Source organism: Amycolatopsis sp. WAC 01376 (genome assembly GCF_003947415.1).
In the GTDB taxonomy this organism is placed as follows: domain Bacteria; phylum Actinomycetota; class Actinomycetes; order Mycobacteriales; family Pseudonocardiaceae; genus Amycolatopsis.
The window spans coordinates 1587110-1644389 of sequence record NZ_QHKL01000001.1; the positions used below are offsets into that span (position 1 = coordinate 1587110).

52 protein-coding genes (2 of these 52 cut by a window edge) are annotated in these 57280 nt (G+C 68.4%); 22 read left to right on the top strand and 30 right to left on the bottom strand.

Annotation, left to right across the window (positions count from 1 at the left end; all coding sequences use genetic code 11):
• On the bottom strand, positions 1-722 hold the 5' portion of the coding sequence (locus tag DMH03_RS07645) for a helix-turn-helix domain-containing protein (protein WP_125791211.1). Its footprint begins 118 nt before the window's first position; 722 of the gene's 840 nt are visible here — the first part of the coding sequence; it begins with the start codon at positions 720-722; its stop codon lies off the left edge, out of view.
• A 66-nt stretch (positions 723-788) separates the two neighbouring features.
• Between DMH03_RS07645 and DMH03_RS07650 the strand changes: the two genes are divergently transcribed.
• Entirely contained in the window at positions 789-1370 is a 582-nt protein-coding gene (locus tag DMH03_RS07650; RefSeq protein WP_125791212.1) for a TIGR03086 family metal-binding protein, read from the top strand.
• Here the strand turns inward: DMH03_RS07650 and DMH03_RS07655 are convergent.
• The gene (locus tag DMH03_RS07655) at positions 1367-2125 is read right to left on the bottom strand and encodes a (2Fe-2S)-binding protein (protein ID WP_125791595.1); all 759 of its coding nucleotides are present in this window, start codon (positions 2123-2125) and stop codon (positions 1367-1369) included. The genes DMH03_RS07650 and DMH03_RS07655 overlap by 4 nt on opposite strands.
• Positions 2126-2530: 405 nt before the next feature.
• Between DMH03_RS07655 and DMH03_RS07660 the strand changes: the two genes are divergently transcribed.
• Positions 2531-5089: an ATP-dependent Clp protease ATP-binding subunit gene (locus DMH03_RS07660; RefSeq protein WP_125791213.1), complete on the top strand. Its 2559-nt coding sequence runs from the start codon at positions 2531-2533 to the stop codon at positions 5087-5089.
• A gap of 344 nt (positions 5090-5433) precedes the next feature.
• On the top strand, positions 5434-7206 hold the full coding sequence (locus tag DMH03_RS07665; RefSeq protein WP_125791214.1) for an Hsp70 family protein: 1773 nt from the start codon (positions 5434-5436) through the stop codon (positions 7204-7206).
• On the opposite strand, the gene pcp is transcribed toward DMH03_RS07665, so the two are convergent.
• Together pcp and DMH03_RS07675 are read right to left on the bottom strand one after the other, a co-directional pair.
• Positions 7207-7842: a pyroglutamyl-peptidase I gene (pcp, locus tag DMH03_RS07670; protein ID WP_125791215.1), complete on the bottom strand. Its 636-nt coding sequence runs from the start codon at positions 7840-7842 to the stop codon at positions 7207-7209.
• Between the two features lie 26 nt (positions 7843-7868).
• Positions 7869-9284, bottom strand: coding sequence for a M1 family metallopeptidase (locus tag DMH03_RS07675; RefSeq protein WP_125791216.1), 1416 nt, complete (start codon positions 9282-9284; stop codon positions 7869-7871).
• A gap of 137 nt (positions 9285-9421) precedes the next feature.
• Here DMH03_RS07675 and DMH03_RS07680 point away from each other — a divergent pair, with 137 nt between their 5' ends.
• On the top strand, positions 9422-12607 hold the full coding sequence (locus DMH03_RS07680) for a BTAD domain-containing putative transcriptional regulator (RefSeq protein WP_125791217.1): 3186 nt from the start codon (positions 9422-9424) through the stop codon (positions 12605-12607).
• 284 nt (positions 12608-12891) lie between these two features.
• Here DMH03_RS07680 and DMH03_RS07685 read toward each other — a convergent pair whose 3' ends face one another.
• Both DMH03_RS07685 and DMH03_RS07690 read right to left on the bottom strand, forming a co-directional pair.
• Positions 12892-13692 carry an ABC transporter permease gene (locus tag DMH03_RS07685; RefSeq protein ID WP_125791218.1) on the bottom strand — a complete coding sequence of 267 codons (801 nt, stop codon included), beginning with the start codon at positions 13690-13692 and terminating at the stop codon, positions 12892-12894.
• Complete coding sequence (locus DMH03_RS07690; protein ID WP_125791219.1) at positions 13689-14666, bottom strand: ATP-binding cassette domain-containing protein; 978 nt, start codon at positions 14664-14666, stop codon at positions 13689-13691. Before DMH03_RS07690 ends, DMH03_RS07685 begins: the two co-directional genes overlap by 4 nt.
• Before the next feature lie 136 nt (positions 14667-14802).
• Here DMH03_RS07690 and DMH03_RS07695 point away from each other — a divergent pair, with 136 nt between their 5' ends.
• Positions 14803-15822: an endonuclease/exonuclease/phosphatase family protein gene (locus tag DMH03_RS07695; RefSeq protein ID WP_125791220.1), complete on the top strand. Its 1020-nt coding sequence runs from the start codon at positions 14803-14805 to the stop codon at positions 15820-15822.
• A gap of 163 nt (positions 15823-15985) precedes the next feature.
• On the opposite strand, the gene DMH03_RS07700 is transcribed toward DMH03_RS07695, so the two are convergent.
• Both DMH03_RS07700 and DMH03_RS07705 read right to left on the bottom strand, forming a co-directional pair.
• Positions 15986-16801 (bottom strand): Sir2 family NAD-dependent protein deacetylase, encoded by an 816-nt coding sequence (locus tag DMH03_RS07700; RefSeq protein ID WP_125791221.1) that lies wholly within the window; start codon positions 16799-16801, stop codon positions 15986-15988.
• Positions 16794-17102 (bottom strand): antibiotic biosynthesis monooxygenase, encoded by a 309-nt coding sequence (locus DMH03_RS07705; RefSeq protein WP_005165349.1) that lies wholly within the window; start codon positions 17100-17102, stop codon positions 16794-16796. Before DMH03_RS07705 ends, DMH03_RS07700 begins: the two co-directional genes overlap by 8 nt.
• A 61-nt stretch (positions 17103-17163) precedes the next feature.
• Here DMH03_RS07705 and DMH03_RS07710 point away from each other — a divergent pair, with 61 nt between their 5' ends.
• The gene (locus DMH03_RS07710; RefSeq protein WP_233611314.1) at positions 17164-18354 is read left to right on the top strand and encodes an FAD-dependent monooxygenase; all 1191 of its coding nucleotides are present in this window, start codon (positions 17164-17166) and stop codon (positions 18352-18354) included.
• A gap of 27 nt (positions 18355-18381) precedes the next feature.
• Here the strand turns inward: DMH03_RS07710 and DMH03_RS07715 are convergent, their stop codons facing one another.
• Entirely contained in the window at positions 18382-19824 is a 1443-nt protein-coding gene (locus tag DMH03_RS07715) for a M1 family metallopeptidase (protein ID WP_233598931.1), read from the bottom strand.
• Between DMH03_RS07715 and DMH03_RS07720 the strand changes: the two genes are divergently transcribed.
• Complete coding sequence (locus tag DMH03_RS07720; RefSeq protein WP_125791223.1) at positions 19823-20620, top strand: alpha/beta fold hydrolase; 798 nt, start codon at positions 19823-19825, stop codon at positions 20618-20620. The genes DMH03_RS07715 and DMH03_RS07720 overlap by 2 nt on opposite strands.
• Here DMH03_RS07720 and DMH03_RS07725 read toward each other — a convergent pair.
• The 3 genes from DMH03_RS07725 to DMH03_RS07735 all read right to left on the bottom strand — a co-directional run bounded on the left by DMH03_RS07725 (position 20602) and on the right by DMH03_RS07735 (position 22461).
• A complete protein-coding gene (locus DMH03_RS07725) occupies positions 20602-21036 on the bottom strand; it encodes a co-chaperone YbbN (RefSeq protein WP_125791224.1) in 435 nt (144 codons plus the stop codon). The genes DMH03_RS07720 and DMH03_RS07725 overlap by 19 nt on opposite strands.
• A gap of 29 nt (positions 21037-21065) precedes the next feature.
• Positions 21066-21416, bottom strand: coding sequence for a rhodanese-like domain-containing protein (locus tag DMH03_RS07730; RefSeq protein ID WP_125791596.1), 351 nt, complete (start codon positions 21414-21416; stop codon positions 21066-21068).
• Between the two features lie 91 nt (positions 21417-21507).
• On the bottom strand, positions 21508-22461 hold the full coding sequence (locus DMH03_RS07735; RefSeq protein WP_125791225.1) for a LysR family transcriptional regulator: 954 nt from the start codon (positions 22459-22461) through the stop codon (positions 21508-21510).
• Positions 22462-22627: 166 nt separating this feature from the next.
• Here DMH03_RS07735 and DMH03_RS07740 point away from each other — a divergent pair, with 166 nt between their 5' ends.
• Genes DMH03_RS07740 through DMH03_RS07750 form a run of 3 tightly spaced genes read left to right on the top strand, consistent with a single transcriptional unit; the run spans position 22628 to position 25607 of the window.
• The gene (locus DMH03_RS07740) at positions 22628-23314 is read left to right on the top strand and encodes a tRNA-dependent cyclodipeptide synthase (RefSeq protein WP_125791226.1); all 687 of its coding nucleotides are present in this window, start codon (positions 22628-22630) and stop codon (positions 23312-23314) included.
• 2 nt (positions 23315-23316) lie between these two features.
• Positions 23317-24630 carry a cytosine permease gene (locus DMH03_RS07745; protein WP_125791227.1) on the top strand — a complete coding sequence of 438 codons (1314 nt, stop codon included), beginning with the start codon at positions 23317-23319 and terminating at the stop codon, positions 24628-24630.
• Positions 24627-25607 (top strand): LysR family transcriptional regulator, encoded by a 981-nt coding sequence (locus DMH03_RS07750; protein ID WP_125791228.1) that lies wholly within the window; start codon positions 24627-24629, stop codon positions 25605-25607. Before DMH03_RS07745 ends, DMH03_RS07750 begins: the two co-directional genes overlap by 4 nt.
• Before the next feature lie 334 nt (positions 25608-25941).
• Here the strand turns inward: DMH03_RS07750 and DMH03_RS07755 are convergent, their stop codons facing one another.
• Positions 25942-27384, bottom strand: coding sequence for a M1 family metallopeptidase (locus DMH03_RS07755; protein WP_125791229.1), 1443 nt, complete (start codon positions 27382-27384; stop codon positions 25942-25944).
• Positions 27385-27551: 167 nt separating this feature from the next.
• Between DMH03_RS07755 and DMH03_RS07760 the strand changes: the two genes are divergently transcribed.
• On the top strand, positions 27552-28706 hold the full coding sequence (locus DMH03_RS07760) for an MFS transporter (protein WP_125791230.1): 1155 nt from the start codon (positions 27552-27554) through the stop codon (positions 28704-28706).
• Here the strand turns inward: DMH03_RS07760 and DMH03_RS07765 are convergent.
• The 4 genes from DMH03_RS07765 to DMH03_RS07780 all read right to left on the bottom strand — a co-directional run bounded on the left by DMH03_RS07765 (position 28651) and on the right by DMH03_RS07780 (position 32323).
• Positions 28651-29613 carry an N-acetylmuramoyl-L-alanine amidase gene (locus DMH03_RS07765; RefSeq protein WP_125791231.1) on the bottom strand — a complete coding sequence of 321 codons (963 nt, stop codon included), beginning with the start codon at positions 29611-29613 and terminating at the stop codon, positions 28651-28653. The two genes, DMH03_RS07760 and DMH03_RS07765, sit on opposite strands and share 56 nt — an antisense overlap.
• Before the next feature lie 88 nt (positions 29614-29701).
• Entirely contained in the window at positions 29702-30577 is an 876-nt protein-coding gene (locus DMH03_RS07770; RefSeq protein WP_125791232.1) for an A/G-specific adenine glycosylase, read from the bottom strand.
• Between the two features lie 101 nt (positions 30578-30678).
• Positions 30679-31170 (bottom strand): carbonic anhydrase, encoded by a 492-nt coding sequence (locus DMH03_RS07775; protein WP_125791233.1) that lies wholly within the window; start codon positions 31168-31170, stop codon positions 30679-30681.
• 52 nt (positions 31171-31222) lie between these two features.
• Positions 31223-32323 (bottom strand): LacI family DNA-binding transcriptional regulator, encoded by a 1101-nt coding sequence (locus tag DMH03_RS07780; protein ID WP_125786137.1) that lies wholly within the window; start codon positions 32321-32323, stop codon positions 31223-31225.
• Between the two features lie 200 nt (positions 32324-32523).
• On the opposite strand from DMH03_RS07780, the gene DMH03_RS07785 reads away from it, so the two are divergent.
• The 3 genes from DMH03_RS07785 to DMH03_RS07795 are packed head-to-tail and all read left to right on the top strand — an operon-like array spanning position 32524 to position 35200.
• Positions 32524-33456 (top strand): metal ABC transporter solute-binding protein, Zn/Mn family, encoded by a 933-nt coding sequence (locus DMH03_RS07785; protein WP_125791234.1) that lies wholly within the window; start codon positions 32524-32526, stop codon positions 33454-33456.
• Positions 33456-34289, top strand: coding sequence for a metal ABC transporter ATP-binding protein (locus DMH03_RS07790; protein WP_125791235.1), 834 nt, complete (start codon positions 33456-33458; stop codon positions 34287-34289). Before DMH03_RS07785 ends, DMH03_RS07790 begins: the two co-directional genes overlap by 1 nt.
• Positions 34290-34294: 5 nt before the next feature.
• Complete coding sequence (locus DMH03_RS07795; RefSeq protein WP_125786134.1) at positions 34295-35200, top strand: metal ABC transporter permease; 906 nt, start codon at positions 34295-34297, stop codon at positions 35198-35200.
• Here the strand turns inward: DMH03_RS07795 and DMH03_RS07800 are convergent.
• From DMH03_RS07800 to DMH03_RS07815, 4 genes are all read right to left on the bottom strand, one after another.
• A complete protein-coding gene (locus DMH03_RS07800; RefSeq protein WP_125791236.1) occupies positions 35166-36479 on the bottom strand; it encodes a hypothetical protein in 1314 nt (437 codons plus the stop codon). The genes DMH03_RS07795 and DMH03_RS07800 overlap by 35 nt on opposite strands.
• A gap of 364 nt (positions 36480-36843) precedes the next feature.
• Positions 36844-38067, bottom strand: a complete 1224-nt coding sequence (locus DMH03_RS07805; RefSeq protein WP_125791237.1) for a DUF445 domain-containing protein — start codon at positions 38065-38067, stop codon at positions 36844-36846.
• A 50-nt stretch (positions 38068-38117) separates the two neighbouring features.
• Positions 38118-39344, bottom strand: coding sequence for a DUF445 domain-containing protein (locus tag DMH03_RS07810; RefSeq protein ID WP_125786131.1), 1227 nt, complete (start codon positions 39342-39344; stop codon positions 38118-38120).
• 48 nt (positions 39345-39392) lie between these two features.
• The gene (locus DMH03_RS07815) at positions 39393-40622 is read right to left on the bottom strand and encodes a DUF445 family protein (RefSeq protein WP_125791238.1); all 1230 of its coding nucleotides are present in this window, start codon (positions 40620-40622) and stop codon (positions 39393-39395) included.
• Between the two features lie 123 nt (positions 40623-40745).
• On the opposite strand from DMH03_RS07815, the gene DMH03_RS07820 reads away from it, so the two are divergent.
• Complete coding sequence (locus DMH03_RS07820) at positions 40746-41732, top strand: hypothetical protein (RefSeq protein WP_125791239.1); 987 nt, start codon at positions 40746-40748, stop codon at positions 41730-41732.
• Between the two features lie 4 nt (positions 41733-41736).
• Here the strand turns inward: DMH03_RS07820 and DMH03_RS07825 are convergent, their stop codons facing one another.
• The 4 genes from DMH03_RS07825 to DMH03_RS07840 all read right to left on the bottom strand — a co-directional run bounded on the left by DMH03_RS07825 (position 41737) and on the right by DMH03_RS07840 (position 46639).
• Complete coding sequence (locus DMH03_RS07825; protein WP_125791240.1) at positions 41737-43176, bottom strand: FGGY-family carbohydrate kinase; 1440 nt, start codon at positions 43174-43176, stop codon at positions 41737-41739.
• The gene (locus DMH03_RS07830) at positions 43173-44507 is read right to left on the bottom strand and encodes an MFS transporter (protein ID WP_125791241.1); all 1335 of its coding nucleotides are present in this window, start codon (positions 44505-44507) and stop codon (positions 43173-43175) included. The genes DMH03_RS07825 and DMH03_RS07830 overlap by 4 nt, the downstream gene beginning before the upstream one ends.
• 714 nt (positions 44508-45221) lie before the next feature.
• A complete protein-coding gene (locus DMH03_RS07835; protein WP_125791242.1) occupies positions 45222-46016 on the bottom strand; it encodes a DeoR/GlpR family DNA-binding transcription regulator in 795 nt (264 codons plus the stop codon).
• Complete coding sequence (locus tag DMH03_RS07840; RefSeq protein WP_125791243.1) at positions 46013-46639, bottom strand: histidine phosphatase family protein; 627 nt, start codon at positions 46637-46639, stop codon at positions 46013-46015. The genes DMH03_RS07835 and DMH03_RS07840 overlap by 4 nt, the downstream gene beginning before the upstream one ends.
• Before the next feature lie 77 nt (positions 46640-46716).
• On the opposite strand from DMH03_RS07840, the gene DMH03_RS07845 reads away from it, so the two are divergent.
• From DMH03_RS07845 to DMH03_RS07870, 6 genes are all read left to right on the top strand, one after another.
• Positions 46717-47403: an HAD family phosphatase gene (locus DMH03_RS07845; RefSeq protein ID WP_125791244.1), complete on the top strand. Its 687-nt coding sequence runs from the start codon at positions 46717-46719 to the stop codon at positions 47401-47403.
• On the top strand, positions 47400-49085 hold the full coding sequence (locus DMH03_RS07850) for a dihydroxyacetone kinase family protein (RefSeq protein WP_125791245.1): 1686 nt from the start codon (positions 47400-47402) through the stop codon (positions 49083-49085). The genes DMH03_RS07845 and DMH03_RS07850 overlap by 4 nt, the downstream gene beginning before the upstream one ends.
• Positions 49086-49541 carry a ribose-5-phosphate isomerase gene (locus DMH03_RS07855; RefSeq protein WP_125791246.1) on the top strand — a complete coding sequence of 152 codons (456 nt, stop codon included), beginning with the start codon at positions 49086-49088 and terminating at the stop codon, positions 49539-49541. It begins immediately after the preceding gene.
• Positions 49542-49620: 79 nt separating this feature from the next.
• Entirely contained in the window at positions 49621-50655 is a 1035-nt protein-coding gene (locus tag DMH03_RS07860; RefSeq protein WP_125791597.1) for a 2-hydroxyacid dehydrogenase, read from the top strand.
• Positions 50652-52100 (top strand): FGGY-family carbohydrate kinase, encoded by a 1449-nt coding sequence (locus DMH03_RS07865; RefSeq protein ID WP_125791247.1) that lies wholly within the window; start codon positions 50652-50654, stop codon positions 52098-52100. The genes DMH03_RS07860 and DMH03_RS07865 overlap by 4 nt, the downstream gene beginning before the upstream one ends.
• 2 nt (positions 52101-52102) lie before the next feature.
• Positions 52103-52753 (top strand): class II aldolase/adducin family protein, encoded by a 651-nt coding sequence (locus DMH03_RS07870; protein ID WP_125791598.1) that lies wholly within the window; start codon positions 52103-52105, stop codon positions 52751-52753.
• Positions 52754-52978: 225 nt separating this feature from the next.
• Here the strand turns inward: DMH03_RS07870 and DMH03_RS07875 are convergent, their stop codons facing one another.
• The 5 genes from DMH03_RS07875 to DMH03_RS07895 all read right to left on the bottom strand — a co-directional run bounded on the left by DMH03_RS07875 (position 52979) and on the right by DMH03_RS07895 (position 56775).
• A complete protein-coding gene (locus DMH03_RS07875) occupies positions 52979-53671 on the bottom strand; it encodes an HD family phosphohydrolase (protein ID WP_125791248.1) in 693 nt (230 codons plus the stop codon).
• 66 nt (positions 53672-53737) lie between these two features.
• Positions 53738-54376 carry a hypothetical protein gene (locus DMH03_RS07880; protein ID WP_125791249.1) on the bottom strand — a complete coding sequence of 213 codons (639 nt, stop codon included), beginning with the start codon at positions 54374-54376 and terminating at the stop codon, positions 53738-53740.
• 40 nt (positions 54377-54416) lie between these two features.
• The gene (locus DMH03_RS07885) at positions 54417-55463 is read right to left on the bottom strand and encodes a hypothetical protein (RefSeq protein WP_199748706.1); all 1047 of its coding nucleotides are present in this window, start codon (positions 55461-55463) and stop codon (positions 54417-54419) included.
• 149 nt (positions 55464-55612) lie between these two features.
• Positions 55613-56218, bottom strand: a complete 606-nt coding sequence (locus tag DMH03_RS07890) for a transglutaminase family protein (protein ID WP_125791250.1) — start codon at positions 56216-56218, stop codon at positions 55613-55615.
• Positions 56215-56775 (bottom strand): TetR/AcrR family transcriptional regulator, encoded by a 561-nt coding sequence (locus DMH03_RS07895; RefSeq protein WP_125791251.1) that lies wholly within the window; start codon positions 56773-56775, stop codon positions 56215-56217. The genes DMH03_RS07890 and DMH03_RS07895 overlap by 4 nt, the downstream gene beginning before the upstream one ends.
• Before the next feature lie 87 nt (positions 56776-56862).
• Here DMH03_RS07895 and DMH03_RS07900 point away from each other — a divergent pair, with 87 nt between their 5' ends.
• A protein-coding gene (locus tag DMH03_RS07900) for an alpha/beta fold hydrolase (RefSeq protein WP_125791252.1) crosses the window boundary here: on the top strand, positions 56863-57280 show its 5' portion. The gene runs 281 nt beyond the window's last position; the window shows 418 of its 699 coding nt (coding positions 1-418); its start codon is at positions 56863-56865; the stop codon falls past the right edge of the window.

Sequence of the window (57280 nt, forward strand, 5' to 3'; positions counted from 1 at the left end):
TGGGCTTGGTCGCTATAGCCCAGCGTGAACGCCAGTTCCGCGTAGTCCGGCCGATCCTCGGCGGCGATCCGTGCCGCCGCCTCGTTCAATCGGTACACCTGAATCGCCCATTTGGGGGCGGCGCCGACATGTTCGGCGAACAGGCGTTGCAGGCTTCGCTGAGACAGGCCCGTTCGGCTTGACAGCTCGCCGACTCTGGTAATGGCCGGATCGGCCGCGATTGTTTCGACCGCTTCGATGGCCGACCTGGCCGCGGCGGTGAGCACGGGATCTCCTCCGAGGAGCAGTTCCTCGCACCGGCGGACCATTTCGAAGTCGTTCGTCGCATTCCGTACCGATTCCGTCACCGATCCGGCGCCGGGGAAGAGATCGGTGAGCGGAACGGAACCGCCGGAGATCATCGTGACCGGGGCGGTGAGGAATGCCCGGAAAGCCCCCGGCCGGAATCGCACGCCGATACCGTGGTCGATGCCCGCGATGGTGCGGCGGAAAGGTCGTTTCCCGGGACCGAACGCACCTTCCGCGTGGCGGAAGAACGTGACGTTCACCGCGAGATTGGGCAGTACCACCTGTTCGTGGGGCGGACGGCCGCTCAGATCCCAGCGCAGCACCCAGTGGTGGTCGACGAACGGGCGCAGCCCCGGCGCGGGCGGATACCGCACAAGGCTGAACTTCGCCTGCCGCGCGTTGACGATCCCCGCCGGGATCCGGTGCCCGTTCACCCCCTCAACCTAACCCTGTCGCGTTTCTTCAAGACGGTGCGCGGGTTCCTGTGAACTCATACCCCCATGTCCGAACACGCTGCCCTGATCGCCCCCGCCGCCGCGGAATTCGCCGGAATCCTGCGCGGGATCGGCGAGACCGACCTCGCCGCCCGCACGCCGTGCGCCGAATACGACGTCCGCGCCCTGCTGAACCACCTTCTCTACTGGGGCCCCTGGCTCGAAGCCGCCGGGCGCAAGGCGCCGTCGCCCGAGGTCTCCTCCGGCGAGGCGGACGCGGGGCTCGTCGGCGACGGATGGCTCGGTGACATCGAGAAGCAGACCGCGCGGCTCGTGGACGTCTTCGGGACGCCCGAGGCGTGGCAGGGGCAGACCACCTTCGGCGGCAACCCGATGCCCGCGTCGATGGCCGGCTACATGGTGCTGGACGAGTTCGTCTTCCACGCCTGGGACCTCGCCAAGGCGACCGGCGCGGAGCTCACCGTTCTCCCCGAAGTCGCCGACGCCGTGTACGCCATCGCGCTGGAGATCGGCGACCAGGCGCGGGCGATGAAGGTGTACGGCGACGAAGTGACCGTCGCGGAAGGCGCGACGACGTTCGAACGCGCCTTGGGCGCGACGGGCCGGAATCCCGCCTGGACCCCTTAACGGATTCGCGGACAGCCGCCGCATTCCGATTCCGCGGGCAGCAGATAGGAGAAACAGCAGCTTTCGCGGTTTCTCGTCCACTCGCGGCGGCCGTCGGCTCCCGGAGCCGACGTCAGCTTCGACGCCGACGTCAGCGGCGGGAACCGCGATTCGAGGACCAGCGCGGCGTCCGCGATCCCGGCGCCCTCGGCCTCCGGGGTCCCGCCCAGCCGTCCCGCCGACCACAGCGCGTTGTCGAGCGCGTCCGTGGCGGCCGCCCACAGCTGCCGCCGCCCGAGCCTCGTCATCGGCCCGTAGACGTCGATGAACAGGCTCGCGTGGGCGACGAACCTGCCCCGCAGCACGGTGCCCAGTGTCCGTTCGTCCGGGGCGACGACGGCCCTGGGATGTGCCGATCCCGGGTCCGTCGGCAGGCAGTGGAAGCCGCCGCCGAGGACGGCGACCGAGTCCGGATGCGGCCGGTCGCCGCCGATTCGGAACGCCAGCGCGGACGGCGCCAGCGAGGGGACGCGGCGTTCGTGGTGCAGCAGCATCGCGCCGGCGAAGGCCGGGACGTGCAGATACCAGGACAGGATCCAGCTCGCCGGGGTCCGCTCGGGGATTCCGGTCGCCTCCGGATACGTCTCGGTCAGCCAGCCGGTGAGCCGCTCCCGCCAGCGCACGAGCCGGGCTGGTTCGTCGAGTAGATCGTCGCAGCGGACCCAGTCCGGCTCCCCGTCCGGCACGTCTCCGCGGAGCCGGGCGTCCTCGGGCATCCTGGAGAGGGAGGCCCTGAGCCCGTCCGCCGGGAACGCGAGCGCGTAGCGTTGGGACACACCGGCCCTCCCGTCATTAGGTTCGCCTTACCTTACATGTGCTCCGTGTACTCCGGACGGGTGTCCATTCACACGGCGGACCCGTGTTCGCGCTCAGCGGACAACGCCCTTCCGGCGGAATCCGGACGCTTGTCCGCACGTTGTGCTTGACGTAAAGGTGCAGGGCAACCGGAAGATGAAAGAGCGCACGGCCCGAGAACGGGCCGGGCGCGAACGGGCCGCAATCAGCCGTAGTGGTACGCCAGCGCGACCGCGTGGCTACTAGAGTGGTCTCACGGTGCTGAATCCATCGCGGTGAAAGCACGATGGAAACGGGCCGCCGTCGCAGCAGTCGAGGGAGTGCACATGTTTGAGAGGTTCACCGACCGCGCGAGGCGGGTGGTCGTCCTGGCCCAAGAAGAAGCCAGGATGCTCAACCACAACTACATCGGCACCGAGCACATCCTCCTGGGTCTGATCCACGAGGGTGAAGGTGTCGCCGCCAAGGCGCTGGAATCGCTGGGCATCGCGCTGGAGGGCGTCCGCCAACAGGTCGAGGAGATCATCGGCCAGGGGCAGCAGGCCCCGAGCGGGCACATCCCCTTCACTCCGCGGGCCAAGAAGGTGCTTGAGCTGTCGCTGCGCGAAGCGCTGCAGCTCGGCCACAACTACATCGGCACCGAGCACATCCTGCTCGGGCTCATCCGCGAGGGCGAAGGCGTCGCCGCACAGGTGCTCGTCAAGCTCGGCGCGGACCTCAACCGGGTGCGTCAGCAGGTCCTGCAGCTGCTGTCGGGCTACCAGGGTGGCAAGGAGTCGACCGAGACCGGCTCCGGACGCGGTGAAGGCACCCCGTCGTCGTCGCTGGTGCTCGACCAGTTCGGCCGCAACCTGACCGTGCAGGCCCGCGAAGGCAAGCTCGACCCGGTCATCGGCCGCGGTAAAGAGATCGAGCGGGTCATGCAGGTGCTGTCGCGGCGCACCAAGAACAACCCGGTCCTGATCGGTGAGCCCGGCGTCGGCAAGACCGCCGTCGTCGAGGGGCTCGCGCAGAACATCGTCAAGGGCGAGGTGCCCGAGACGCTGAAGGACAAGCAGCTCTACACCCTCGACCTCGGCTCCCTGGTCGCCGGTTCCCGGTACCGCGGTGACTTCGAAGAGCGCCTCAAGAAGGTGCTCAAGGAGATCAAGACCCGCGGCGACATCATCCTGTTCATCGACGAGCTGCACACGCTCGTCGGCGCGGGTGCCGCCGAGGGCGCGATCGACGCCGCGTCGATCCTGAAGCCGATGCTGGCCCGTGGTGAGCTGCAGACGATCGGCGCGACCACCCTCGAGGAGTACCGCAAGTACATCGAGAAGGACGCCGCGCTGGAGCGCCGCTTCCAGCCGATCCAGGTCGGCGAGCCGTCGCTCGAGCACACGATCGAGATCCTGAAGGGTCTCCGCGACCGGTACGAGGCGCACCACCGCGTCTCGATCACCGACGGCGCGCTGGTGCAGGCGGCCACCCTCGCGGACCGCTACATCAACGACCGCTTCCTCCCGGACAAGGCGATCGACCTGATCGACGAGGCCGGTGCCCGGATGCGCATCCGCCGCATGACCGCGCCGCCGGACCTGCGCGAGTTCGACGAGAAGATCGCCGACGTGCGCAGGGACAAGGAGTCCGCGATAGACGCGCAGGACTTCGAGCGCGCCGCCCGCCTCCGTGACGAGGAGAAGACCCTCCTCGGCCAGAAGGGTGAGCGGGAGAAGCAGTGGAAGGACGGCGACCTCGACGTCGTCGCCGAGGTCGACGAGGAGCAGATCGCCGAGGTCCTCGCCAACTGGACCGGCATCCCGGTGTTCAAGCTCACCGAGGAGGAGACCACGCGTCTGCTCCGCATGGAGGACGAGCTGCACAAGCGGATCATCGGCCAGGAGGACGCCGTCAAGGCCGTCTCCCAGGCGATCCGCCGCACCCGTGCCGGCCTGAAGGACCCGAAGCGCCCCTCCGGCTCGTTCATCTTCGCCGGTCCGTCCGGTGTCGGTAAGACCGAGCTGTCCAAGGCGCTCGCGGCGTTCCTGTTCGGCGAGGACGACGCGCTCATCCAGATCGACATGGGCGAGTTCCACGACCGCTACACCGCTTCGCGGCTCTTCGGTGCCCCTCCGGGCTACGTCGGCTACGAAGAGGGCGGCCAGCTGACCGAGAAGGTGCGGCGCAAGCCGTTCTCGGTGGTGCTGTTCGACGAGATCGAGAAGGCCCACCAGGAGATCTACAACACGCTCCTGCAGGTCCTCGAAGACGGCCGTCTCACCGACGGCCAGGGTCGTACGGTCGACTTCAAGAACACCGTGCTCATCTTCACCTCGAACCTGGGTACCTCGGACATCTCCAAGTCCGTCTCGCTCGGGTTCTCGCAGGGAGGCGACACCGCCAACCGGTACGAGAAGATGAAGCAAAAGGTCAACGAGGAAATGAAGAAGCATTTCCGGCCTGAGTTCCTGAACCGGATCGACGACATCATCGTCTTCCACCAGCTGACCAAGGACCAGATCATCCAGATGGTCGATCTGATGGCCGCCCGGGTCGAGAAGCAGCTCAAGGCCAAGGACATGGAGCTCGAGCTCACGCCCAAGGCCAAGGCGCTGCTCGCCAAGCGCGGCTTCGACCCGGTGCTGGGCGCGCGGCCGCTGCGCCGCACGATCCAGCGCGAGATCGAGGACCAGCTGTCGGAGAAGATCCTGTTCGGCGAGATCCAGGCCGGCCAGATCATCCTGGTCGACGTCGAAGGCTGGAACGACGAAGAGGGCGAGAAGGACGACAAGGCGCACTTCGTCTTCCGTGGCGAAGCCCGGCCCTCGTCGGTCCCGGACGCCCCGCCGGTGAGCATCGGTGCCGGCTCGACCGAAGAGAACGGTGAAGCCGAGGGCGAGTAAAGCCCAGTCGGTTCCGGAAGTGCCCGTCGCGGGTTTGCCGCGGCGGGCACTTCCGCGTTCGCGCCTCCCGATCACGCGAGTTACGTGCCCAATCACGTGAGTTACGCGCTCAATCACGTGAGTTACGCGCCTAATCACGCGAGTTCGGCGTCTAGTCACGCGAGTTCGCCTTTTCCTCACAGAGGGCCGGCGCGCGTGGATGGCGAACTCGCGTGATCAGGGACGTAACTCGCGTGATCAGGGACGTAACTCGCGTGATTGGACGCGGAACTCGCGTGATCAGAGGCGGAACTCGCGTGATCGGGGGGCGTGAGACGATGCCTTCGGGTCCGGGAGGGGGTCAGGTGGACGTTCTGGCGATCGATTTCGGTACCTCCAGCACGGTGGGGGTGCTTTCGATCCACGGCAGGGGGACGCAGGTCGTCGAGATCGACGGGTCGGTGACGATGTCGTCCGCGATCTACGTCGACAAGGACGGCACCGTCTTCGTCGGCCGCGACGCCGAACGCCGGGCGCGGCTGGATCCGAGCCGGTTCGAGGCGAATCCGAAGCGGCGCATCGACGAGGGCGCTCTCCAGCTCGGTGAGGTCACGCTGCCCATCGCCGACGCCTTCGCGGCGGTCCTGCGCCGGGTTGGCGAAGAGGCCGAGCTGCTCCTTCAGCGCCTGCCCGCGCAGGTGCGGATCTCCCATCCCGCGGGCTGGGGCCCGGATCGCAAGCAGATCCTCCGCGACGCCGCGCTCAAGGCCGGTTTTCCCACGACGGTGCTCATTCCCGAGCCGGTCGCCGCGGCCGCGCATTACGCCTCCCTCAACCACGGTCAGCGGCCGCCCGGTCCGATCGCGGTGTACGACCTCGGGGCGGGCACCTTCGACTGCGCGGTCGTCGGTGTCAGCGCACAGGGGTTCGCCGTGCTCGCCGAGGACGGCCTGCCCGATCTCGGCAGTCTGGACATCGACCAGGCGCTGCTGGTGCACATCGGCCGTGAGGTGTCGCATTCCGAACCCGCGCGGTGGCAACGGATCCTGCGTCCGCAGTCGGTCAGCGACCGCCGGACGCGCCGGTCGTTGCTGCAGGATGTCCGCGACGCCAAGGAAAGCCTGTCCCGGCACCAGCAGACCGAGATCCCGATGCCGGAGCCGTTCGGCGACGTGCGGGTGACGCGGACGGAGCTCGAAGCGCTCGTCCGGCCGAGTTTCCTGCGCAGCGCCGAGCTGCTGGCCACCACGATTCGCCGCGCCGGGCTGTCGCCGGACCGGCTCGGCGGCGTCTACCTCGTCGGCGGGCCGAGCCGGATGCCGTTGCTGGCGAGCCTGCTGGCGAATCAGCTCAGGATCGCGCCGACCACGCAGGATCAGCCGGAGACGGCGGTCGCGTTCGGGCTGCACCACGTGCCCGCGGGCGGCGAGGATTCCCAGCTGACCGTGCCCGCCTTCGCGCCGGTCGCGCCGCCGGTGCGGCAACAGCCCGTGCAGCCACAACCCATGCAACAACAGCCGCGCCGCCCGCAGCCGCCGCGCTGGACGCCGCCTCCACCCCCGCCGGGCCGGAGCTGGCAGAAGCCCACGACGTACGGCGTCATCGTGCTCGCCCTCGCGGCGATAGTGACGACGATCGTCCTGCTCACCGGCGACGAGGAAGCGCCGGTCGCCGGACCGGCCCCGGCGAAACCGGTGAGCTGCGATCAGCCGGGGACGAAGGACGCGCAGGGCTTCACGGACTGCCTCCGCCGGATCGCCGCGGTCGTCCCGAAGGGGGACGACTGCCGGGAGGCGCCGGACGCGGCCGCCACGGTGGGGGCGTCGTCGGCGGTCACCTGTGTGTTCTCCGGCGACAAGGCGTCGAACGCGATCAACTACTACCAGGGCGTCGCGATGACCGGTCTGGAGGACGGCGTCCGGCAGCGGATGACCAAGGGCAAGCCCGTGGAGGGCACTTGGGCGGCCGACGGGCTCCATGGGCGCTACTTGGCGGGCGCGGGCAAGCGAAGCGGCATCGTGCTCTTCGGGACCGAAGACGCGCCGTTGAGCGCGATGCTCGTATCGACGCGCAGCGACGGCACCTCGCGCACGACCGCGGAGATGGTCGAGTTCTTCACCGCACAGCTCAAGCCCTGATCAGTGCAGGGTGCCCGCCGGGGTCGCGAGATCCTCGGTCACCGAAAGCGCGGTGTCCACGATGATCTCCAGTGCCTCCGCCGCACGGTGCACGGCCAGGCTCGGCGCGGTCGTCCGCGCGGCCTGTTCCGGCGTGTACGGCACGTGCACGAAACCGCCGCGTACACCGGGAAAGTCGTTGTCCAGCAAGTGCATCAGCCCGTAGAAGACCTGGTTGCACACGTATGTCCCGGCGGTGTGCGAGACCGACGCGGGAAGTCCGGCGTGCTCGATCCCCGCGACACACGCTTTCACCGGCAGAGTGGTGAAGTACGCGTTGGGCCCGCCGGGGATCACCGGGACGTCGACGGGTTGTGAGCCCGCGTTGTCCGGGATGCGGGCGTCGATCAGGTTGATCGCGACGCGTTCCGGGGTGACGCCGGCGCGGCCGCCCGCCTGTCCGACGCAGATCACCAGTTCCGGCCGGTACTCGTCGATCGCGTCGCGCAAGGTGACCAGCGAACGCGAGAACACGCACGGCAGTTCGACGGCCACGGCGTCGTGCCGACGGCCGGTGAGCAGGGAAACCGCCTGCAACGACGGGTTCACCCGCTCACCGCCGAACGGTTCGAAACCGGTGAGGAGCACTGACGTCATGCCCTCACCCTAACGTGTGACGACGGTCAGGCAGCGGGCTTGAGGTCCCCGGGGTAGAGGAACTCGGGCGCCGGTTTGGTGCTGCCGTAGAACCACGCGTCGAAGAAGCCCTGGAGGTCCTTGTGCGCGACGCGTTCGGCGAACTTCTGGAACTCCGGCAGGCTCGCGTTGCCGTCGCGGTGGATGGCGGGCCACGTCTTCAGGATGCGGTCGAACGGCGCCGCGCCGATGTAGTTCTTCAGCGCGTGCAGCGCCACCGGGCCCTTCGAGTAGACGTATGTGAACTCGTTGCCGGGCCCCATGTCGTACAGTTTCCCGGCCCAGAACCGGTCCGTCGCCTTCCGCACGGCGGTCAGGTAGCGCGCCTTGAGGTCCTGCCCCGACTTCGCCTCGGACCAAAGCCATTCCGCGTACGAGGCGAAGCATTCGTTGAGGCAGACGTCCTTCCACTTGTCGACGGCGACCGAGTCGCCCCACCACTGGTGGGCGTTCTCGTGCACGATCGTCGGGACGTTGCCCGCCGCGCCCGAGTAGATCGGCCTGCTCAGCGTCTCCAGGGAGAAGCCGATCGGTTCGGCGAGGAAGATGCCGCCCGCCGCGTCCACCGGGTAGCGCCCGAACTTCGACGCCAGGAAGTCGATGATCTCCGGCAGCCGCGCCTCGGCCTGCTTCGTCGCCGCGGGGGTGCCGGGGGCGTAGGCGTTGACGACCGGGGTGCCGTCGGACAGCTTCGTCCGCTCGAACTCCCATTTGTCGATCGCGACCGTCGTCATGTACGGCACGGCCGGGGTCTCTTCGGCCCAGGCGTACGTGGTGTTCTTCCCCGAAGCGAACCGCCCGCGCTCGCGGCCGTTCGAGATGACGCCCCATTCCGAGGGAACGGTGACCGCGAGGTGGAAGGTCGCCTTGTCCCGCGGGGTGTCGTTGACCGGGTACCAGGTGGTCGCGGACTTCGGCTCGCCCGCGACGAACGCGCCGCCGGATTTCGCGTACTGCCAGCCGTTCTCGCCCAGCGACGGATCCTCGATCGGCTGCGGGACGCCGTGGTAGGCGATCTCGGCGGTGAACCGCTCGTGGTTCCGCAGCGACCGCGCCGGGGTGATCACGAGTTCGTGGTCACCGGTGCGGGTGAAGGTCGCCTTTCGCCCGTTGACCTTGACCGAGTCGACGGTGAGCCCGCGCAGGTCGAGGTTGAACGAACTCAGCGCCTGGGTGGTCCGGCCGGTGATCGTCTGGAAGCCGGTGAGCTGCTTGGTGGCGGGCTCGTAGCCGATTTTCAGGTTGTAGTCGCCGACGTCGTAGCCGCCGTTGCCGTCCTGCGGGTAGTAGCCGTCGCCCGCGCCGTCGGCGCCGGGTTTCCCGGTGTCGGCGACGGCGGTCCCGCCGCCGAGGACACTCGCGGCCAGAACGGCGGCGATGACGGCCGCACTCCGGTACCTCATTCGCGCTCCCAGTCGATCGGCTGTGACTCGATCACGAACGTAGCGCCGTGACCTCGGCCGTCCGCCCGGAAAGATCCTTCGTGCCCGGATAATCCCCACTTCCGTCGCCTGGTTGCGGCTTCTGGAAAGCTGGGGTCGTGCGTGTGACGCTGCTGGGCCCGGTCGGAGCGGAGGCCGGTGACGGCACCCCGGTCGACATCGGCGGTGCCCGCCTCCGCATGCTCCTGGCCAGGCTCGCGCTGGACGCCGGTCGCGCGGTCCCGGCGACCGCCCTCATCGACGGTCTCTGGGGCGCGGAACCGCCGGCCGACGCGGCGAACGCGTTGCAGTCGCTGGTTTCGCGGTTGCGCAAGGTCCTGCGTGCCGATGGTGTCGCTCTCGACTCCGGCCCTGGCGGCTACCGGCTGGACGTCGCCCGCGAGGACGTCGACGTGTTCCGCTTCGAACGGCTGGCGGCGGAGGGCCGCGCGGAGCTGGCGGCGGGCCGGGACGCGGGTGCGGCCGCGGTCCTCGCCGAAGCGCTCGGCTTCTGGCGTGGTCAAGCGCTGTCCGACGTGCTCGAAGCCCCTTTCGCCCAGGCACCGGCGACCCGGCTGGAGGATCTGCGGCTCGAAGCCGCCGAAGATCGCTTCGAAGCGGAGATCCGGCTCGGTGGGCACGGCCGGGTGCTGGCGGATCTGAAGGAGGCGGCCGCGCGGAATCCGCTGCGTGAGCGGCTCGCCGGGCTGTGGATCCGGGCGTTGTGCGCGGCGGACCGGCAGTCCGACGCCCTCGCCGTCTACGAGGAGGTCCGCGCGGCGCTGGCCGATCAGCTCGGTGTCGACCCGTCGGCCGAACTCCAGGAGATCCATCTCGCCGCGTTGCGCGGTGAGCTCGGCCCGCCGCCCGCGGCCGCCGACCACCTTCCGGTCCGGCTGACCAGTTTCGTCGGCCGTGACGACGAGTTGAAGCTGGTCGCGGAGCTCCTCGCGGGTGCGCGGCTGGTGACGCTCGTCGGGTCCGGCGGCGCCGGGAAGACGCGGCTGGCCACCGAGGTCGCGACGCGGCATCCGGCGCACGCGCGCGGACGCGTCTGGTTCGTGCCGCTCGCCGTCGACCGCGACCCCGGCGACCTGCCCGGCGCGGTCTTCGCCGCGCTGGAGCTGTGGGATCTCGGCCTTTCGCACGGCGGCGATCCGATGCGGCGCCCGGTGGACGCGCTGGCCAGGGTCGTGGAGACACTCGGCGCCGGCGAGTCGGTGCTGGTGCTGGACAACTGCGAGCATCTGGTCGACGCGGCCGCGGAGCTGGCGAACACCCTGCTGCGGCGCGTGCCGACGCTGCGTATCCTCGCGACGAGCCGCGAGGCGCTGGCCATCGACGGCGAGACGCTGTGCCCGCTCGGCCCGCTGTCCGTTCCGGAGGGGACGCCGACCGTCCCGAAGGCGGCCGAGGCGGGCGCGATCCGGCTGTTCGTCGACAGGGCGGTGGCCGTGCGCCCGGACTTCCTCCTCGACGAGTCCACTGTGGACGCCGTCGCGCAGATCTGCCGTCGGCTCGACGGCATGCCGCTGGCACTGGAACTGGCCGCCGCGCGGCTGCGGTCGATGACCGTCGCGCAGATTTCGCAGCGTCTCGACGACCGGTTCCGCCTGTTGACCTCGGGCAGCCGGACGGCGTTGCCGAGGCAGCGCACGCTGCGTGCCGTCGTCGAGTGGAGCTGGGATCTGCTCGACGACGCCGAGCGCGTGCTCGCCAGGCGGCTTTCGGTCTTCGGGGCGGGTGCCGAGGTCGAAGCCGTCGAAGGGGTCTGCGCCGGAGACGGCCTGGCCGCCGAAGACGTCCTGTACGTCCTCGGTTCGCTCGTCGAGAAGTCCATTGTGGACGCGATGACCGGCGATCACGGCGAGCCGCGGTACCGCATGCTGGAGACCATCCGGGCGTACGCGGCGGAACGGCTCGACGAGGCCGAAGAGCGAGCACAGCTCACGAAGGCTTATCACCGTTACTACGCCCAGCTCGCCGAGCGGCTGGAGCCGATGCTGCGGACCGCGGATCAGCTCGTCGCCATCTCCCGCTACGACGCGGAACACGGCAACATCGTGACAGCGCTTCGCCAGGCCATCGACGCGGGCGACGCGGAAATGGCGACGCGCCTGTTCGGCAACACCTTCTGGTACTGGCTGGTCAAGGGCGACAGCGACCGGGTCGAGTCCTTCGTCGCCGAAGTGCTCGGTTTCGGCGACCGGCTGGAGGAGGACTTCGCCGCCGCGTTCCGGGCGATGGGTGAGATCACCTCGATGGTGCCGGGAGCCGGCGACCGCGAAGCCGTGCGGGAACTCATCGAAGACTGCGTGCGGACGAACGCGTACACCCGGTTCGCCGGGCTGGCCATCGGCCTGCCGATGCTGGCCTTCTTCAGCCAGAACAAGGAACTCGCGCATCGCGAGGTCGAGAGGGCGCTGGCGAGCCCGGACCCGTGGGCCAGGTCGGCGGGGTCGTGGGCGTACAGCTTCATCCTCGCCGACGACGGCGACCCCGAGGGCGCGGACAGGGCAAGGGACAGGGCCTACGAAGGGTTCACGGCCGTGGGCGACCGCTGGGGCACCGCGATGGCCGTTGGCATGAAGGCGAGCGACATCTCGATGTCGGGCGATCACGACGCCGCGCTCGCGCTGTACCGGCGGGGCCTCGACCTCGCACTCGAACTGGGGTCCCAGGACGACGTGATCCAGCAGCGCTGGCGGCTCGCGACGGAGTACGCGCGGGCCGGTGACCTCGACACGGCGATGCGCGAGATGCGCGACGCGGAGCGCTACGCGATCGACACGGGCAACGACCAGCTCGCGGTGATGGTGCTGGTGGGGAAGGCCGATCTGCTCTGCCGCGCCGGACGCGTCGACGAGGCACGCGCGGTCGGCGTCCGGTTCCGGGAACTGATGGCGACGGTGCCGATGCCGGGCATGTTCGGTGATGAGTACGGCGGATACATCGACACGGAGATCGCGCTGGCCGCCGGAGATCTGGACGGCGCCGGACGCGGTGCCGCGATCGTCGTGAAGTCCACCGCGGAACGCGGCGACATGCCCGACCTCGCGCGGATCGTCGAGGTCTGCGGGCTGATCCGGTTCCGGCAGGGGCGGCCTGAGGCGGCTGTCCGGCTGCTCGGCGCGGCGAAACTGCTGCGCGGCAGGCAGGACCTCGGGGAACCCGGGATCCGGCAGCTCATCGACGACCTTCGCGAGCATTTCGGCGAGGAGCGCTACGAAGAGCTGCTCGTGCAGGACGCCGGCCTGTCGCGTCCGGACCTGGTCTCCTGGATCACCGCCGAAGTGGGGTCGTGAGTGGCGTTTCGGGTTCTAGCAGTCCTCACCACTCACGAGACGCGAGGATGAGTGGGCGGCTCGTTCAGTGCTTCCGGCGGTCCGGCGTCGAGCTCTTATGTCGTGAAGGGCCCCTTTGAGACCTTCAACGTCTCAAAGGGGCCCTTCACGACATCCCCACGGACCGTGACCACTCACGCAAGCGTCTGACTGGAAGTCCTTCACGGACTCGAGCCTGAGAGCAACCGCAGCCGGAGCCCACATAGGTACCTAAGACACCCTTGGCCCTAACCCCCTGACCCCCGTCAGACGCGCTTCCGGTAAGCCCACGTGGCGAGCGGGAAGAAGACCGCGATCGCGGCCGCCATCCAGATCAGCGCCCCGGTCAGCGGACCGGCGATCGGACCGCCGTTCATCAGCCCGCGCAGCACGTCGGACATCTGCGTCACCGGACTGATGTCGGCCCACGCCTTCAGCCAGCCGGGCATGGTGCTCGTCCCCACGAACACGTTGCTGCCGAAGGTCAGCGGCATCAGCACCACGAACATCAGGCCCTGCACCGCGCCGGGGCTCTTCACCAGCATCCCGACGAACACCGAAGCCCAGCAGAACGCCAGCGCGAACGCGATGACGAGCACGATCGCCAGCGCGAACTCGGCCGGTCCGGTCTGGATCCGGTAACCCATGATCGTCGCGACGACCATCAGCACGACCAGGCACACCAGGTACCGCACGATGTCGGCCAGTACGGCGCCGATCAGCGGCGCGGACCGGGCGATCGGCATGGCCCGGAACCGGTCGAACACGCCCTTGGTGACGTCGGTGTTCAGCTGGACGCCGACGGTCATGCTGGCCTGCAGGATGTTGAACACCATGATGCCGGGCACGACGTTCTGGAGGTAGCTCTCCGTACTGCCCATGATCGCGCCACCGAACAGGTAGACGAACATGACCAGGAAGATGATCGGCGCGATGGTGACGTCGGCCAGCTGTTCCGGGTTCTTACGGATCTTCAGGACCCCGCGCCAGGCAAGGGAAAGCCCGTGCCGCACGCTGCTCGACGGTGAAACATGCCGTGGTGGTGCGGGCATCGCGATGGTCGTCATACCAGGCTCCCTTCCGGAGTCGTGTCCTTTGTGGACTCGTCGGTCTTCTTGCCGGTCAGCGCGAGGAACACCTCGTCGAGGCTGGGCAGCCGCAGCGCCAGCTCGTCCGCGGTGATCCCGGCTTCGTCCAGCTTGCGGACCAAGGTGGACAGCAGGACGGGGTCGGCGACGGGCGCGGTGAGCAGCCCGGTGTCGTCGTCCCGGTTCGGCCGGGTCCCGGTGAGCCCGGCCAGGATGCGCTCGACGGCGTCGAGGTCGGCGAGCGCGCTCGGCCGGACCTGCAGCGTCTGGCCGCCGGTCCGCCGCTTGAGGTCGTCGGCCCGCCCGTTCGCCACGACCTTCCCGTGGTCGAACACGGTGATCGTGTCGGCCAGCTGATCGGCCTCCTCCAGGTACTGCGTGGTGAGCAGCACCGTCGTGCCGTCCGCGACCAGCGTCCGGACCACCGCCCAGACCTCGTTGCGGGCGTGCGGGTCGAGCCCGGTGGTCGGCTCGTCCAGGTACAGCACCTTGGGACGGCCGACCAGGCTCGCGGCGAGGTCGAGCCGCCGCCGCATCCCGCCCGAGTAGGTCTTGATCGCACGCCCGGCGGCGCCGGTCAGCTCGAACCGCTCCAGCAGCTCGGCCGCGCGCTTCTTCGCGTCCGCCCTCGAGAACTCCAGCAGCCTGCCGATCAGCACGAGGTTCTCCGTACCGGAAAGGTCCTCGTCGACCGACGCGTACTGCCCGGTCAGCCCGATCATGCTCCGGACCGCCATCGGGTTCTTGACGACGTCGTAGCCGAAGACGCTCGCGTGGCCGCGGTCCGGCCGGATCAAGGTGGCCAGGATCCGGACGGCGGTCGTCTTCCCCGCGCCGTTCGGCCCCAGCACCCCGACCACCTTGCCGGCCGGGACCTCCAGATCGACCCCGTCGAGCGCCTTCGTCTCCCCATAGTGTTTGACCAGGCCCTCGGCCCTGATCGCGTGAGTCATCGTTTCCTCCTGTGGATCTCGCCCCGTGGACAAAGGTGCACGCCTGGCCTGGCAGAGCGCGCACAAAGCGCTGGCAGGACCTGACAGGAGCTGATACGCGCTGGTAGACGCGGCGTGAGGAGGTTGTGGAGGTGTTGTGGAGACCGCCGCCACGACGCCGGTGATCGGCATACTCGACGTCATGGTGATCGAAGAACGGGTGGTCCGACCGGCGCGCCGGGGTACCGGGCGGAAGCTGGCCGGTGGGCTGCTCATCGCGGCGATCGTGCCGTTCGCGGTGCTGACGGCACTGCGGCTGGTGGGCTACGACGGCAACACCTACACGATCGCGGCGCTCGCGCTGACGCCGTACGCCGGCATCGCGACGCTGGTGCTCGGCGTCCTCGCGCTGGGACTTCGCCGCTGGTGGACCGCGGTCGTCGCACTGGCGCTGACCTGCACGATCGCGTCGATGGTGCTGCCTCGCGCGTTCGCGAACGAGCAGAAAGCGCTCGGCGGGAAGCACGTCCGCGTACTGGCGTCGAACCTGCTCGGCGGCCAGGCGGATCCGGCCGTGATCGTCGGCTACGTGAAGGAACACCAGGTCGACGTCCTCAGCCTGACCGAGATGACGCCCGAGTCGATCACCGGGCTCGAACGGGCCGGGCTCTTCGACCTGCTGCCGTACCACGTGCTGCACCCGGCCGAGTGGGCGTACGGCTCCGGGCTCGTGTCGAAGTACCCGCTCACGCCGCTGAAACTGAGCGGCGATTCGGACGACAAGCAGCCCAGCGCGAGCGTGGACCTCGGCGGCGGCGTGCGGATCGAGGTCGTCGCGGTCCATCCGTCGGCGCCGATGTGGGACAGGCACGCGTGGGTCGACGAGGCCAAGGACCTGCCGTATGCCGACGCCGAGCACGACATCCGGATCCTGGCGGGCGACTTCAACGCCAGCTTCGACCACTCGCTCTTCCGCGAGCTGCTGACCAGGGGATACGTGGACGCGGCCGATCAGCTGGGGAAGGCGTTGCAGGGCACCTGGACGAACGGGATGGTGCCGCCGGTGCCGATCGACCACGTACTGGCGGACAAGCGGACGGCCATCGCGGACTTCAAGGTGCTGGAGACGCCCGGTAGCGATCACAACGCGGTTTACGCGGAGGTCGTGCTGCCTTGAGGCTCGTGAGTGGCTAGGTACCAGGTACCTCGGCAAGGTGTGAAGGTCGAGTTTCCTCGGCTGAGCCGAGGGAAGGGGGCCTTCACGGACCGGGCCTGGCACCAACCGCAGCCCGAACTACGTAGGTACCTAAGAAACCCTTGGCCCTAACCGTCCTTGAGTCTTACGAGCCGAGCAGCGCGTCCAGAGCCCTGAGCGTTTCGAGGCCGTTGCTCGCGAGCGAGACGCCGCGACCGTGCCGGACCTGCGGCTCGCGCGGGTTGATCCGGACCAGGGCACCGGTCGCGGCGCTGGCCAGTTCCGAATAGCGCCGCACCGTCGGCACGGCCTGTCCGGCGCCGAGTTCCACCACCACGAGATCGCGATGCGCGCGACGCCACGCGGTCAGTTCGTCGAGCTGGGCCTGGCTGCGCCTGCCGAGCCAGTCGTAGTCGCCGAACATCAGGATGTTGGGCCGGGCAAGGCCGCCGCAGCGCGGGCAGGACGGCAACGGCGTCAGCGCGCGCATCGTGTCTTCGTCGATCGGGACGTCGAGGTCGTCGGCGGGCCAGATCTCACCGGTGCATTTGGCAAGACACTGCAAGTGGTGGATGGACCCGTGCGCTTCGGCGACGTGCGGGTAGCCCGCCTTCTGAAACTGTCCGTCCACATTGGACGTGAAGGCGCGCGCGCCGCCGGGTTTGCCCGCTCCCCAGGACAGCAGGAGGCCGAAGCCGTCGTGCGGGACGGTGGCGCGGTACAGCGCGAGCCGGTGCCCGTAGAAACCCCAGGCCAGCTCGGGATCTTCGGCGAAATGCCGAGGGTCGGCGAGCTCGACGAAGCTGATGCCCAGCCGCTCGTACGGCGGATACGCCGTCCAGAAACCCTCGTCACCCCGGAAATCGGGCAGGCCGGAGTCGACCCCCATCCCGGCACCGGCGCAGACGAGCAGCGCGCCGGCGCCGTCGATCAGTTCCGCGGCTCGTTCGAGCTCACTCACCCGGCTTCGAAGCCTGGACGACCTCGAATTCCAGCAGATTCGCACCGCTGGAGACCGGCTTCGCGCGCTCACCCGCGTGCGCCTCACGCGCCGGGCCGGACGCCCATGCCTGGTAAGCCTCTTCGGACTCCCACTTGGTGTAGACGAAGTAGCGCGACTCGCCGGAGACCGGGCGGAGCAGTTCGAAGCCGAGGAAGCCCGGCTGGTTGTCGACGGCGTGCAGCCGTGCGGCGAACCGCTTCTCCAGCTCGGGGCCTGCGCCTTCGGGTACCTCGATCGCGTTGATCTTCACGACAGCCATGCCGCCAGCCTACGACGAAACTCTTTTGCGCCGCGATGTGATGCGTGGGACCTTCCCAGGGATGGCTGACACCAAGATCCTCATCTCCGGGGCGAGTGTCGCCGGCCCGGCATTGGCCTTCTGGCTCACCCGGTACGGCTTCTCGGTGACCGTCGTGGAGCGTGCGCCGACGCTGCGCCCCGGCGGCCAGGCCGTCGACCTGCGCGGACCGGCCAAAGAGGTCGTCCGCCGGATGGGCCTGGACGAACGCGTCCGCGCGGCGTGCACGGACACGAAGGGCGAGACGCTCGTCGACGGGAAGAACCGCACGAAGGCGACCCTCCGCGCCGACGACTTCGACGGTGACGGCGTCATCGCCGAGATCGAGATCCTGCGCGGCGACCTGACCGAAGTCCTGTACGAGGCCACCAAGGAGAAGACGGAGTACGTCTTCGGTGACCGGATCACCGCGCTGGACGAGCAGGACGACGGCGTCGACGTCACCTTCGCCGGTGGGTCGCGGAGGACGTTCGACCTGGTCATCGGGGCCGACGGGCTGCATTCGGGAGTGCGGGCACTGGCCTTCGGCGAGGAGTCCCGGTTCGTCCGGCATCTGGGCTCGTACCTGGCGTTCTTCTCCGTGCCGAACCGGCTCGGCCTGCGGAACTGGGCGATCGGCTACGACGACGTCGGCCGGTCCGCCGGGATCCGCGGCATCCGCGACGGCGACGAGGCGATGGCCTACTTCGGGTTCGCGTCGGAGAAGGTGGATTACGACTATCGCGACGTCGAGGCGCAGAAGGCGCTGGTGCGCGAGTTCGCGGCCGGAATGGAGTGGGAAGCGCCCTGGCTGCTGGAGCAGATGGACGAGGCTCCCGACTTCTACTTCGACTCGTGCGCCCAGGCGGTCATGGATTCCTGGTCGCGCGGCCGGATCGGGCTGCTGGGCGACGCCGCGTTCTGCCCCTCGCCGCTCTCCGGGCAGGGCACGAGCCTGGCGTTCGTCGGCGCGTACGTCCTCGCCGGGGAACTCGCCTCCGGCCTCGACACCGGGCTCAAACGCTACGAAGCGGTCATGCGCGAGTTCGTCGAGAAGACACAGGAAATGGGACGGGCCAACGCGGAGTCGATCTTCGCGAAGTCCCGGACGGCGTTGCGGATGCGCTACGTGGCGATGCGGGTGATGCGGCTCAAGCCGTTCGCCGCGCTGGCTTCGCGGAAGATGCGGGACGTGGTGAACGGCATCGACCTGCCGGACTACCCCGGTGCCTGACGCATTCAGAGGACTAAATGCGTGGCGTCAGCCTCGCAGGGTGCCCGGCAGCAGCTCGGCGTCCGGCGGGATCGTCGTGCCGTGGAACCAGGCGTCGAAGAACGGCCGCAGGTCCTGCTCCGAAAGCTTGATCGTGAACGCCTCGAAATCCGCCCAGGACGCGTTGGCGTTGCGGTACGCCGCCGGCCACTCCTTCAGCAGCCGCGCGAACGCTCCTTCGCCGATCTTCCGCCGCAGCGCGTGGATGGCGAGGATCCCCTTGTCGTAGACGCCGTGGAACTCCTGCCCTGCCCCCATGTCGACCAGTTTCGACGCCCAGAAGTCCTTGCTGCCGCCCATGATCTCGAGCGCGGCGCGATAGCGGTCGTCCAGGTTCTCGTTGTCCCGCGACTCCTGCCACAGCCATTGCGCGTACGAGGCGAGGCATTCGTTGAGACAGATGTCGGACCACGAGTTCAGCGTCACCGAGTCGCCGAACCACTGGTGTGCGGTTTCGTGCACCACGGTGATCAGGTCGGCCCACTTCGCGTAGGTGGGCCTGGTCTGGGTCTCCAGCGAGAAATGGATGTCCTCGTCGAGATAGATGCCGCCCGCCGCGTCCACCGGGTACGGCCCGAACTTCGAGCTCAGGAAGCCGATGATCTCCGGCAGCCGCCTGCCGGTGTCGCGCCGGTCTTCGGCGCCCGGCGCGTACGCGTTGACCACCGGTGTCCCGTCCGGTAGTGCCATCCGGTCGACGGTGAACTTGTCGATCGCCACCGTGGTCAGGTAGGCCGCCACGGGTGTGCGTTCCTGCCAGGACGTCGTGCTCCAGCCGTTCGCCGAGGTCTTCTGGATCTCGCGTCCGTTCGAGATGACGGTCCAGCCGTCCGGTACCCGTGCGGTGAGGGTGAACATCGCCTTGTCGCGCGGGGTTTCGTTGACGGGATACCAGAACGACGCCGAATGCGGCTCGCCGACGATGAACGCGCCGCCGTCCTTCGACTTCTGCCAGCCGTTCTCGCTGCCGCCGGCCTTGGGGGTCGCCGACGGGTCGCCGCCGTAGAGGATTTTCGTGCGGAAGGTGGTGCCGTTCCGGATCGGCTCGGCGGGCGTCACCACCAGTTCGAATTCGCCCTCGCGGGCGAACTTCGCCGGTTTCCCCTCCACTTCAACGGATTGGACCGTCAAGCCGCGTAAGTCCAAGTTGTACCGATTGAGGTCTTGGGTCGCTTTCGCGATCACCGTGGTGTCGCCGTCGAGACGCCCTTTCGCGGGGTCGTAAGTGATCCCGACCTGGTATTCGGCCGCGTCGTAACCGCCGTTGCCGTCCATCGGGTAGTACGGGTCGCCCGCGCCCGAAGCGCCGGGAGCCGGGTTCATCGGCGGCGGCGGTGGGGGCGTGGCGGGCGGAGGATCGGCGGTACAGCCGATAATCAGGGCGCAGACCAGCCCCAGGACCAGGCCGGCGGCGGGGACACGGCTGCGCATGGAGGGGAGCTTAGTGGTGATCCAGCGCGACGGGTTGATCACTTTCGGCGGCGACGGGCCGCCGATCGTCCTGCTGCACGGGCTCATGGGCAGGGCGACGACGTGGTGGCGGGTCGCGCGAAGGCTCGAACCGTACGGGCGTGTCCACGGCCTCGACGCGCGTGGTCACGGACGCGGGCCGCGCGGCGGGCCATGGCGCACCGAGCGGTTCGCCGACGACGTCGCCGCGGTGCTGCGGACCTTCGACGAGCCCGCGGTCCTGATCGGGCATTCGATGGGCGGCCTGCACGCCTGGGTCACCGCGGCGCTCCATCCCGATCTCGTCCGCGCCGTGGTCTGCGAGGATTTCGCGCCGGATCAGCGCGGCCGGACCGTGGACACCTGGCGTGGGTACTTCGACTCGTGGCCGGTCCCGTTCCGGTCGCTGGCCCACGTGCGCGAGTTCTTCGGCGACACCGGCGACTACTTCATCGAATGCGTCGAGGAACGTGAAGACGGCTACCACCTGATCGCGTCCCTCTCGGACCTGTACGAGATCGCGGCGGAATGGGGGCGGCGCGATTTCTGGGACTTCGTCGAACGCGTGAAATGCCCGCTGCTCGCGATCGAAGGCGAACGGACCGCGATGCCGCACGGCCAGCAGGCCGAGCTGGCCGCCCGCGTGCCCGGCGGCCTCGGACGGCATATCGTCGTCCAAGGCGCCGGGCACGTGGTGCACGACGAAGCGCCGGAGACCTACCTCGGTGCCGTCGAAGCGTTTCTCTCCGACGTCATCGGTCAGCCCTTCGCGAGCTGAGCGTCGATCCAGGCGCGCAACCGCGCTTCGCCCGGGTAGCCGATGTTCCGCGACGACGGCAGTTCGGCGGCGTTGCGGACACCGACCAGCGTCGGGAGGTAGCGGATGTTGTACCGGGTGGACAGGTCACGGCTCTGGTCGACGTCGACCTCGCCCAGCAGGAACCGGCCGCCGTATTCACCGGCGAGCCGTTCGATCACCGGCTTCATCTGGCGGCACGGCGGGCACCAGGTGGCGCCGAAGTCCATGATGACCAGCTTCTGCCGCGAAATGTTCATGACCTCGGCGTAATTGGCCGAAGTCACCGTCATCACGTTCTCGGCGGTCGGCGCGGCGGAAGCCACGCCGTTGCCGAAGCCGGTGATGAGCGCCAGCACGCCGGCCAGCACGCAGACGAATCGTTTGAGCTTGGACAAGACGATCTCCTTGGCTGTGAGGAGTCCACTCAGGACGAAGACGCGGTCGGCAAACCGTTCGAGACCCAGTCTTCGATGCCTTCGCGGTACTTGCGGACGTTCGTGTACCCGAGTTCCAGCAGGCGCCGTCCGACGAATTCACTGTTGCGGCACGGCGTGTTCGCGCAATAGACGACGATCGCGGCGGTCTTGTCCGGGAGCACCGCCGGTGCCAGGCGGTCGGTGAATTCGGCCGCCTGTTCGTACGGGAACCCCGGAATGTTGCGAGCTTCGGGAAGATGCTCCTTTTCGAAATAGGCGACCGGCATCGTGTCGACCACGATCACCGATCCGGTCTCCATTCCGGAGAGCAGTTCCGTACGAGTGATCAACGGCAGCATGGTGCCCCTTTTCAGCAGGCCGTGATTGACGATTCCCATCGTCGGACGGCCGCCGGGACGCGCTCTAGTGCCGCATCGGCATGCCGAAGGGTTATCCGGCGGCCAGCCTGCCGTGGCGGTGCAGCCAGGTGCGATACGGCGCGGTCCGCTCGGCGAGCCGCCAATATCCGGCCGTCGCCTCGGTGGCGAGTTCCGGGACGCCGGGCGCGCACGGGCCGTCCGCCCGCCAGGCGAGCACATGCCGCACGCACATCGGCGCGCCGGCCAGCGGCCGGATGGCCAGGCCGTCCGCCGGTGGCCGGGTCGGCTGGACCAGCCCGACGCCGTACCCACCGCTGACCAGGTCTTCCCGTGCGGTGTCGATGTCGACGTCGTGGGTGATCCGCGGGTCGAAACCGTGCGCGAGACACATTTCGCGGAACACCACGCGGCAGCCGTCGCCGCCGCTCGACACGATCCAGTCCTCCCCGGCCAGTTCGGCGAGTTCGATCTCCTCTTCGCCGGCGAGCGGGTGTTCGGCGGGGAGCGCGACGAACGACGGCTCCTCGACCAGGGTCATGGTCCGCACCTCCGGCGGCACGGGGAGGCCGCGCCTGCCGCAGATCATGATCAGCGCGAGGTCGATGCCCCGGTTCGCGACCTGCGCGAGCAACCGGGTGCGCGAGGTGTCCGCGCGGGTGCGGAACGGTTCGCCCGGCCGCAGATCGCGCAGTCCGCCGAGCAGCGAACCCGTGATGGCGCTGTCGTTCCAGCCGATCCTGATCGATTCGCCGGTCTCGGGTTCCCGACGGTGGAAGTCGTGCTCCAGTTCGTCGAAGGTGAGCACGATCGCCCGCGCCCGGCGCAGGATCAGGGCGCCGAGTTCGGTGGGCCGCACCCCATGCTGGTCGCGGTGGAACAGCGGGCCGCCGACCATCCGCTCGATCCGGCGCAACTGGTGGCTGAGCGCGGGCTGCCCGAGCCCCAGTCCGGCGGCGGCACGGTTCAGGCTGCCGTGGGAAGCGATCTCACAGATCACGCGAAGATGCCGAACCTGAATCTCCATGACTTCGTATACCGCGCCCCGTTCGCGCCCGGCACCTCCGAAAGTCGAGAGCGGCGATTTCTCATAATCCGATGACAACATTCGGTGGCAATACCCGTGCCATCGAGCGATGGCTACGTTCGGTCGACGCCTCTTCTCCCGCATATCCCGCGATTCAGGAGCCGTCTTGCCGCGACCACTGCCGCTCACCGAGCATTGCGCCGATCCGCTGGCGCGGGCCGAGCACGTTTGCCTCGGCGTCAGCCCGTTCAACAGCTATTTCACCGTGGACCGTATCGCCGATCTCGCCCGCTGGGCCATGTCGGCCTTTCGGCGTTTTCATTTCTTCGTCCCGGACGGGCCGTCCGCGTTCACCCTCGAAGCGCTCGGCTACGACCCGGTGCGCGCCGCGCAGAAGGCGCAACGGCAAGGCAATTACACGCGCAACAAGATCGTCCGCGCGTTGCAGCAGGTCTGCCCGTCGGATCCGCAGACCCTGATCCTGGACACCGCCGTGCTCGAAACCGACCCCGCGTATCTGGGCCTGCTTTCCGAGGCGCACCGGCGGTTCGCCACCGATCCGGAGTTCGCCCGGCAGTGCCTCGGTGCCACGGGCTGGGTGCTGGACCGGCGGCTGCCCGAAGGCGAACACCCCACGCCTGACCAGCTGCGCAGCGCCGTCCGGTATTTCCTGGCCGAGTTGCCGATGTTCGTCGGCACCGTCGCCGTCGCCGGGGTCGGCAGTTCCGTGTTCGCCTATCACCAGCGGATCCCGTTCCTCGAACGGCTCTACCGCGGCGAACTCTCCTGGCGGCCACTGCCAGGTCAGGGCTTCGTCGTGCTGGAGCAGGCCGTCCCGGAACGGGTGGAGTGACCGTGGAACACGACGACTTCTCCCTGCGCCGGGTGCCAGCCGAACGCCGCTACTCCTGGATTTCCGTCGCCTTGCAACGATTCGGGCAGGTGTCCTCGTTCCACCAGTTCCTGCTCGGCGCGGTGCTCGGCTTCGGCATGACGTTCTGGGACGCGGTGCTGGCCATCACGATCGGTTCGGTCCTGCTGGAGATCATCACCATACTGATGGGCGTCGCGGGCACCCGGGAAGGACTTTCGACGTCGGTGCTCGCGCGCTGGGCCGGCTTCGGCACCGGCGGGTCTTCGCTGGTCGGGCTGCTGATGACGGTGAGCCTCGCGGGCTGGTTCGGCGTGCAGAACGACGTGTTCGCCCACGGCCTCCACGCGTTGATGGGCGGCCCGCCGGTGTGGGTGTGGGCGCTCGCCGGCGGCGCGCTGGTGACCGCGATCGTCGTGTTCGGCTTCCACGCGATGGCCTGGACGGCGTATCTGACGGTGCCCGCTTTCCTCGCGCTGGCGGGGTTTTCGATCATCAGCGCCCTCGACGACCATTCGCTGCCCGCGCTGATGTCCGGGCCGCCGCCGGGGCCGTCGATGTCGCTGGCGCAGGGCACCACGCTGGTGGCGGGCGCGTTCATCATGGGTGCGATCATGACCCCGGACATGACCCGGTTCAACCGGACCGCCTCCGACGTGGTGAAGCAGACGCTGGTCAGCGTCACCCTCGGCCAGTACCTGATCGGCCTGATCGGGGTGCTGCTCGCGCACGCGGCGAAAAGCGCCGACGTGGTCGGCATCATCACCTCGTCTTCGGGGGTGCTCGGCACGCTGATCCTGGTCACCGCGATCCTGAAGATCAACGACTGGAACCTCTACTCGTCCTCGCTCGGGCTGGTGAACGCCGTCCAGGTGCTGCTGTCCCGGCGGCTGAACCGCACGACCGCGACCCTGCTGCTCGGCGGGCTCGGCACGGTGCTCTCCGCGATCGGCATCCTCGACCATTTCACCGCCTTCCTGACCTGGGTCGGCGTGCTCACGCCGCCGGTGGCGGGGGTGGTGATCGCCGAGTACTACGTGGTCCGGCGCTGGAAACCGGAACTGGACGCCACCCGCGCGTCCGGGGAACTGCCTTCGACCTGTCCGTCGTGGGTTCCCGGCGGGCTGATCTGCTGGGTGGCCGGGGCCGCGGTGGGCATCTGGCTGCCGTGGGGAATTCCCACCGTGAATTCCGTTTCGGGTGCTTTTCTGCTGTATATTCTGCTCGGCAGACGGACCGCGGCCGCGGTGCTTTCCCCGGCCATGACTTCTTTCGACGGGTCGAAAACCCGTTCGTGACAAAGGAGTTCGACGTCGTACAACTGGATGTCCACCACCTGCGGGTGATCAGGGCGATCGCGGACACGGGCAGCCTTTCCCGTGCCGCGATCGCTCTCGGCGTCACCCAGCCCGCGGTTTCCGCGCAACTCAAACGGTTGGAGAACATGCTGGGCTATCAGCTGTTCGAGCGGCGCGAAGGCAGTGTGACACCGACGCCGATGGGCGAACTGCTGTTGCGCCGCACCGCCGCTTTGCTGCCACAGCTGGACAAACTGCTCGAAGACATCGAGCAGCGCGTCTGCCCCAGCGGCCCGCCCGGCGTCGTCCGGGTGGCGGCGGTGGCGAGCGCGCTGGTGGCGCATCTGCCTTCGCTGGTGACCAGGTTGTGGCCGGAGGTCTCCGAAGTGCAGGTCGTGCACGACGACCATCCCGAGCGGCTACTGCCCTTGCTGGCTCAGCGGCGTGCGGAATTGGGACTGGTCAAGGACTATCCGGGCTACGAGCTCGAAATCCCCGCGAACGTGGACACCGAGATCGTGGTGACCGAGCCGACCTTCGTGCTGCTGCCGGAAGACCATCCGCTGGCGTGCGAGGAGACCATCGACCTGCGTGCGCTGCGGGACGAAGCGTGGGTGATGGTGTCCGATTCCTCGGCGGCCACGTTCACGCGGTACTTCGTGGAGACCTGCGCGCGGCACGGGTTCAGCCCGTCGGTCGCCCATCAGGTGACTTCGCAGCAGGTGGCGTTGCTGGTGGTCCGGTCCGGCGCGATCGGGCTCTCGCAGCCGATCTGCGATCCGCGGAACCAAGGGCTGGTGACCCGGCCGCTGCGCGGGGATGTGTTGCCGCGCAGGCATATTCTCGCTTGGAACAAGGAGACTTTCGTGGCGGGACGGCGGGCGGAGCTGATCTCGGCGGTGGTTGAAGCGTACTGGGCCGAGGCGAGGACGGCGCCGGTCTACGCCGCGTACCTGGACCGACACCGCCGCAATTAGTGGGGTTTAGGTACCCGCGGCGGTCGTGGGAATGTCGTGAAGGGCACCTTTGAGACGATGAAGGTCTCAAAGGTGCCCTTCACGACATGAGAGTTCGGCGCCGGGCCATCGGAAACGCTCAAGGAGTCGCCCGCTCATCCCTGCGTCTCGTGAGTGGTGGGGTCACCAGAGATCACATCTGAAAGTAGCGAAAGCCTCCTTCACTACCGTCAGAGTAGGCAAGGAGGCCCTCACTACCAGGAGAACGCCTACGCAGAAGCGACACCGGCCCCGCGCCACGACAGGTTTGACGTTCCCCTCAATAGAAGCAGCCTTCACCCCTTACGGAGTCTTGTCACATCCCCGGAAAGAGGAGCTCGTCCGGCGGCCGCACCGTGCCGTCCAGCCACGCGCGGGTGAAGTCGCCGAGGTCGAGCTGCGTCATCGCGGAGACGTAGAGCTCGAAGTCGTGCCAGTTCTGGTTTCCCTGCGGGTTGATCACCGGGAATCCCGCCACGATCTGGAAGAACGCGTCGTCGCCGATGAAACGCCGCAGTGCGTGCACCATCAGCACCGCCTTGGTGGTGGGCGCGAATTCGGTGCCCTTGCCCGGATCGGTGAGCTTGGGTGCCCAGAAACCCGTGTCACCGCTCACCTTGGCCACCATGTCGCGGTACCGCCGGTCGAGGTCGACGCCGTTCTTGCCTTCGTCCCACAACCACACCGCGTACTGCGCGATGGACTCCGGCATCAGCGTGTCGCGCCACATCTTGCCGCTCACCCCGGCGCCCCACCATTGATACGCGGTGGCGTACACCAGGTCGGCGACGGTGGCCGCGCGGCCGTACACCGGCCGGGTCTGGGCGCCGTGCGTGTAGCCGAGGGAGCGGTCGAGGAACAGTCCGCCCGCCGCCGATTGCGGGTAGTCGCCGAACTTCCCGGTGAGGAATTCCAGCACCTCGGGCAGTTTGCCGCCGAGTTCGCGTTTACCCGTCGCGCACGGATGGTAGGCGTTTATCGCGGTCCGGCCGCCGGGAAGCGTGATCCGCTCGACCTCCCAGCGTCCGATGCCGAGCATCGCCGTACTCGGCGCGAGGGCGGTGTCCTCTGCCCAGGTGACGGTGTGCCGTCCCGCGCCCGTGGGCACGTCGGAGACCTGAGAACCGTTGCCCAGCAAGGAAAATTCGTCCAGGACGGTGACGGAGACGTGCAGGGTCGCCTTGTCGACTTCGGTGCCGTTGACGGGGAACCAGGTCATCGCCGAACGCGGTTGCCCGGTGGCCACGGCGGAATCGCCGTAAGCGGCCAGCCAGCCGACCCGGCCGCGTGCGGTGGCGATCGGCTCCGGGCGCCCGTCGTAACCGACCACGACGGTGAACCGCTTGCCCGCGGCCAACGGGGTCCGCGGGGTGATCACGAGTTCGTGTTCGCCCGCCCGCCGGAACGCGGCGGCCATCCCGTCGACGGTGACCGACCGGACGGTGAGCCCGCGCAGGTCCAGGTCGAACCGGTTCAGGTCCTGTGTCGCTGTCGCGGTGATCGTCGCTCTGCCGTTCAACAGCATCGCGTACGGCGCGTAGTCCAACGCGAGCGAGTATTTGTCGACGTCGTAACCGCCGTTGCCGTCCTTCGGGTAGTAAGGATCGGGGCCGAGGACGGTGCCGTCGGGTGAGACGTGCACGTACCCGTCGCTGCCGGGTGCCGGCTGAGCCGCCGCCGAAGCCGGGCAGGCGCCGATCATCGTGGTGGCGAGCAACGCGGTGCACAGTGGCTCCTGCCACCGAATCCGCACGGTCATGAACTGGCCTTCTCTCTACGGGGGTGGATGCCCGGTCATCGTGCGTACGTCCGCGCCGCGCGCGGCACTGTCAGCCGGTCATGCCACGGGGTTATCCCGGCCGATAACGCCGCGGCATATCCGCCAGGGACTACCCCGCGCGACACCGGGAAAGCGATCGTCGGGGCATGCTGCCCCTCCCCGCGCTGCTCGCGCTGACGACGACGGTCTTCCTCGGCTGCCTCACCGAAGTGCTGCCCGCCGGGTTGCTGCTGGGCATGTCCGCGGAGCTGGGGGTTTCGCCGTCGGCCACCGGTCAGCTGGTGACGGTCTACGCGATCACCACCGCGCTCACCGCCATCCCGCTCACCGGCGCGACACTGCGGGTACCGCGCAAACGGTTGCTTCTGGCGCTGATCACCGGTTTCCTGCTCACCAATCTGCTGATCGCCGTCTCGTCGTCGTATCCGCTGATCCTGGCCACGCGGGTGGTTTCCGGGGCGCTGACCGGGGTGATGTGGTCACTCGTCGCCGGTTACGCGATGCGTCTCGCCCCGCCGGGACTCACCGGGCGCGCGCTGGCCGTGGCGATGTCCGGCACCCCGATCGGTTTCGCCCTCGGCGTGCCCGCCGGCACCGCGCTCGGCGAACTGGCCGACTGGCGCTGGGCGTTCGCCGCGATGGCGCTGATCACCGTGCCGCTGCTGGGGTGGGTGCTCGCCGCGGTTCCCGCCGTCCCCGCGGATCCCACGCGCCCCACCCGCCCGCTGGCCGCGTCACGGCTGCCGGGGATGCGTCCCGTGCTGGCGACGGTGGCGCTGTTCTCGTTGGGGCACAACGTGGCCTACACCTACATCGGGCCGGTTCTCGCCGGGCTCGACGCGGCGACGTTGCTGGGCGCGGCGCTGCTGGTGTTCGGTTGTGCCACGGTGGGCGGGCTGGTCGCGGTCGGCTCCGCGCTCGACGGCCGTCCTCGCGCCGTCCTGCTCACCTGCACCGCCGTGACCGCCGCCGCCATCGTCCTGCTCGGGGTGAGCGACGGGGTCCACGGTCTGGTGCTGGCCGCCGCGGGCCTGTGGGGCCTGGGATTCGGCGGCGCGCCGACCGCTTTCCAGGCCGTCACCGCCCTGATCGCGGGTCCCACGGCCGACGCCGCCCAGTCGCTCACGATCGCGGCCTGGAACGGCGCCGTCGCCGGGGGAGCGCTCATCGGCGGCCTGCTGCTGCCGCTGGGAACGGGGCTGCTCCCTTGGTGCGCCGCCTTGATCGTCCTCTCGCCGCTGCTGTTCAGCCGGCGAGTCGTGCTTTCAGTGCCCGCAGATCCGTGCCGGACCCGACGATGAGCGGCCAGACGTCGGAGCCGAGGAAGCCGGTCTCGTCGGTCGCCGCGGTCGCGCCGCAGGTGTCGCGCTCCAGTCCGTGCCGGGCCGCCACCGCGGCGACCGCGTCCTTTGTGGACTGTCCGAACAGGCCGTCGACGGGCACGGCGAAACCGCGTGCCCGCAGGAGTTCCTGTGCCGTCCGCACGCGCGGCCCGCTGTCACCGGGTTTGAGCAGCGGCCATTCCGGCAGGTCCACCTTGGGCGAAGCGGCGCCCAGCAGCTTCCCGACCTCGGTGCGCAACTCCGGAAGCCGGTTGTACAGCACGGTTCCCGGGCATTCGGTCGAGTTGAAGTCGCGGTGTCCCTTGATGAACTCCGGCGAGATCCCGTACTGCGAAGCCATGTACGCGACCAGCTTCACGAGCGAGTCCCAGAGCGCCGGAGTGACGTCCTCTTTGCTGTAGAGGCCCTCGTTCTCGATCCCGATGCAGGTGCTGTTGTTGTTGCCCACGTTCGCGCCCAGCACGTGCTGGGTCCCGCCGCGCAGGATCTCCAGGCTGCGATGCCGCCCTTCGGTGATGTGCCCGCCGCGGCTGTTCGTGAACTGCTGGCCGGTGTCGACCCAGCCGCGGGTGTCCATATGGAAATTCTGGATGGAACGCGACGCCCAGAAGGCGTGTTCGAGCGTGTAGTCGGTGACGTTCCCCGGGTCGACCGTGTGGTGCACGACGATGTACGTCGGCTTGTGGTTCTGCACCTCGATCGCGCCGCTCGGCGGCCGCGCGTTCCATGCGGACGTGCTGTGGATCTTCGGTTCTGTCACCCCGGACGCCGCGTCGGCGGCGGAAATCGTCGCTGTCCCCAGTAGCCCGACGGCGCTTACCGTCAGGCCGCCCTTGAGCGCGGTACGTCGGTCGAAGTCGGCCACGGGCAAAACTCCCATCATGCGCGTTGGCCGGAAAACTAACCCGCCATCGCGCCGATGACAACCATTGACCAACTTTTGTCGTAATGCGTTAGTGTTCGCCGGGGAGTGCGAACAGGCCGTCCCCGGTCTGTTCGAGCAGGCCGTCGACCAGCAGGGAGTCGAGGCAGCGGTCGCGCTGCCCGGATTCGCTCCAAACGAGGTCGAGCCGCGCCTTCTCGACGGGGCCTTCGCTTCCGCGCAGGACGTCGAGCAGCAGCCCGCGCACCTGGCGATCGGTCCCGGCGAACTTTTGGACCTGCTTCGCGGGCCCGGCGTAGGCGGGTCTGCCCGCGTGCTGCCAGGCGCAGTCTTCGTAGATGGGACAGTCCGCGCACCGCGGAGACCGCGCGGTGCAGACGAGCGCGCCGAGTTCCATCAGCGCCGCCGAAAGCTTCGCGGCGGGCGCGTCCTCCGGTGGCAACAGCGCCTCGACGTCGGCCATGTCGCGGGTGTTCGACGGCGGCCCGGCGTCACCCGCGCCGTGCACCGCCCTGGCCACCACGCGCCGGACGTTCGTGTCCACCACCGGCGCCCGCTTGCCGTAGGCGAAGGCCGCGACCGCGCGCGCCGTGTACGCGCCGATACCCGGCAACGCGAGCAGAGTGTCCACATCGGACGGAACGACGTCGCCGTGTTCGGCGGCGATGACGGCCGCGGCGGCGTGCAGCCGCAACGCGCGGCGCGGGTAACCGAGCTTGCCCCAGGCACGCACGACCTCGCCCTGCGACGACGCCGCCAGCGCCGACGGCACCGGCCAGCGCGCCATCCAGTCGAGCCAGATCGGCTGGACGCGCGCGACCGGCGTCTGCTGCAACATGATCTCGCTGACGAGCACCCCCCACGCGGTGCAGTCCGGTTCACGCCAGGGCAGGTCGCGCCCCACTTCGTCGAACCATCCGGTCAGCACATCCGCGTCGACGCCCACCGGGCCAGCTTAATGGCGGAGCTGAAGGGGACTTTCCCCGCGTCTCACGCGGCGAAGGGCGCTTTACCCGCATCGCATGCGGGGAAAACGCCCTTCAGCACCTACGCGACCTCAGATAACTGCCCCGTTTTGACGTCGTAGACGAAGCCGCGCACGTTGTCGGTATGCGGCAGGAAGTCGCTGCGCCGGACGCGCTGCACCGACCGGCGCACGCTGTCCTCGACCTCGCGGAACGCCTCGACCGACCAGGTCGGCCGGAGCCCGCTGGCGGCTTCGAGCTCGTCCTTGAAGTCGTCTTCGGTGACCATGGACAGGCCGCAGTCGGTGTGCTGGACGATCAGCACCTCGCGGGTGCCCAGTTTCCGCTGGCTCAGCGCGAGCGAACGGATCGTGTCGTCGGTGACGACGCCGCCCGCGTTACGCAGGATGTGCGACTCGCCCTGGATCAGGCCGAAGATCTCGAACACCCGGATACGGGCGTCCATGCAGGTCAAAATCGTCACGTGGAGCGATGGCCTCGGGGAAGAACGGTCACCGGGGGTGACATCGCCCAGCTCCTGATTGCGCTTGAGCAGTACGTCGATGGAGGTCACCGGCTCATTGGAACCGGGCGGACCGGAGGAGGGCAACACTTCGGGGCTCATGTCACGGCCCGAACCAGCGCTCTTCGGCTGTCCGAGGCGGTGCCGACGTGCGGCCGACCCGCAGTTCCGTGGCCAGGGTGATCACCTTCGGCCCGACCCGGTCGGCCGAGCTGAGCAGCAGCTTGCCCGCCGCCTTGCCCTTTTCGAGCACCGGCTGGTGGACCGTGGTGAGCCCGGACCGTTCGGCCTCGGTGATGCCGTCGAAACCGGTGACCGTCAGATCCTGCGGCACGCGCAGCCCCCGGCGTTCCGCTTCGGCCAGCGCGCCGAGCGCGAGGATGTCCGAGGTGCAGATCACGGCGGTGACCTGCGGATACGCGTCGAGCAGCTGCCGTGCGGCCGAAGCGCCGTCATCGACGGTGTGGTCGAAGCGCTCGACCACCGGCACGGTCGCCCAGTCGACCCCGGCCGCGGAGAACGCGGCGGCCAGCGCCTCCAGCCGGATCCGCTGGACGTGGAAATGCGCGGCGCTCTGCCGCTGGATGGAGACGAAGTCGTCGTTGCGCTCGCGGGCGAGCCGCATGCACAGCACGCCGATCTGCCGGTGCCCGAGAGAGATGAGGTGTTCGGCCATCGCGGTGACCGCGGCCGCGTCGTCCGGGCCGACCCGGTCGACCCCGTCCACGCGCGGCTGGTCGACGATCACCGTCGGCACCGGGCGCTCCAGGACGGCGCCGAGATGCGGGTCGTCGTCGGGCACCGAATAGACGACGAAACCGTCGACGCCGGCGCGGTGCACGGCCGCGACGTCCTCGCGACCGGGGCTCGCCGGGACCAGGTGCAGGCCGACGCCCGCGTCCTCGCACGCCAGCGCGAGCCCTTCGAGCACGCCGATCGCGGCGGGATCGCGGAAGGCGTAGGAGAGGTTTTCGGTGAGTAAAAGACCGACAGCACCCGCCTTGCGCGTCCGCAGTGAACGGGCCACCGGGTCCGGGCCCGGATAGCCGAGGCGGCGCGCGGTCTCGAGGACGCGACGGCGCAACTCGGGAGACAGCTGGTCTGGCCGGTTGTAGGCGTTCGAGACGGTGGTCCTCGACACACCGAGCTCTGCGGCCAACGACGCCAGTGTCGCCTGCCTCCTGGTGCGGATAGGACGGCCCATCCGCAAACCGTAACGGTTCAGAACGTTTTGCAGAAGCATCACCCGACGTGTGGCAGGTCTCGATTCAGAGTGACCCTGGGTACAGGTCATACCAGCGCGGCGGGTCCTGTCAGCCGTATGGGGTACAGTTGAATCTGACAACGGTTTCCATTACCCGGCATTGGCGACATCTGGCCTGGGCTTCCGCAGGAGTGCAGTAAATGAATTCCCGCCGTACTAAGAGTGTTTTCGCGGCCGTGTCGGCCCTGGCCGTCCTCGCGCTCGGCGCGACGGCTTGCGCGTCCGGTGACAAGGCGTCGACGAGCTCCGGCTCGCAGAACGCGTCCGCCGCGAACCCGGGCGGCGGCGAGAAGATCAAGGTCGTCGCCTCGACCGACGTCTGGGGCAGCGTCGTGACCGCCGTCGGCGGCGACAAGGTCGAGGTCACCTCGATCATCCACGACCCCTCGGCCGACCCGCACTCCTACGAGACCACCGCGAGCGACGCCATCGCCGCGAAGAACGCGAAGCTGACGCTGTCCAACGGCGGCGGCTACGACGACTTCTTCTCGAAGCTCGCCGACCAGGCCACCGGCGCGCAGAAACTGGTCGCCGTCGACATCGCCGCGACCGGCAACGAGAACGAGCACGTCTGGTACAGCCTGCCCGGCGTCGAGAAGATCGCCGACCAGGTCGCCGCGAAGCTCGGTGAGATCCAGCCCGCCTCGAAGGACGCCTTCACCGCCAACGCGACCGCGTTCAAGGGCAAGACCCAGGAACTGCTGAAGAAGGTCTCGGGCCTGGGCGGCTCGAACGCCAAGGTCGTCGCGACAGAGCCCGTCGCGCACTACCTCCTCGACAGCGCGAAGGTCACGGACGCGACTCCGCCCGCCTTCGCCGAGGCCGTGGAAGCGGAGCAGGACGTGCCCGCCGCCGCGCTCAACGAGGTCAAGCAGCTGATCGCCGGCAAGCAGGTCAAGGCGCTGGTCAACAACGCGCAGACCACCACCCCGGTCACCGAGCAGGTCGTCGGCGACGCCAAGAAGGCCGGGATCGCCGTCGTCGACGTCACCGAAACGCTTCCCCAGGGTGTGACCGACTACATTGCATGGATGACCAAGGAAGTGGACTCGCTGGCGGGAGCGCTGAAGTAGTGAGTTCCGTACCTGCCGAGGCGCGCCCCGCGGTCCATGTCCGCGGGGCGAGCCTCGCGTTCGGCTCCAGAACCCTCTGGTCCGGGCTCGACCTCGACGTCGAACCCGGCGAGTTCCTCGCGATCCTCGGGCCGAACGGCTCCGGGAAGAGCAGCCTGCTCAAGGTCCTGCTCGGTCAGCAGGGACTGCCGGAGGGCACGGTCGAGATCGCGGGGCGGCGCCCCGGCGGGACGAACCGGCGGATCGGCTACATCCCGCAGCAGCGCGCCCTCGACGAGGGCCTGACGATGCGCGGGGTGGACCTGGTCGGCCTCGGCCTGGACGGGCACCGGTGGGGCACCGGGCTCTTCGGGCTTTCGAAACGACGTCAACTGGTGTCGAGGGCGATCGAGTCCGTCGGCGCCCAGGCGTACGCGAAACAGCCGGTGGGGCGGCTTTCCGGCGGCGAGCAGCAGCGGCTCCGCGTCGCGCAGTCGCTGGTCGGCGACCCCGAAGTCCTGCTGTGCGACGAGCCGCTGCTCTCCCTCGACCTCGCGCACCAGCGCGCGGTCAGCGAGCTGATCGACGAGCGACGGCGTTCGGCGGATACCGCCGTCCTGTTCGTCACCCACGAGATCAATCCGATCCTGTCCTATGTGGACAGGATGCTCTATCTGGTGAACGGCCAGTTCCGGATCGGCAAGCCGGACGAGGTGATGAACTCGGAGACGCTGTCCGAGCTGTACGGCACGCGGATCGAGGTGCTCAAGGTCGGCGGGCAGATCCACGTCGCCGGGGCACAGAGCGCGCTGTGCGAGGACGAACCCCACCACATCGACGAACGGGCCTCGTAAACACCGTGGACAAGATGTTCGACTTCGCGCTCACCGGTGAGCTGCTCGGCCTCGACTTCGTTCAGACGGCGCTGCTCGCGGCCGCCGTCCTCGGCCTCGTCGCGGGGGTGCTGGGCCCGCTGGTGGTCATGCGGCGGATGTCGTTCGCCGTGCACGGCACCGCCGAACTGGCGTTCACCGGCGCGGCGGGTGCTTTGCTGCTGGGGGTCGGCGTCGAACTCGGCGGCCTTGCGGGCGCCGTCATCGCCGCCTTGCTGATCGGGATCCTCGGCGGCCGCGAGTCCGAACGCGACTCCGTGATCGGCGTGATCCTCGCCTTCGGCCTCGGCATGGGCGTGCTGCTGCTGTCGTTCTACGAAGGCCGCAGCGCCAACAAGTTCGGCATCCTCGTCGGCCAGATCATCACGATCGACTCGACCAACCTGAACCTGCTCGTCGGCGCCTCGGTCGTCGTACTGGTGGTGCTCGCGGTGATCTACCGGCCGCTGCTGTTCGCCACGGTCGACCCGGCGGTCGCGACGGCGCGTGGCGTGCCAGTGCGGCTGCTGTCGCTGATCTTCGCGGTACTTGTCGGGATTTCGAGCGCCCTCGGCGTGCAGATCGTCGGCGCGCTGCTCGTGGTCTCGCTGATGGTGACCCCGGCCGCGGCGGCCGCGCGGGTCACGGCGAGCCCGTGGAAGGCGACAGTGCTGTCGATCGTCTTCGCGGAGATCGCGGCACTCGGCGGGATCATCCTGTCGCTCGCGCCCGGGAAGCCGGTGAGCGCGTTCGTCACGGCGATCTCGTTCGTGATCTACCTGGTCTGCCGCCTCATCGCGTGGCTGCGCGGCAGGAACTCGCGGATCCGCGTCGAGCCCGCCGACCCGGAACCGGCGCTCAGCGCACCGGGTGCTCGGCCAATGCCTTCTTGACCGCTTCGAGGAAAGCGGGGTCGATGAACGCGAGCTGACCGCCGGCCACGCTGCGCTCCACGGCCTCGATGACCACGACGTTCGCGTTCACGAAAGCGTCGACGGCCTCGGCCCGTGGCGTCTTCTGGGTGAAGTGCGCCAGCATCGTCAGGTTCGTGAACGCGCCCGAGAGATACCGCGAAGACGCCTTCGTGAACGAGTCGCCGTAGATCAGGATCTTCTCGTCCACGGTCCCGATCAGCGGGCTCGCCGTGCGGTACACCGGCCGGTCGATGTCGCCGTTCGGCTCGCCCGCGCGCTCGACGACGCCGTCCGGGCGGAGGCTGTACAGCGTGTTCGTCTTCGTGCCCTGCTTGCTGATCAGCGGCGGCAGATCGGCCACGGTGTCGTACTGGCCGACGGGAACGCTGACCCAGGTCTGCGTGACACCCGGTTTGATCGCGTTCGCGATGGCGCGCGTCATCACCAGCGCGCCCTCGTCGGCCCAGTGCGTGTCGTTCGACGGGTACACCGGCCGCTGCACCCGGCCCTCGGACGCGCGCAGCTCGGGCCGCAGGTCGATCGCGCGCGCGTCCTTGAGCATCCGGTGCCAGGTGGCCGCCTCGGCCGACCGCGAACAGTCCTTGCCGGGATAGGTGTCGGGCAGGAACTGCGGGACCATCGTCGACTTGTCCGGCGCGACGACGAGCTCGAACCGCCGCCCCGACTGCTCGACCGCGCGCCGCAGCTCGTTGATCTTGGCGATCGTCTCGGTCAGCGGACGGGACGGATCGCATTTCGCGTCCGCGTCGTAGCCGTAGTACAGCCAGCCGTCGCGGCCCTGCACCACCCGGCGGTAGCCGGACGCGGCGTTCGGCGTCGGCCCCTGCGTGGGCGCGGTCTTGGACGGTGCCGGCGCCGGCGGCGCGGGGATCGGGCCCGCCTGCTGCTGAGGCGGCGGCTGGTCCAGCGGGGCGCCCTCGCCGAAGACACCGCGGCTGATCGCGTCGGCGGCGGCGATCGCACCCGGCCGGAACGACAGCTGGTCGATGGCCCAGGTCGGCAGGTCGGTGAAGAACGCCCAGCCCTTGTCCAGGCCGGGGAAACTCGCGAGCTTGTGGTTCTCGATCTCGCCAGGCCGCACGCCGAACACCCACAGCAGCGCCGGGGTGGTGAAGAACAGAAGCGCGCTGATCAGCGCGGTCAGCTGCCTGCCACCGTGGCGGGGACGGTGCAACGCGTGCTCACGCGGAAGCCACGCCTCGTGGACGGCTGGCAGTTGCTGGGGTTCGGACGCCACCCCACCACCGTAATCATCCCGTGTCTCCCGCACGTGAGAACCGCCCCGAAAGCGCGTTTAGCCCGCTAAACGCGCTCACCCCTCCGCCCGTGCCCCTGCTCCGCCCCTCTCCGGGACCCGGTGCCCCCAATGTCACATTGGAGACGCTCAGCGTCTCCAATGTGACATTGGGGGCATGGCATTCCGGCCGCCCCCCGCACGCGAGAGCCGCCCCCCAAGCGCGTTTAGCCCGCTAAACGCGATCCGGCCGCCCCGCCTCCGCTGTCCTGAAGGTCACCTTTGAGACGATCAACGTCTCAAAGGTGACCTTCAGGACAGGTGGGTTCCTCGCAAGCGCGTTTAGCGGGCTAAACGCGATCGGGCGTCAGTGGAGCATCAGGAGGACCTGCAGCTCACCGACCAGGAAGCCGATGAGCCCGCCGACCGCGATGAGCTTCCACTCGTCCTGCCGGAACGCGGGCCTCAGCAGCCCCTCGAACTCCAGCGGCGTCAGCCCGAGCATCCGCCGCTCGACGATCTTCGCGACGTCCATCGCCTCGGTCAGGTAGCCCTCGGCGTGGCGGATCGTCGGCGGCAGCCGCTCCAGCGCCTTCCGCGCGGCCGCCTGTTTGATCTCGTTCAGCCGCTGCCCGCCGACGGCCATCGCGACCATCGGTTTCGCGACGCTCGCCTGCCGATCGACGGCCTGCGACACGAGCCGTTCGACCAGCGAGTACAGCCGGTCCGACCGCGGCCCGCGCAGGACGGCGTCGAGCAGGTTCGGCACGGTGAGGATCTCGTTCGCGATCATCTCGCCGTACTGATGCGCGACCTCGGCCCGCCGCCGCTGGAACTTGCCCTGCAGGACCACCCGGCCGACGCGCACCGGCTCGCGCGGCACGAAGATCAGCTTGATCGCCAGCCAGTCGGTGAACAGCCCGATGCAGCCGCCGAAGATCGGCAGCACCCACGGCTCCTTCGTCAGCGCCCAGACGAACGCCTGCACGATGCCGAGCCCGAAGCCGAAGTAGATCCCCGTGCGTGCGATGAACGCCATCTCCGGCCGCGACGTCTCGCGGATCAGCCGGACGAGCAGCTTCTTGTCCCTGGTGAGCCGCTGCACGGTCATATGCTGGAAGTCGAGCACCTCGTCGAGGTTCGCGGTCATCTCTTCCATGAACTCGCGCACCAGCCGCGGCGTCGCCGACTGGACCTGCTTGATCAGCAGTTCCTGCGCCATCGTCGGCATCACCTCCCAGAGCCTGGGATGGTGCTTTTCGAGCACTTCGCGGGCGACCTCGTCCACGGCCCGCAGCAGCGGCTGCTCGATCTCGCGCGTGATGATCGCCGGGTCGATCCGGCGGAAGACCTCTTTGACGTCCAGCAGGTTCGACGTCAGCAACTCGGTCGCGACGGCCGCCATCCGCCCGCCGTGTTTGGGCACCACGCCCTGCCAGCCGAGGAACGGCTTGATCCCGACGAACTCCAGCGGTTTGAACATCATCTCGATGGCGACGCGTTTGGTGACGTAGCCGATCAGCGCGGCGACGAACGGGATCGCGGCGTACAGCCACCAATGGCGGGCGAGGTCGTCCAGGACGGCGTCCACACGACCTCCTCGCTTCGCTCAGGGAAGGGGGAAACGGTATCGGGTGGCCGTCAGTGGAGCAGCAGAAGCACCTGAAGTTCACCGACGAGTCCACCGATCACCGCGCCGACGGCGATCAGTTTCCACTCGTCCTGCCGGAACGCCGGGCGCAGCAACTGCTCGAATTCGAGCGGGTTCAGCCGCCGCATTCTGTCCACAATGGTGTTCCGGACGTCGAGCGCGTTGACCGCGTAGCTCTCGGCGTGCCGGATCGTCTCCGGGATCCGTGCCGCCGCCTTCGCCGCCGCCGTCTGCTTCATCTCCTGGAACCGCCTGCTCCCGACGGCCATCGCGACGAAAGGCTTCACGACACTCGCCTGCGCGTCGATGGTCCGCTGCACCTCGCGGGTGATCATCGTGAACAGCTTGTCCGACTTCGGCCCGCTCAACACGGCTTCGAGCAGGTTCGGGATGGTGATGATCTCGCGCGCGATCATGTCGCCGTAGTCGGCGGCGACCTGGTCCTTGCGTTTCTGGAACACGCCTTGCCAGGTGTAGAAGCCGAAGAACCGTTTCGGCTCGCGCGGCAGGAAGATCATCTTCAGGGCGATCCAGTCGGTGAACCAGCCGATGCCGATACCGAACAGCGGCAGCACGATCGGCGACTTCGTCAGCGCCCACACGAGCAGCTGCACACAGCCGAGGGAGAACCCGAACACGATCCCCGACCGGGCGATGAACCGCATCTCCGGCCGCGAGATGTCGCGGATCAGCCGGTTGAGCAAGGCCTTGTCGCGCACGAGGTTCGTCACGACCATGTGTTTGAGGTCGAGCACGTCCTCGATGTTCTCGGCGATCTCGCCCATGATCTTCGTGATCGCGCGCGGCGCCTCGGCCTGCACGCGTTTGAGCAGCAGGTGCTGGGCGGTGTTCGGCAGCACTTCCCACAGTCTGGGCTGGTACTGCTCCATCACCTCGCGGGTGACGTCCTCGACGACGCGGAGCAGCGGCTGTTCGATCTCCTTCGCCACCTGGGCCGGGTCGAGCCTGGCGAAGATCTCCTTCGGATCGACGAGGTTGCTCGTCAGCATCTCGGTGGCGGTGGCCGCCATCCGCTCGGCGTTCGCCGGCAGCACTCCCTGCCAGCCGAGGAACGGCTTGATCCCGACGAACTCCACCGGTTTGAACATCATCTCGATGGCGACGCGTTTGGTGACGTAACCGATCAGCGCCGCGATGAACGGCATGGTGACGTACACCGGCCAGTGCTCGCCGAGGTCGGCGATGACGGCGTCCACTTGAAGCCCCTCCCGCGTCTCGCTTGAGGGGAACCTAGCCGCCGGTCCTCAATGGAGGAGTAGCAGGACCTGAAGTTCACCCACGAGCCCGCCGATCACCGCGCCGACCGCGATGAGCTTCCATTCGTCCTGCTGGAAGGCGGGGCGGAGGATCCCTTCGAACTCGAGCGGGGTCAGCTGCTGCATCTTCGTGACGATGGTGTTGCGGACGTCGAGCGCGTCAGTGGCGTAGCTCTCCACGTGTTTCACCGTTTCGGGGAGATACGCGATCGCCTTCTCGGCCGCCGCCTTCTTCATCTCCTGGTACTGCACGCCGCCGACGGTCAGTGCCACCAACGGTTTCGCGATGCTCGCCTGCGCGTCGATGGTCCGTTGCACCTCGCGGGTGATCATCGAGAACAGCTTGTCCGACTTGGGTCCGGTGAGCACGGCCTCCATCACGTTCCGCACGGTGAGGACCTCGTCCGCGATCAGCGCGCCGTAGTCCTTGGCGACCGCCTGGCGGCGTTTCTGGAACATGCCCTGCCAGCTGAAGAACAGGAACCGGCGCGGCTCACGCGGGTAGAAGATCATCTTCAGGGCCAGCCAGTCCGTGACGAAGCCGGTGACGAAACCGAAGATCGGCATGATCAACGGCTGTTTCGTCAGCGCCCACGCGACGAACTGGATCAGGCCGATGGCGAAGCCGAACCAAATGCCGGACCGGGCGATGAAGCGGAGCTCCGGGGTCGCGACCTCCTTGATCAGGCGGCAGGTCAGCGATTTGTCGCGGACCATCGCGTTGATCAGCATCTCGTTGACGTCGAGGACCTCGTCGATGTTCGTCGACACCTCGCGCATCAGCCGCGCGACGACCTTCGGCGCCTGCGCCCGCACCTGATCGACCAGCATGCGCTGCGCCCGGGCCGGCAGCAGTTCCCACAGTCTGGGCTGGTACTGCTCCATCACCTCGCGGGTGACGTCCTCGACGGCCTTGAGGAGCGGCTCTTCCAGTTCCTTGACGACCTCGTCGGGATCGAGCCGGGAGAAGATCTCCTGCGGATCGACGAGGTTCTTGGTCAGCAGGTCGACGGCGGTGGTCGCCATCCGGCGCGAGTTGGCCGGGATGACCCCCTGCCAGCCGAGGAAGGGTTTGATCCCGACGAACTCCAGCGGCCGGAACATCATCTCGATGGCGACGCGTTTCGTGATGTAGCCGATGAGCGCGGCGATGAAGGGCATCGTGGCGTAGACGTGCCAGTGCTCACGGATGTCTTCGAGGATCGCCGAGATGTCCAACCGGGCCTCCCCTGCTTACGACCTGTCAACAATGCAGGATGCCATGTGATCGCCCCGTCGCACTCCGAGTGCAGCCGTTTGGCGGTACTGCCTGACGGGCCCCTGCTCATTAAGGTGGCCGCCATGGTCGCTCCTGAGAAGACGGCGCCTCAGGCGCCCTCAGCGAAATCGCCCCAATTCGCGGGCTCCGTGCGTGGCTACGACAAGCGACAGGTCGACGAGCGGCTCGCCGAACTGTCGACCGAACTCAAGCAGCTCTCGCGCAACCGCGACGAGGCCGTCGTGACCGCCGCCGAACTCACCAAGGCGCTCGGCCACGCCCAGAAGGAACTGGACGAGACCAAGGCCGCGCTCGTGCGGATGAGCGCGAGCCCGTCCGGCGCCGGCGCGATGGCCGAACGCGTCCGCATGATGATGCAGCTCGCCGAGGAGGAGATCGCCGACCTCAAGGCCGCCGCGGTGGCCGACGCCAAGTCGACACGCGCCGAAGCGGACAAGTACGCCCATGAGACGCAGCGCGCGAGCGACAAGGCGGCCAAGGACGCGCAGGCGGAACGCGAGAAGCTGCTCGCGGACGCCAAGGCCGAGATCGAACGGCTGAACTCCGAGGCGGCGCAGAAGCGCAAGGAGCTGGACCTGGAGAGCGTCCGCACCCGCGCCGCGGCCGACAAGAAGGCTGAGGAGGCTTCGGCGGCTCGTCGCGCGGAGGCGGAGAAGGCGTCCGCGGACAAGATCGCGGAAGCCGACCGGGTGTCGGCGGAAAAGCGTGCCGAAGCCGAGCGGATCTCCGCCGAGAAGATCGCCAAGGCGGAGAAGTCTTCGGCGGAGGACATCGCCGCGAAGCAGGAGCAGGTCGCGGAGGCGCTCACCGACGCGAAGACCCAGCAGGCCGACGCTCAGCAGGCTCGGAAGCTCTCGCTGGAACTTCGGTCGAAGGTCGCCGAGCGGCTGTCCGCCACGGACGTCGCCGTCCAGGAGGCCATCCGGCTGCTGTCTCCCGCCCCCGAGCCCACTGCCGCACCCGAGGCAGCGAAGCCGGAAGCCGTCAAATCCGCGGCGTCCACGCCGAAGCCGGCTCCCAACAAGACCAATGGACCACGTCCTTCCTGATCTCTCAACGCCGGACGACGGCGAACAGTTCGTCGTCGATCCAGCCCCTGGTGTGCAGTTCGGTGCAGAACCTCAGGTAGGACTCGGCGAGCGCGGCACTCTCGCGCTCGTCGGGTTCGACCAGTGTTCCCCTGCCGAGCCCTTCGGACGCCTCGGTGAGCCCGCCCGGCAGGATTCCCGCCGCGGCGAGCAGGGCGGCGCCGTAACCCGTTTCGGCCTGTGGTGACACCCGCAGGCCGAGCCCGGTGACGGTCGCCCTGATCCGCGTCCACAAAGGACTCTTGCTGCCGCCGCCCGCCGCCAGCAGCGGTCCGGAGATCGTGACGCCGAGACGGCGCAGATGGTCCAGCGCCAGCCGCTCGAGGAAGGCGACTCCCTCCAGCCTGGCCCGGTGCAGCTCCACCTCGCCGACCTCGCCGGTTACGAAGCCCTCGGCGTCCGCGCTGGCGAACGGGAAGCGCTCGCCCTTGCGTCGCAACGGATACGCGACCACCTTCGCCGGGCCCGCCGCGGCCGCCGCCGCGTCGAGTTCGGGTAGGCGGCCCTGCCCGGCGACGGCCTCGCCGCCGGTGTTCGACGCGCCGCCGGGCAGCCACCAGCCGTCCGGATGGCGGTGGCTGTACATCGCCCCCGTCGGATCCGGCACCAGGTTTTCGGTGACTCCCTTGAGCACATACGTCGTGCCGAGGATCCCGACGAAACTCCCGGGCGTGACCGCCCCGGCCGCGAGCTGGCCAGCGCAGCCGTCCGTCATCCCGGCTACGACCGGGCAGCCTGCCGGGAGCCCGGCGACCGGACGGGCCACCTTGCCCAGCACGGTGGCCGGCGCGACCACCGAGGGGAGCAAGCTCTCCGGTACCCGCAAGGCGTCGAAGACCTCGTCCGGCCATTCCAGGGCGAGCGGGTCGTAACCGCTCTTCAAGGCATGCGACCAGTCGCTCGCCACCGGCACGCCGGTGAGTTCTTCGGCGATCAGATCGGGCGTGTGCCGGATCCCGGCGACGCCGGGGACGTGCTCGGCCAGCCAGGCGATGCGGCCGAGCGCGGCCGTGGCGGACACGCCGAAGCCGAGCCGCCGCCAGCGATCCGCGCCGAGTTCGGTGGCCTCGCGGTTGAGCTCGGCACCGCGCCTGTCGTCGTACATCAGCGCGGGCGTGACCGGCTCGCCCGAGGCGTCGACCCCGACGATCGTCCCCGACGTCGCGGCGACGGCCACCGCGGCGACCTCGCCGCCCCTGCCCGGCAGCTCGCCGGTGACCTTCGCCAGCACCGTCTCCACCGCGGGCCACCAGGACCGGGCGTCCTGCTCGCTGCGCCCGCGACCGTCGCGGACGGGCGCGGGCAGCGGCGCGGCGGCCGAAGCGAGAACGGTGCCGCCGCGCACCGCGAGGGCACGGACCCCCGCGGTGGCGACGTCGATGCCGATCGTGACGGGTTGGTTCACGTGGTGACGACCTTCTCTCCGACTTCCTGCAGACTCTGGTCCTCTTCGATCGCCTTCGCCGTCTCCTCGGGCAATTTCAGGTAGCGCACCATGACCGCCGCGACCAGGTACAGCGCGGCGAAGACGATCACCACTCCGGCCGCGCCCAGCGGGCCGAGGAACAAGCTGACGATCGCCGGCCCGACGAACGCCGCCGCGCCCGCGCCCAGGTTCAGCAGGGCCATCGCGCCGCCCTTGTTCTCCGGGGCGAGGGAGGGGAGCAGCGCCGAGATCGGCACGAACCCGGCGAGCGTGGCGCCGTACAGCGCGCCGACGAGCAACGCGAGCCAGTAGTACTCCGCACCCATGGCGACCGGGACGAAGTAGAGCAACAGGATCGAGATCGCACAGCCGATCGCGCCGAACCAGAAGATCGTGGTGCGCCAGCCGATCCGGTCGCTCAGCACGCCGAAGATCAGGTTGAAGAAGATGTTCGTGCCGTAGATGACCGAGACCAGCAGCAGCCAGCGGCTCTCCCCGAACCCGATGCCCTCGATGAAGATCGTCGGGAAGAACACCAGCATCCCGAACTCGGGGGCGGTGTTGATGACCCGGACGAGCATCCCGACCCCGACCCTGGGCTTCTTCCAGGCGATCGACACGCTGGAAACCAGGCTCTGCACCGGTTTCACGTCCGGAGGCGCGAGCCGCGTGTACCCCGTCCGCTGCCGGACGCCGAAGATCGCCAGCAATCCACCGAGCGCGAGCAGCACCACCGACACCCAAAGCGTGCCGTACTGGCCGAGAACCGGGTTCGTGAAGCTCGCGACCAGCGCACCCAGCGTCGGCAACCCGCCGGTGAAGGCGAAGTAGAACCAGCCGACGGCCGCGCCGAGCCTGGCGACCGGCGCCACCGCGGTGATCCAGACCAGGAAACCGAACGCGAACATCGGATAGCCGAAACCGCGAAGGCCGTAGAACACCAGCATCAACGGGTAGTTCTCACCGGAGACCGCGACCGCGAGGAACAGCACGTCGAACACCAGCCAGATGGCCAGGCCGATCATCATCACGCGACGCGGACCCCACAGGTCCGACAGCGCGCCCGACAGCCACGACGCCAGCATCACGGCGACGCCGTACACCGTGATCACGTACGAGGCCTTGATCTCGGTGCCCGCGCCGTTGTCCGCCATGAACGGCGCGATGAAGCCCGATTCGACCCCGTCGCCGATCATGAACAGCAGCAGGCCGGCATAGCCGAGGAAGAGCGGAGCCGGTAGGCCCCAGCGGTTCAGTACGCGGGCGAACCCGCTCCCGGATCGCGATAACGGCGATGTTACCTGGTTCATGCACGCCTCCATGACGTCGTGTTAAGCGTATCATGGATCGTGTTAACTTAACTTTCAAGATGTTACATCGGTGGATTTTCGTGTTAGCCTCGCGCGCCCGGGTGGGGTCGTGGGGTGTCTTGGAGCGGCCTGTCCCGCATGGCCGGGCATTGACCGTCCGGAATCCACCCTGCTCGGCGGGGGTGCGAGCTTGATCAACGGAGGATCGGGGACGTTGAGTGTCCCCGATCCTCCGTTGATCAGGCACCGAGGTCGTGGACGTTGACCGTCCGGAATCCTCCCCGCTCGAACGTGCCACCGCGAGTGTCATCAAGCTCCGAGACCGGCCTGATCAGGCGTAAGTAAGCGAACACCGGTCCGCTCAATCCGAATCGCCACTCACGAGACCTTCATTCCGGGCCGCCCGTTTCGCGTGACCGGTCGGACGACACACGTGTCCCGCTGGACGACACGCGTGACGGGATGGACGACAGCGGGCGGCCGGGTCATGCGGCGAGTCGTCCCTCTGGACACGCGTGTCGTCCATCCCGTCACACGAGTTGCCCCGCTGGTCACGCGTGACCGTCACCGGCGCCTAAAACACCGGTGACCCGACACACTCACTGCCACCCCGGTGAGCCTTCCGACCTGCAATGAAGGGGCCTTTCATTGCAAAATTTGCTATGAAAGGCCCCTTCATTGCGGTCCCGGTCCCGACCCAGGCCCGAAGAGCCCTCAGAGCTCCGCGATGTCCACTTCCACCTGGCTCCGCATCTCCTCGGCCAGGTGTTCCTCCACTCCGTCGTCGACGATCAGCACGTCGAAGTCGCTCAACGGCGCCAGCCGGTGCAGTGCCGCGCGTTCGGTCTTGCTGTGGTCCATCAGCAGCACCTTCGTCCGCGCGCTGGCCAGCATCGCGCGCTTCAGCATCACGATCTCCGGCTCCTGGTGGAAGGTCATCCGCGTGTTCATCGCCGAGGTCGAAACGAAGGTCGCGTCGACGTTGATCCGCTCGATCGCTTCGAGGCTCTGCATGCCGAGGAACGAGTCGTGGGTCGCCGAGTAGTCGCCGCCGATGCAGATGAGCCGCAGGTCGGGCACGCCTTTGAGGAGTTCGATGGCGCCGAGGTAGTTCGTCGCGACGGTCAGCGGCGTGACGCGGTGCAGCATCTTCGCCAGCGCGAGCGCGCTCGTGGAGTCGTCGAGCAGGATCGACATCCCCGGTTCGACGCGGGCGAGCGCGTGCGCGGCGATCGCCAGCTTCTCCTCGGAGTGCACGTTCATCCGGTAGTCGGCGTTGCTTTCGAAGACGGTCGACGGCATGGCCGACACGCCTCCCCGATACTTCCGCAGCAGGCCGCGCCGGACCAGTTCGTCGACGTCCCGGTGCACGGTCATGGTGCTGACGCCGGTCAGTTCCGCCAGGTCGGCGATGGTGGCGGAGCCGGATTCGAAGACGTGTTCGGTGATCTGCCGCTGACGCGTGTTACGAGAGTGTGCGCTGCCACCGGCCGTCTTCTCATCGCTCATGGTGTCCAGTATCGCGTGCGCGCCGGCTGATTGAGACGCAGCAGGCCGGTGTGCGTGCCGTCGATGGCGATCTCGGTGACGGCCGCGTTGTCGAGTCGCGGGAACACCGTGCGGTAGGTCTCGAGCGGGATGCCGAGCAGTTCGCACAACGTCAGTCTGATCAGCGTGTTGTGCGCGACGACCAGCACCGTCTCGCCCGGGACCTCGGCGGCGATGCCGCGCAGTGCCCGCGCTCCGCGGGCGGCCGCTTCCCCTGGCGGCTCCGAGCCGGGGAAGGCGCCGGTCACCGGATCGGCGAGAAACCGCGCGACCACATCGGGATCCGAGGCGGCGAGCTCGTCCCGGGTGCGTCCTTCCATCAGTCCGAAGTGGACTTCGCGCAGTTCGTCGACCACGCGCAAGGGGAGGCCCAACGCCTCGGCCGACGGCTCCGCCGTGCGACGCGCCCGGCTCTGCGGCGAGCAGAACACCGCGGACGGTTCGACCGCCGCGGCGAACCCGGCGAGTTCGCCCGCTTGCCTGACTCCCTCCTCGGTCAGCGCGACGTCGCTGCTGCCCGCGTACCGGTTCTCGGCGTGCCATTCGGTCTGGCCATGCCGTGCCAATAACAACCGTGCGACCACGGGATCCCTCCTCAGGGCTTGTCCAGATCACATCTTCGATGTTAACTTAACAGCATCGATGTGAAAGGAGACGCCGGATGGCACTCGCCGCGGTGGTGTTCGACCTGGACGGTGTCCTCGTCGACAGTGAACACCTTTGGGAGGAGAACTGGGTGGCGTACGCCGCCCGGCACCGGACCGAATGGACCGCTGAGGACACCGCGTCCGTGCAGGGGATGAGCGCGCCCGAATGGGCCGCGTACCTCGCGAAGCGGTCCGGCACGACGGAAAGCGCGGTCGAGGTCGAGCGTGCCGTGGTGGACGGCATGATCGCCGCGATCGAAGCGGGAGAGGCGCCTCTGCTTCCGGGAGCGGGCGAGATGGTCCGCGAGGTGAGCGCGAAGGTGCCGGTCGCGCTGGCGTCGTCGGCCGCCCGCCGGGTGATCGACGCGGTTCTCGACAAGCACGGTCTCACCGGCGAGTTCGCCGCGACCGTCTCCAGCGCCGAGGTCGCCAGGGGCAAGCCGAGTCCCGATGTCTATCTCGAAGCCGCCGCCAGGCTCGGCCGGTCCGGCGAGGAATGCCTCGGCGTCGAAGATTCCAGCAACGGTATCCGCGCCGCCGCCGCGGCCGGGCTCACCGTGATCGCGCTGCCGAATCCGGTGTACCCGCCGAAGCCGGACGCGCTCGAGCTGGCCGCCGAGGTGGCGGAGAACAACGACGACGTACGCCGCAAGCTGCTCGCGTACCTGTCCGGTGAACTCGCGGAAGCGAGCGGACGATGACGGTCCTTGGTGCCGCGGAGACGTTCAAACGCGATTGGCTCGACGGGTTCGTCACCGCCTACGGGCGTTCGGTGCGCAAGGTCCCCGGCGCCTATGGCGTACTGCGCCGGGAGGAATCCGAACCGAAGGTGGCGGTGGTGATCGGCGGCGGCTGCGGGCACTATCCCGCGTTCGCCGGGCTGGTCGGTCCCGGTCTCGCCGACGGTGCCGTGGTGGGCGACGTGTTCACCAGCCCGAGTGCCGAGCAGGTCTATCGCACGGCGAGGGCCGCGGAGAGCGGTGCCGGCGTCCTCTTCGGCTACGGCAACTACCAAGGCGACGTGCTGCACTTCGGGCTCGCCGCGCGCAGGCTGGCGGCCGAGGGCGTCGAGAGCCGCACGATCCTGGTCACCGACGACATCGCCAGTGGTCCCGCGGACGCGCCGGAACGGCGTCGCGGTGTGGCGGGCGACTTCCTGGTCTTCAAGATCGCCGGTGCCGCCGCCGAACGCGGTGACGATCTCGCCGCCGTGCACGCGGTGGCGGAGAAGGCGAACGCCGGCACTCGGACGTTCGGGGTGGCGTTCGGCGGGTGCACCCTGCCCGGCGCGTCCGCCCCGCTGTTCACCGTCGGCGAGAACGAGATGGAACTGGGGCTCGGCATCCACGGCGAGCCCGGCGTACGCACGGTCGGCAGGCTGAGCGCACGGGAACTGGCCGACGAACTGGTCGACGGTCTCCTCCCGGAACTGCCGGAGGGCGACGGTCGCGTGGTCGTCCTGCTGAACGGGCTGGGCCGCACCAAATACGAGGAGATGTTCGCGACCTACACCCGGATCCACGAACGGCTCGCCGCGGCGGGGCTCAGCCCGCTGCACACCGAGGTCGGCGAATTCGTCACGTCGCTCGACATGGCGGGGGTCTCGCTGTCGATCCTGGTGCTCGACGACGAACTCGCCGAGCTCTACGCGGCCCCCTGCGACACCCCGGGTTACCGGAGCAGCGGCGCCGCGCTGGCACAGGTTCCGCTGGAGTCCACAGTGGACCCGCTGCTGGCGGAGGTCGAACCGGGCGAGGGCATCGTGGACCGCGCGTTGACGGCGGCCCTCCACGACATCGAGGCCAACGAAGCCGAACTCGGCAGGTTGGACGCGGTCGCGGCGGACGGCGATCATGGGCTGGGCATGACCAGAGGCATGCGGGCCGCGGTGGCCGCCGCGCGGCGCGACGGAGATTCGCCGTCCACCGCCCTCCTGGCCGCCGGCACGGCGTTCGCGGACGCGGCGGGTGGTGCTTCCGGGGCGTTGTACGGGGTCCTGCTGGCCGAGACCGGCGCGGGTTTGCGAGGCCGGTCCGGAGATGAGGTCACCTCGGCGGTCCTCGCCGACGCCGTGGACGGAGCCGTGAGGGCCTTCGTCGAGCTGGGCAAGGCCGAGCCCGGTGAAAAGACCATGCTCGACGCCATCGAGCCGTTCCGGCTGGCGTTGCGCGAACAGGCCGAGGCCGGCTCCGACGTGCCGCAGGCCTGGCAGAAGGCGGCCCAGGTCGCGGTGAGCGCGGCCGAGGCCACGGCGGACCTGCTGCCCGCCAAGGGACGGGCGGCGCGGTTGGCGCAGCGGAGCAAAGGGCACCCCGATCCCGGGGCCACCTCGTTCGCGCTGCTCGTCACCGCGGTCGGCCAGGCGCTGGGAAAGGAAGACTGAATGCGGATCGTGGTGGCGGCGGACAACGCCGGGGTGGCGCTCAAGGATCAGCTGCGTGACCTGCTCCTCGCCGACGAGAGGGTGGACGAGGTCACCGACCTCGGCGTGGCCGACGGATCGGACGACAAGGCATACCCGTTGCTCGGCCTCGCGGCGGCGGAGACGATCGCGCGAGGCGAGGCGGATCGCGGCGTACTGGTCTGCGGGACAGGGATCGGCATGGCCATCTCGGCGAACAAGGTCCCGGGTGTCCGGGCCACGGTCGCGCACGACTCGTACTCCGCCGAGCGTTCGGTCAAGTCGAACGACTGCCAGGTGATCACCTTCGGCGCGCGGGCGATCGGCCCCGAGCTGGCGAAGAAGATCGTCGCCGAATGGGTCGGCTACCGCTTCGACCCGGCCTCGGCCAGCGCGAGCAAGGTCGCGCACATCACCGAATACGAGAAAGCCCACTGAACCGGCGTCGATTGCGTTCGCGGATTCACCGACAGACACTGAGAAGCGCCCGATGCGGGCACGGAGAGAGGACGCAGAGTTGCGGATACTCGCTGCGGGAGACCATTTCGTCGGCACCGGCCTGCTGGCCGAGGCCGTCCGTGCCGAGATCGGCGACGGGCACGAGTTCTCGGAACTGACCCTGCCGTGGCCGGTGGAGCCGTTCGGCCCGGTCGCGAACGTGCACGAGGCCAGCGGCACCGAGGAGCAGGTGATCGAGGCCTTGGCGGGAGCCGAGGTCGCGGTGACCCAGATGGCACCGTTCACCAAGCAGGTGTTCGCCGCCGCGCCCGGCCTCAAGCTCGTGTCGGTGTGCCGGGGCGGCCCGGTCAACGTGGACCTCGCCGCGGCCACCGAGGCAGGGGTCGCGGTGACGTACGCGCCCGGCCGCAACGCCGGTGCCGCCGCCGAATTCGCGGTGGGGATGATCCTGGCCGCGATGCGCCGGATCTCGACGTCCTCGGCCGAATTGCTGGGCGGCACCTGGCGTGGCGACTATTACGCCTACGACCAGACCGGTCTCGAACTCGACGGGACCACCGTCGGGCTGGTCGGCTACGGTGCGATCGGCGGGCGGGTGGCCAAGGTCCTCGTCGCGTTCGGCGCGAAGGTGCTGGTGGCGGATCCGTTCGCCGACCCCGCCAAGATCAGTGCCGACGGCGCGGAGCTCGTCGAACTGGACGATCTGCTGCGCCGCAGTTTCGTGGTGAGCCTGCACGCCCGGCTCACCGAGGAGACCCGGCATCTGATCGACGCCGCCAAACTCGCCCTGCTGCCGGAAGGCGCCGTACTGGTCAACACCGCGCGCGGTGGCCTCCTGGACTACTCCCCGCTGCCGGAAGCCCTGCGCTCGGGACGGCTCGGCGCGCTCGCGCTGGACGTGTACGACGTCGAGCCACCGCCCGCGGACTGGGCACTGCGGGACGCGCCGAACGTGATCGCGACCCCGCATCTCGCCGGGGCCAGCAGGCAGACGGCGGAGCGGGCGGCGAACATCGTCGCCGCCGAAGTCGGCCGGTACGTGCGCGGTGAGACGCTCGCGAATCTGGCGAACCCCGAGGTCCTGCGGCCATGATCATCGGCGTCGACATCGGCACGTCACTGACGAAGGCGGTCGTCTTCGACAAGGCCGGGATGTCCGTGGCGAGCGCCTGCACCACCTCCGAGGTGCACCACTTGGCGGGCGGGCTGGTCGAACAAGACCTCGACCAGGTGCTCGGCACCGTGGCGACGGTGGTGCGCGAGGTCGCCGCCGGGCTCGACGGCCCGGTCACCGCAGTGGCCCTCACCGGTCAGGGCGACGGGTTGTGGCTGCGCGACGAATCCGGCGAGGCCGTGCGACCGGCGATCTCGTGGCTCGACGGACGGGCGAACTCGCTGCTCGCCAAATGGCAGGCCGACGGAGTGACCAGGGAAGTGTTCCGCCGTACCGCGTCGGGAATGTTCCCCGGCTGCGCCGCGGCGATCATGTCCTTTTTGGACACTCATGAACCGGAGTCGCTGGACAGGGCGGCGGTGGCGGGTTACTGCGTCGACGCGGTGCTCCAGCGGCTGACCGGCGAGATCACCGTCGACGCGTCCGATGCGTCGCTGCCTTTCCTGAACCCGGCCACCCGGCAGTACGACGAAGACGCCATCGCGGCCGTCGGGCTCTCTCACCGCCGAAGCCTGTTCGTGGAGCCGGCGGCGCCGAAGACCGTCTTCCGCTTGGACGAGCGCGGGGCCGGGCTGCTCGGTCTTCCCGTCGGACTGCCGGTCACCGCGGGGCCGTTCGACCTGCCCGCGAGCGCCATCGGCGCCGGAGTGCGACGTGCGGGTGACGGCATCCTCACCGCCGGCACCACACTCGCCTGCCAGGTCTTGACGAATTCGCCGGAGTTCGATCCGGAGGGCGAGCCCGCGGGCATGTTCCTCTGCACGCCGGAGGAAGGCGAGTTCCTGCGGGCGATGCCGGCGATGGTCGGCACCGCGGGAATCGACTGGGTGTGCCGCCTGTTCGGAATCGCGGTCGAGGAGATCGGGTCGCTGCTCGACTCGAGCAGTCCCGGCGCGGGCGGCGTTCGTGCCCTGCCGTTCCTTTCCGCGTCCGGTGAGCGGGCGCCGTTCGTCGACGCTTCGGCCAGGGCGCAGTTCTCCGGACTGAGCCTGGAGAGCGAGCGCGGCGACATCGTCCGCGCGCTGTGCGAGTCGATCGCTTACGCGGCAAGGCATTGCTTCGAGGCGGCCGGACTCACCGGTACGTTGTACGCCTGCGGCGGCGGGGTCCGCTCGCTCGAGTGGACACGGGTTTTCGCCGACGTTCTCGGACGGTCCATCGTGATCCCCGGCGATCCCGGGGTCGGGGCTCGCGGCGCGGTGATCGTCGCCGCGGACGCCCTCGGCGAACCGGTCGACAGGGAGCTCTGGGCGGAGAGCGCACGCGTCGTCGAGGTCCGCCCCGAGAACGTAGGATTCTACGAGCAGGGCTACGCCGACTACCAGGCCTCACTGGCCGCGGCCCGCGGACTTTGGAGGTTGTGACGGTGATCCTGGCCGAAGAACGCGCGGCGGTCTGCGAATTCGCCCGCCGGATGACCGCCGACGGACTCGTGGTCGGCACCTCCGGGAACGTCTCCGCGAGGCAGGGCGAGCTGATCGCGGTGACCCCGACGGGCGTCGACTACGCCGGGCTGCGACCGGAAGACGTGCCGGTGGTCGGCCTGGACGGTGAGGTAGTCGACGGCTCGCTCAAACCGACCAGCGAACTCCCGATGCACCTCACCGTGTACCGGCAGGCGACGGATCCGGACGGCAAACCGGTGTCGGCCGTGGTGCACACGCATTCCGTGCACGCCACGGCCGTCTCCACCCTCGTCACCGAGGTGCCGCCGATCCACTACATGCTCGCCGCGATCGGCCCGACGGCCCGCGTCGCGCCCTACGCGACGTACGGCACCGAGGAGCTCGCCAAGGCCATGCTGGAGGCCCTGGACGGCCGCCGAGGCTGTCTGCTGGCGAACCACGGCACCACCACCTTCGGCGACAGCCTCGGCTCCGCGTACAGCCGGGCGCAGCAGCTCGAGTGGGTCTGCCAAGTCTGGCTGACGGCACGGTCGGCGGGAACGCCGAATCTGCTCCCGCCCGCCGAGATCGAGCACGTCGTGGAGAAACTCCGTGGCTACGGCCAGCGCTGACGGCGGGTCGTGAGTGGTAAGTGTCGTTCTAACGACACTTACCACTCACGACCCGGCTCCCATGGCCGGTCCGGAACCTCGCCATGAAGGCCTCCTGGCTACCTTGAAGTCAGCGACGTGCTCACGGCCTCAGCCGACAGCATCTTCACCGCACGAAACAAGAAACAAGATCCTTCGGCACCACGCCGAACCGCCACCCGAACTTCCGACTCAGCCCACACGACGCTAGGAAGCGGCGGGCTCGGCTTCGAAATCCGTGGCATCGACGGCGTGCACCGCGTCGAGAAGCTCGACGACCGTCGGATCGTCGACGGCTTCCTTGATGCACTGCCACAACTGGAGATTCGCCAACGCCCATCGGGAGTAGTTCTCCGCGGCCTTGGGGTTGTAGAAGTAGTAGCCGCTGTCGTGGACGTCGCGTTGTTCGCCGACGATCTTGTGCGCCAGCTCGCGGAGGCTCAACCCGTTCTCCCGCAGATAGCGGTGGGCGAGAACGACAGGCGTCACCGGCAGCGCCTTGAACAGCGTATCGGCGTCGCTCAACGCCTGGGCTTCGAGCGAGATGTGCCGTCCTCTGGTCGCCATCTCGGCTTCGTCGACGATCTCGTCGACCCAACGGGCCATGCTCTCCTCGACACCGCATTCCCGCAGGATGTCCATCCGGAGGTCTCGTCCGGCGGCCGCGGGGGAGTTGCGGAGCACGATGTAGTTCACATCGTGCACCAGCGCCGCCACTTCGACGACGGTGCGGTCCGCCCCGTTGTGGTCGGCGAACCCCGCGGCCTTGGCTCGGACGAAACTCACGTGATGCCAGCCGTGGAACTGCAGTTTGTCGGCATAACGCCAGCACAGTCGCCGGACGCGATGCTCGACGGCGTCGATGGTCTGGGAAGGAATCGTGCTCTTTCGCGCGCGCATACACCTCTCCGATCCCGTTTACAGACGGGTGGAGTAAGCGTATGCGCCTTCGACGGCGGTGTGTAGTTAGATGCGGTCGGCGAGGTCCCCCAATCGGACCTCAACCGGAACGTGACGATGCCCTATTCCGGTCTTCGGGTCATAGGAAAGACTGAACTCGCTTACCGGGCGTGATTTCACGAGAAACGTCATAGTCCCTTCGGTGGCCTCGGGAATCCGATGGAACTCGTCCGCGTACATGACGCCTACCGACCCTGTCTGACACAGCGTGCTACGTCGTAACCGAACCGATGTGATCAATCCGGAAAGCTGGTCGCGCAGGGTCGAATACCGCTCGTGGACGTAGTTGCCACGGAGAAGCGTGGTGCAGAAGTGGTATCTGTGGTTGTGCACGGAATCGGCGTACCCCTCACGCCAGTCCTCCGGCGCCTTGTACTCGTGCAGCCAGACCGAAAAAGGGTCGGCCGGGCAATCGAGCAGGCACCAGGCGAAATGGGTGGTGGTCTCCCGCGACCGCGCGAGGATCGCGCTCGCCTCGTCCGGACTCAGCGAATCCAAGTGCCGCCGGAGATCGTCGCGCAGCTCTGGTCTCGATGTCCAGCCGCGGAAGATCTCGTCGACGACCTGCCAGTGCTGCGCCAGCGGCAGATCCGTGGTTCGGAGCAGCGCGGAGAGCTGGGTGAGGGGGGACAAGCGAGTGAGCAACTTCAGCTCCTCAAATCTAGTGCTCTGCGACGCCGAGCGGTCAGGGGTTCAACTCGGCGAGTGTGGTGAACTCCTTCCGGAAGGAGTGGAATTTTCCTTCCAGTTCGAGGAAGTTCTCTTCGGACAGGGGAGAGCCGGTGATCTTTTCGTACAGGGCGAGGAAATCCGCCCTCGTCGTCGTGGTGGAGATGCGGAAGTGCCGCCCGGACCGGGATTGGGACACACGCAGGAATTCGGAGCGTTCCTTGTTGTACAGAAAGGAACCCTCGCTGAACCGCAGTGTCCGCGGATAAAGCGTGGTCGCGCCGCGGATGTCGCTGTACAAGGTCACCCAAACGCTCTCGTCGAAGACTTCGAGCCGGTCCAGCGGCGGGTCGGCGACGACGGTGATGTCCACCAGCGAGCATCGGCTACGGGCCAGGAACAGCCCGACCAGGCCGATGCTGATCTCGTCGTCGAGCCTCTTTTGGATCGTCTCGTAGTCCATGGCCGCTTCTTCGCTGCGCAGGAGATAGCGTGCCCTGCCACTGATCGCTCCCTCGTCGCGCGGGTCGGCGATGACCACGCGCAGCTCCCTTTCGGTGCGGGACAACAGCAATCGGGCCGCAGCGTGCCTGCCGGAGAAGCCGCGGAAGAAGTAGTGCCTGGTCACGTCGAGGTCTTCGGTCATGATCCGGTTGAACAACGGATCCGGATCGGTGGTCGCCTCGAAGACGTGGGTGGGGAAGAATTCCTTGTTGAGCGAACGGTATTCGGCGCTGAGCGCTTCCAGCGCGCGGCGGCTCTCCTCGATCACCGGGGTCACCATCGCGCGCTGTGACGCGGTGGCGGTGATCAGGGTCTGGCCGAAGCCGACCACCGCGGAGATCAGGGTGCCGGTGCCCAGTGAAGTGAGCAGCGTTTTACCGGCGCCGGGATCCATCATGCTGGAGATCCACAGGCTGAGGCCCGCGATGACGACCAGTACGGTGAGCAGCAGACTTGTCCTGGTCCAGAAGATCTCTTGCAACGTGGTACGGCGGAGCCGGTCGGCTTCCGCGGGCACGGGGGTCACCTCCTTGATCAGCACTCGAACGGACGAACGCATTGCGTATCTGTTCGAGTGCGGGGAGTTACTCTACGCGCCTCGTGACAATGTCGAAATAAGAAATTCGGGGGAAAGGCACCAACAACGAATGTGACGCACGGCGATACCGGTTTCGCATCGGAGGTTTCGCCGGATCACGGAAAAACCACTCACGGAGCGTGCGGAAGGATTCCTTCGTACCACGCGGGTCCGGGCTTCGCCGACGACAAGGTTTCGACGACGGCCGAAGACGGTGTGGTGTAGACCGTGGGGAAGTCGATCTCGCCTCTGCCGGGGTCCAGTGTCCACGCGAGCCGCTCATCTTCCAGCAGACCCGCTTGTATTAAAGGAAAATGCGCGTCCGCACCATTTTTGTTGCCTCTGGGGTCGAGCCGGATCCACCGGTCCAGGCCGGCGAGATACACGCCGTTGAGCCCGTGCAGGACGCCGATCCGCTGATAGCAGAACCCGGCCGGGATGCCTTGGCTGCGAAGCAAAGCGGCCAGCAGGTGGGCCTTCGCGTAGCAGAGCCCGACCCGCTCGCGCAGAACCTCGGAGGCCATAAGGGTGATCCGGGAATCGGCCGCGTCCACCGTATGGGCGATCTCGTCGCGCACGAAGTGAAACATCGAACGAATCACGTCGACTTCGGTGCCGCCGGTCGGTGACAGCCGGTCAGCCGTTTCGCGGATCAGTGGATGATCGTGGTCGACGACCGCGTCGGCGACGAGATAATCTTCGAGCCGCTCGGATTCGATCTTCAGTGCGATTTTCACGCGGCACCGCCCAGTACTGTGTCGACAGCCTCTTCGAGAAATTTCGGGCCGGCTTCGCCGCCGCGCAGCAGTAGCCGGAACCAGATCGCCCCCGCGAGCAGATCCATCACCAGGACCGGATCGATGCCGTCGCGCAGTTCGCCTCTCGTGGCGGCGCGTTCGAAGATCGGCTCTTCGCGCGCCATGCGGTCGGCGAAGAAACTCCGTGACACGTCACCGAGTTCCGGACGTCGAGGGCCTGCCGTCAACGCCGCCGTGACGACCGGCGCGGTGCGCTCCGAAGTCAGCAGCCGGTGGATTTGTGTCGCCACGGCAAGGAGATCGCCGCGCAGGCTGCCGGTGTCGGGGACGTCGACGGCGAACAGTCCCGAATCGCGCAGCGCGGCGGCCAGCAGCGCGTCCTTCGATGGCCACCATCGATACAGCGTCGTCTTGTTGACGCCGGACCGCGCGGCGACGGCCTCGATGGCGAGCTTGTCGTAACCGTGCTCGGCCAGCAGTTCGAGGGTGGCGGCGAAGATCGCCTCGGCCTTGCGGGGGCCGTTCCGGGTGGTCACCGGAGAACAATACAACGCACCGTTGCGTTCCGGTGCGATCGCGGGTACTTTGCAACGCAACGGTGCGTTGCATTCAGGAGGTAATCCATGGTCCCCCTCGTCTTCGTCCACGGCATCCGGCTCAGCGGTGCCGCCTGGTCCGAGCAGCTGGAGCGCTCCGCGTGGCCGGCGAGAGCGGTCGACCTGCCGGGACACGGCACCCGCCGGGGCGAGCGGTTCACCCTGGCCGCGGCAGCGGACGCGGTCGTCGAAGGCATCGACGAGCCCGCGCTGGTCGTCGGGCATTCCCTCGGTGGTTTCGTCGCGATCGCCGCGGCGGCACGGCATCCGGAGCGTGTCGCCGGTCTGCTCGTCGCGGACTCGACCTACCTGCCCGGCAGGACGCTGGAGGCACCGTTCCGCGTGGCGCACCGCTTGCTCATGCGGCTGCCGGACCACGGCGAAGGGCTGAGCCGACGGCAGTTCCGGAGCGTCCTGCCGCCGAAACTCGCCGAGGCCGTGATCG

Bases quoted from the DNA above. Each gene is read 5' to 3' on its own strand.
- DMH03_RS07650 (WP_125791212.1), top strand. From the start codon at position 789: ATGTCCGAACACGCTGCCCTGATCGCCCCCGCCGCCGCGGAATTCGCC.
- DMH03_RS07655 (WP_125791595.1), bottom strand. From the start codon at position 2,125: ATGCCCGAGGACGCCCGGCTCCGCGGAGACGTGCCGGACGGGGAGCCG.
- DMH03_RS07660 (WP_125791213.1), top strand. From the start codon at position 2,531: ATGTTTGAGAGGTTCACCGACCGCGCGAGGCGGGTGGTCGTCCTGGCC.
- pcp (WP_125791215.1), bottom strand. From the start codon at position 7,842: ATGACGTCAGTGCTCCTCACCGGTTTCGAACCGTTCGGCGGTGAGCGG.
- DMH03_RS07675 (WP_125791216.1), bottom strand. From the start codon at position 9,284: ATGAGGTACCGGAGTGCGGCCGTCATCGCCGCCGTTCTGGCCGCGAGT.
- DMH03_RS07685 (WP_125791218.1), bottom strand. From the start codon at position 13,692: ATGACGACCATCGCGATGCCCGCACCACCACGGCATGTTTCACCGTCG.
- DMH03_RS07690 (WP_125791219.1), bottom strand. From the start codon at position 14,666: ATGACTCACGCGATCAGGGCCGAGGGCCTGGTCAAACACTATGGGGAG.
- DMH03_RS07705 (WP_005165349.1), bottom strand. From the start codon at position 17,102: ATGGCTGTCGTGAAGATCAACGCGATCGAGGTACCCGAAGGCGCAGGC.
- DMH03_RS07710 (WP_233611314.1), top strand. From the start codon at position 17,164: ATGGCTGACACCAAGATCCTCATCTCCGGGGCGAGTGTCGCCGGCCCG.
- DMH03_RS07720 (WP_125791223.1), top strand. From the start codon at position 19,823: ATGGAGGGGAGCTTAGTGGTGATCCAGCGCGACGGGTTGATCACTTTC.
- DMH03_RS07715 (WP_233598931.1), bottom strand. From the start codon at position 19,824: ATGCGCAGCCGTGTCCCCGCCGCCGGCCTGGTCCTGGGGCTGGTCTGC.
- DMH03_RS07730 (WP_125791596.1), bottom strand. From the start codon at position 21,416: ATGCTGCCGTTGATCACTCGTACGGAACTGCTCTCCGGAATGGAGACC.
- DMH03_RS07735 (WP_125791225.1), bottom strand. From the start codon at position 22,461: ATGGAGATTCAGGTTCGGCATCTTCGCGTGATCTGTGAGATCGCTTCC.
- DMH03_RS07755 (WP_125791229.1), bottom strand. From the start codon at position 27,384: ATGACCGTGCGGATTCGGTGGCAGGAGCCACTGTGCACCGCGTTGCTC.
- DMH03_RS07760 (WP_125791230.1), top strand. From the start codon at position 27,552: ATGCTGCCCCTCCCCGCGCTGCTCGCGCTGACGACGACGGTCTTCCTC.
- DMH03_RS07780 (WP_125786137.1), bottom strand. From the start codon at position 32,323: ATGGGCCGTCCTATCCGCACCAGGAGGCAGGCGACACTGGCGTCGTTG.
- DMH03_RS07785 (WP_125791234.1), top strand. From the start codon at position 32,524: ATGAATTCCCGCCGTACTAAGAGTGTTTTCGCGGCCGTGTCGGCCCTG.
- DMH03_RS07820 (WP_125791239.1), top strand. From the start codon at position 40,746: ATGGTCGCTCCTGAGAAGACGGCGCCTCAGGCGCCCTCAGCGAAATCG.
- DMH03_RS07830 (WP_125791241.1), bottom strand. From the start codon at position 44,507: ATGAACCAGGTAACATCGCCGTTATCGCGATCCGGGAGCGGGTTCGCC.
- DMH03_RS07835 (WP_125791242.1), bottom strand. From the start codon at position 46,016: ATGAGCGATGAGAAGACGGCCGGTGGCAGCGCACACTCTCGTAACACG.
- DMH03_RS07845 (WP_125791244.1), top strand. From the start codon at position 46,717: ATGGCACTCGCCGCGGTGGTGTTCGACCTGGACGGTGTCCTCGTCGAC.
- DMH03_RS07850 (WP_125791245.1), top strand. From the start codon at position 47,400: ATGACGGTCCTTGGTGCCGCGGAGACGTTCAAACGCGATTGGCTCGAC.
- DMH03_RS07855 (WP_125791246.1), top strand. From the start codon at position 49,086: ATGCGGATCGTGGTGGCGGCGGACAACGCCGGGGTGGCGCTCAAGGAT.
- DMH03_RS07865 (WP_125791247.1), top strand. From the start codon at position 50,652: ATGATCATCGGCGTCGACATCGGCACGTCACTGACGAAGGCGGTCGTC.
- DMH03_RS07875 (WP_125791248.1), bottom strand. From the start codon at position 53,671: ATGCGCGCGCGAAAGAGCACGATTCCTTCCCAGACCATCGACGCCGTC.
- DMH03_RS07885 (WP_199748706.1), bottom strand. From the start codon at position 55,463: ATGCGTTCGTCCGTTCGAGTGCTGATCAAGGAGGTGACCCCCGTGCCC.